Genomic DNA, 57,671 nt, shown 5'->3' on the forward strand with positions numbered 1-57,671 from the left:
TCGGAGAGCGTGGGATGGGCGTGGACGGTTTGTGTGATGGCATGGACGGTGGCGCCCTGGCGTAGCAGCACCGCAGCTTCGTGAACCATGTCCGATGCGTGGGCACCGATGATATGAACCCCGAGCAGGCGGCCGCTGACGCGGTCGGTCACTACCTTGGCCATCCCGGTCAATTCGCTCATGGCTTGCGCCTTGCCGAGACCACGCAGATCGAATCGACCTGTGCTGACGGCATGGCCTTTCTCGATGGCGTGCTGTTCGGTCATGCCGACGCATCCGATCTCAGGCATGGTGAACACGGCCCAGGGAATGACCGATTCGTCCAATGGCGCACATTCCACACCGAGGGCGTGATCCACCGCCAGCCGCGCCTGAGCCGATGCGGCATGCGCCAGGGCCAGCCTGCCGTTGACGTCGCCTACCGCATACAGGCCATCCAGGCAGGTCTGCATGAAGCCATTCGTCACGATTTCGCCTCGAGGGCCGAGTTCAGCGCCCGCTTCCTCCAGACCCATGCCATGCGTGTTGGGACGCCGGCCGATCGCAACCAGCACACGCTCGGCACTGGCCACGACCTTGTCGTTTGCAAGGGCGACCACGCCATCCGGAATGGCCGTCAGGCTTTCCACTGCGCATTTGTTGATGAATTCGATTCCGCGCCGGCGCATTTCACGCTGGACGACGGCAGCGATATCGCTGTCGATGAAGGGCAAGGNGCGCTCGCCCATGGCGACGAGCGTGACTTGCACGCCAAGCGCATTCATGATGAACGCATACTCGCACGCCACGACACCATCCCCGACGATAAGCAGAAATCTGGGTAGCGTATCCCAATGCAACAAATCGTCGCTGGTCACCACGCGGGCACGGTCAGCCATGAAATTTTCGGGCAGTATCGGGCTCGACCCTGTACAAATCAGTACGGCATCGGCCTCGATCACGCCATGGCCCGCCACCTCCACGCGATGTCCGTCCAGGACACGGCCACGCCCTTGTACGTGAACCACGCGGCGGTCCGCCATCAGGCTGTTGATGCCGGTATTGAGCAGGTCGATCACCTTGCCTGCCTTGGCACGCATTGCGGGCCAGTCCGGCTCCACCGTACCGGACAGATGCAAGCCATAGGACTCGGCCCGGCGCATCTTGTCGAGCAGGTTGCAGACTTCCACCAGGGTTTTGGTCGGAATGCAGCCGCGATGCAGGCACGTTCCTCCAAGGGGATGTGGATCTATCAGCGTTACTTGCGCGCCTTCTGCAGCGGCGTGCGACGCCGCCACATAACCTGCAGGGCCTCCGCCGACAATCACGATATGTTTGGTCATGTTATGACTCCTCCGTCATCCGCCCGGCCATGTGGCACTGGGTGGATGACTTCTCCAGATCAGGCAGGCACGGCGCCTACCTCCATAAGTTGGCCATTGAGGGTGACTTGGCCGCTGACCTCGATGGCGCGCACCAAGGTATCCAGCACCGGGCAATGGCTTTCCACCGTTTCCACCAGCTTTTTCAGGGTCTCTATATCGGCCGGGCTGTCCACCGTAGTTTCGAAAATGATCTTCTGATAGCCCGGCGGGACGGCTGCATCCAAGCCGAACAAGCCACGCAGATCGAGATAGCCACGCAGATTCACCTTGACGCTGTTGAGCTGTACGCCCATGACTGATGCGTAGGCGCTGTACATGATTTCCTGGCATGCGCCCAGGGCGACCAGCAACAGCTCGACCGGATTGGCTGCCGCATCGGCCCCTCCCAGGTCGGGCGGTTCATCAACAATGATCGGAGCGAAATCGCGCACTTTTGCGCTGCAGCGCACATCCTCTTCCAGCTGGGTATCCGCACGGAACACCACCTTGGCGGCACCGGGGTTGCCTTGGATGCCTGCTATCGATTGCATCAGGGCGGCTTTGACGGTCTCTTGCGACATGGCTCTACTCCTAGGGTTGTATGAGGTATGGGGACGAAACACACTGGGTACGCCCCCAGTTCATTAGAAGCCAAAAGAAAACCATTTATAAGTCGGACAATCAGGTACCTTTCATAGGGCTTCCCTAGCCCCCTTCGGCATTACAACAGGGTTTGTCTGAAGCCCCTCCGCAATACAAAAACACCAGCCTATGCAGCCTGGCTGGTGAGTCGCGGCTCAACTTGCAAGCGCATCCACATCTGCACCAGTTCTGAGAGTGAGTGAGCCTGCATCTTGTACATAACGTTGGCGCGATGGACCTCGATGGTCTTCGGACTCAGACCGAGCTCAATCGCGATGATCTTGTTCGCTTTCCCTGCCACTACCAGTGCTGCCACCTCCCGCTCTCGCTGGGTCAAATGCCTGTAATTCGCGCGAATCAGGGCCAATTCGCTGTGGCTCTGACGACGCTGGCTGCAGAGATCAAGTGCCTGCTTGATCCGATCCAGTAAGGTCTGATCGTTATAAGGCTTCTGCAGGAAATCGACAGCACCTGCCTTCATCGCGCGTACCGCCATTGGTATATCGCCATGTCCCGTGACAATAATCACCGGCAGACACCATCCGCGTTCGATCAGGTGATTCTGCAGTTCCAAGCCACTCATACCCGGCATGCGGACATCCAGTACCAGGCACCCTGATACGCTGCCATCGTAGCTTTCCAGAAATTCAAGCGCCGAGGCTGTGCAGTCAACATGATAGCCAACGGACTCAAGCAGCCAGTTTAGAGATTCGCGTGCTGCCTGATCATCGTCCACCACAAAAACAGTTTGTCGATCACCCATGACTTGCTTTCTCCATAGCTGTACGCAGTGTAAAACGGACTGTCAACCCGCAGCCCTCTTCATTGGGAAGAGCTAACAGAGTCCCACCATGCGCTTCAACAATCGACCGACAGATCGGCAGGCCCATTCCCATCCCGGTCGCCTTGGTTGTGAAAAATGGATCAAAGATGCGCTCCAGCGTTTCGCGCGGTAGACCAAGACCCGAATCACGCACCGTCACGACGGCCATGTCATCATCCAAAGATGTGCTCAGTTCGAGGCGGCGCAACACGGNGGGCATGTTGCTCATAGCTTCCACCGCATTGCGTATGAGGTTCAGGATCACCTGCTCGATCTGGATAGCATGTCCCAACACCTTGGGCATGCCTGGAATTAGCTTCAGCCTGATATCGATCTGGTGCATATTCGCCTCAGGTCTGGCAATAATCATGGCTTCGCGCACAATGCCCAGAAGATCCTGGGGCTGATGCGGGCTGTCTTCTTTGTTCACGAAGCGTCGCAAGCTTCTGATGATGTCGGCGGCACGGTCAGCCTGATTGCAGACCTGCTCGATGGCACGAGTGAGGTCGTCCACCGTGCCGGCACCTGAGCGAATACGGCGCAGGCAGCCATGGGAATAATTGGCAATGGCTGCAAGAGGCTGGTTTAGCTCGTGTGCGAGGCCTGAGGCCATCTCCCNCATAGTGTTCACTCGAGAAGCATGAGCCAGCTCTCCGTAGTGCATTCGGATTTCCTCCTCGGCATGTTTACGTGCGGTGATATCGCGCGTGATACCGAGCAGGGCAGTGACTTTGTTGCATCGGTCACGCAGGGGCACGGCATGGGTTTCCAGCCAGCGCCGGCGCCCCTTCAGGCTGATCATTTGAAATTCCATGATGCTCGACTCACCCGCGAACACCCGCGTGGAATGCGCACGATAACTATCGCGAAACTCCGGTGCAATAATATTGTATACGGAGGTTCCGATGATCTCGTTAGGATAGTTAGCCTCCACCAAACACAATCCTGCCGGATTCATTTCTAACAGAATTCCCTCCGAGGTTTCCAGCTTCACGCATTCTGGTTCGGAAGCAATAATCTGGCGCAGGCGATTTTCGTTCGCCGCCAATTTTTCTTCGGCCCGTCTCCGTTCGCCAATCTCCATCTCCAGCGCCCGCTTGGAATAGCGTAAATTCAGGTTAAGGCGCATCACGTAGAGCACTAGCCCACACATCACGGCCAGAATAGCAATCAATAATGCCAAGGTAGGCAGATGGGCGAAATATTGCATGATTTGCTCCTATCGGAACAGAACAGACCGGGTTAGGCTTAGCAGCCACCACCCTTATTTTTGACAACATATAAGCAAGTTTCGATCCACCTCGAAAAGAATTGCTGTCAAGCCCCCTAATACAGACTTCAAGCTCAATACAGTAGGTCAAGGCTGCAACCTACTTGTCACCCATTTAACACAACGGTGTGACACTTCGTAACTCCATAGTAATACCAGGTTGAGGAACTTCAGGGACGCCTGCCAACCGTGGCTGAACTGGCTGCCCGCCGAGTGGATGATGACCGGCTGACTCGGCTGGCGCCGCCACACCGCCATCAACGAGGCCTTGATCGCCAGCTCGCGATCCATGCGCGGTTTCATCAACCATCCCCACTAGGCGCGAGAAGAGACCACTACGTGGCCAATGGTGACTGGGGGCTATGACGATGGAAGTTGCTAGCGAGGCAGTTGGGTCGAACTCAAGCAACCGGGCGCGGGTATACAACAAATATAAATCGATGGATTGGGCTTAACCAGTCCTTGGCTGCTCATTTTGAGCGCAGTGATGGGCTCTTGTTGAGTTGGCTAAATGGGCATTGTAGGCTCGTACCGAACTCAGCAACATCCACCGTGTTTCCACTGGATTCTTCCGCAGGCGCTCCTTCTGAAACTGAATCCCCTCACTTTCGCATTGCCTCCAGAACATCACGTAGCCCCTCGCCAAGAGGAGTTAGTTCGTAACCTTCCAGCCTATGCCTATGCGTCAATGTGTGTGCGCTGATATCCCATGCCCACGGCAGTGTTCTGTCAGTGGATCAGCCACCAGGGTGCAGCAGCATATGTCGTGGCCGCGTTCCAGAGCTAGCGCCACGAAAATCTGGTCATCGAGATCATCGGCCCGGAAAAGGTGAGCGGCCCAGGGATCGCCGATCGGTTCAGTAAGGCGCTTGGCAACACGATCATCTCCCGCCCAATGCCACCAGAAGAGTGCGCCAAGACGATTTCCTTCGGCGGGAACGAGGAGGGGATCATCGGTTACTACCGATCGATCTTCGAGAACCCGGCAGTGATGACGACCAATGTCGATCACCGGAAAGCACTCGAAGTCCTGCCGATCGAACCCATGTCCGTCGAGGACTTTGCTCGATTCTACAAAGGAGCCTTCAACCCTGCTGGCTCGAACCGTTCCATGTGAGGCGAAACAGTCTGCTCACCTTTTCCATATACAGAAGGACTGCACCATGAACCAAATGCAAGACTGGAATGCCTATCGTGACGCGCTGTTCAATCGGGTCGAGATTTCACCAAGCTGAACCCGGGTGGAATAAGAGGACTTCAGACTATCGAGAGGAGCGCCGAGAAATCCGGCAGGCTTGACCCCAAAACCCACGAATTGATTGCACTTGCTGTAGTGATCACAACACGTTGCGATGGATGCATCGCGCATCACGCTCAGATAGCTGGAACTAGGGGGCACGAAGGAGGAGATCGCCAGGGCTCACCATTTTCCCACCCCACAATGACCGCAGTCTGGGAAGTAATACCATGAAGAGTAAAATGAATCGCATCCCCTACACCGATTGGGTCATGGTCAGTTGGATCAAAGCGGAATCCTGTTGTTCCTGCCGGCAGCATGCCTGGAATCTCGTCATGCGTAATGAGCAGTAACATTGGATAAACGGCGCGCACGACACCAAAACCTTCCCATTGCTGCTCGCTTGTTCCGGCGCCCGCGTGGCACGCGTCACGTTCACGCTTCAGGCGATCGACCTCGGTCTGGAGCGTCCCAAGTTCCTCACTAAGGAGCGAAACCGATAACCCCCATTTGGCGAAGCCGAAAGCGGTGCCGATAGACAGGGATAATCCGATAAGTATCGCAACGTGCCAAGTTCGCATGAGCAATCCGATTACTGGATTAGTAGACTAAATAGATCAATGGACATGGACTTCAGGCAATGGGGGCGTTTNTTCCTGATTGAGCCGTTCCACTTGAGCTAGGACAGCTCTCACGTCATTCGTATCTATTTCATCCTTCCGCCATATTGCCCGTATGTAGCCCTGTCGATCAATCAGCAGTTCCGCATGCAATTCTCCCGGCACAAACAGCCCGTAAGTCGTGTTGATCTCGGTATTGCCACTTGTCACGATCGGAAATACCATGGCAGGTTCGTCTCCCAGTTTCGCGATAGGGTTGTCTATAGGCTGCCGCGAAACCGCCACGATCTCGACACCCATAGAAGAGAGCGTTCCATATCTAAGGGCAAGCGAGCGCAGCCTTTCCTGGGATTCCGGCAGATTGTAAAGTACCAGCAAGACTATGCGCCTATTTTTATAGTCATACAGCGAAAGCGGTGTCAGCGGTCCGATCGATATAGCGAAGTCCGGCGCGACCAACCAAGGGTTCTCAAAGTCTATCTCAGATCCGATTGTTCGTGATTCGGACGCACTGATTTGCGCACGCATGAAATTCACGACATGCCAACGATCCGTCTCCGCCAACGGATGATCGAAATCCGATAGCCCTTCTTGCTCTGGCAATCCGTTGCTTACGAACCAGAACAAATCTCCGGGAGTTAGCCACTTGGACGCTTCGGATTCAATATATCTGGTGGAACAGGGAGTGCAGTCTTGCTGGTAGATTGCCTTTCCTTTGACAATAGAACGGGCATCATAGCTGACAGGCGGACGAACAAATGATGTCGGATAAGCGACGACGATTGCCGCCACAGATAGACACGCCATCCAACCGGCAAGAAAGTATAGGCGTCGACGGCCCGAAACACGGATGGCCGCTAACAGGGTGAATAAGGCAAGAATGCGCAGTATGACCGATTGCACCGAAAGTTGAGAAAGGAAAACCTGCTCAAGCCGGACCAACGAAAGTCTGATGGGCAACGGCCATATCGGATCGTTATGGATCGCCGGTACCGACAATGTCATCGCCACGGCAAATCCGAGCAAGATGAGAAGCAGCATCGCTTCACTTGCAATGTAGTACGCCATCCTTTGAGAAATGGTCGTTGTTGGCGGCGATGCATGTACTATTTTAGGATCGCATAGCAACTGGCGCACCTTAGCCGCCAACAACAACGCTGGAACAAGGATTGCAATCTTCGCAAGAAGCAGGCGGCCATGTGTTGTCCCGATTATGCCGACAAAATTATCGCCTAGAAGCCAGGCGGAAACGAAGCCAGTCCCGGCGATGACAACCACGGCGATGAGCGCAACATGAGAAAAGCGCCGGATCGCCCGCAGAGCATACGGGTCAGGCACGGTGCGGCCGACATTAACGCTATGGAGCAGATATGCCAGTGACGGCAATGCTCCGAACCAGACACCAACGGCCAGCAGATGTAGCATGTCGAGACTTTGAGGCCACTGCGAGTCCGGCAAGGCAGCTATATGTCCGGAAGATCCCGCAAGACCGAGAGCGGTCGCAGATAGCAGAAATGCGGTGCTTCGAGCCGCAAACCAATCTGAAAATCTCGTAACATCACAGGGAGTCAGGAGAAAAAAACAGTNAACAATAAGCAACCCATTGCGTGTCATCCATACTTGACCAGGCCAAGTATGGAACATGGCTTTTCCCAAGGCGCTTAGCTCAACTGCAGCTGCTGGACGGCCCTCGAACACTGCTGTGCGAACAGCGAGCCACACGATCCCGGATGCCACAGCTACTACCGATAGCCATCGGCAGGCAGAAAGAATTCGACGTTCCCACGGAGAAGCAATAGTGTCAGAGGGCCTACCCGCAAGCAAAAGCAAGAAAGTGGTACCCGTGAGAAACACGCATGCCGCAAGGTGTACCCACAGAGCGCCGAAATTAATAACGGTAATTATTGTATAGTGAATGTGAAGCGCCCCTCAGTCACGTGAGAATCGACTGAGAGCACACGCCAGATCACTGTATAGATTCCCTTTTTAGCGGGCGTAGCGAGGCTCTGATGAGAATAGGGTTAGTGCGGTCAACGTGATTGTCTTTATTATCTACCCGCTGCCCGCTACCGTTCAAAACGCGAACAGAACTGTACGCACCTTCAATTTTCTCAGAGAAGAAAAGCTTGATCTCTGACGGAGCCCGTTTGAGCAGGCTTTCGACCGCAGGTTCTGCGTGCTCCAGACCACTGTGTGCCATTGCGATACTTGTCATGGCGAAATACAACGTACCGATGAAAAATACTACATTCGCCACGTTTTGCAAGTGCACAGCGATCCGCTCCGTTGTCATTATGCGCCCCAGTTGTGCCTCAAATAGTGTGGCAACAATCAAATCCAGTCGAACCGTTAAACATATTTTACAGTCAGCCGACCCCATTGCCGGCATCCGATAACTCGCATCCACTACCCACCGACACACCTCTGAGGAAGCACACGTTTCGACGGCGACGCTGGTTGATGAACCATTTGATTAAGTAAGATAGAGTTTCCTACCAACTCGAGTGGCTAGCCACGGCATTGGCCGTCCTCTCAGGCGAGGCCGAGGCCCCGCCTGAGAGGACGAACTCTCTCCCACCAAATTAAGGTTAGGCCATAATGTTGTCGGTAATCTGAGCCGCGAACTTAGCTTTATCCACGCTGGCTGACATAACCTTTACTTCCTTCATATCGTCGATTGAGTCTGCGACTTCACCCCGTAGATCCTTTCCAAGCGGATGACGCCGTAGCGGCAACGCCGCAAGTACTGAGGTGAGATTCTCTGCCGAATACCCGGGTTTGTATTTGTTGACATAAAACTCCGCAACCTCCCTCGGCATCGCAGACGTATAGTCGTAGGCTTCAAGAATGGTGGTGGTTACCTTCCGTACCACATCACGATTGTTACGGAGGAACTCGTTATTGACTCCAAGAACGCAGCAGGTACGATTTTCATAATGACCCGTCTGCGTGTTAGCGACTTCTCGCATGTCAAATTGCTTCTTGTTCAGATAAGCCAATGAATCCAAGGTGGCGAGTGCGTCGGCCTTGCCGCTGTTAACAGCCTCGCCCAGCTTGTCGTAAGGAACCGCGACCCATTTCACGTCATTGTGGGGATCAAGCCCCGCTTTGGCCACCGTCACCAGGAAAGCCAAGTATGCAACGTCGCCGATCCCCCGACNCGCGATCGTCTTGCCTTTCAGGTCCGCCACCGTCGCGATCTCCGACGACTTCGAAACGAGGATACGCTGGCAACCATCATGCGTACCAGCGATAATCTTCACGCCAGCCTTCTGCTTGTATATTGGATCGAGCCAATCGACCAAGAGGTGGGAGGCCATATCGACCTTTCCTGTGTCCATCGCCCTGATCTGATCGTCACCAACGATGCCGAGATAAACTAGTTCGAGATCAATGCCCTGTTTCGCAAACATGCCTTTCTCGATCGCGAACGACATCGGTGCATGGCAAGATGCAGGTTCCGCCCAAGCCAAGCGAACTTTTTGAGTGCNGCCTGTTTTCATTTTCCCAGGTTCGCCGGCGTAAGCGGAACCGACGGAACCGGATGCCCCGAGAACTAGCGGCAGCCCGCCGGCGGCGGCGATTGCCCCGCCCACCGCGAGAGTCTTTAGCGCGACGCGACGCGATATCATGCCTACGGCTTTTTGACCATTGTTGCTACTATTTTTCATGACCATTACCCCTTAAATAAAAAAATTAACTTCTCCGATGCACTTCTGTCGCTCTGATTCCATTTTTAGCAGGTTTATTGTGCCCGGCAGTCACTGATACTCGCAACACTCACCCTACAGTTACCACCCTATCAGGACTTATCATGAAAGCACTTCAATTTAACGATCAAACCGTACAGCAACAATATACAAAGTTGACCAGAAATAACAATTAGGAGCATCACCCATGTGACTAAGGGTTATTCCTGTAAATTGAGTTATCTGGCCGACGCCTACCTGATTTTTAGTAACATTCAGCCAGCTTTAGAGTCCGTGGGTAATGTTGACGTAATCCACGACTTTATTGACTTCCGTGTCGGTCAGAATCCCGTTCTTGCCGAATGGCAGCATCGCCGTGTCGAGGTTGGCTCGCGTAGCATCGATCTGTCCATACAGCTTCCTTCGATCGGGGAAAGACAGTCGTCATTCGTACAAATCGGTGCGGCTCAGATTCGCGCCTGTCAGGATGGCCCCTTCCATATTGGAATATTCCAGCTTGGCCCCGGAAAAATCGGCACGTGCCAGATTGGCCATGTTTAGATTGGCCCGGCTCGATACCGCCCGCGTCAGGTTGACGCCGCCCATATCCGCAGCACTCAAGTTGGCCCCGCCGATAACCGCGCCACTCAGGTTAGCCCCGGTCAGTTTGGCTTGATAGAGCGTGGCACCCGTCAGATAGGCGCCGGCAAGATTGGCCCGGGACAGATCAGCCTGGGACAGATCAGCCCCCATGAGATTGAGGCCGGACAGATCAACCCCGGACAGGTCGCATTTCACGCAGGCATTGGTCGCAAGCAATCGGTCGCGGCTGTCCCTGTGCGGGACCGTCGTTTGAGCGGTCGCCGCATGCGCCATCGCCGCGGTCGCCGCCAGGAATGCCAAGCCTGCGATCTGGCCGGCCCGAGAGAACCAATACCTGGGTTGTGCCATCTGCATGTCTGCTCTCCTCTCCCGCTAACCGCCGATACCTGTCTGCACCGGAAAGCACAGCTCATCATGCAGTCGCAGATACATCATGATTCCAGGTTCGCGGCTCAATGCTTTCCCGCGTGATCCGCCTTCAAGTCGCCCAGCAGATAGCGAACCTGCAAAGGTTTTTGTCCCTTCATCGTCACGGTCAGGACGATCTTGGTACCGGCAGCAGGCCTGATCCGGGAATCCTTTCCTGCCAGTTCGTTGATGCCGGCCGGATTCAATTTCACCGTCATGGTTTGCGTGCCCGCGATGAAATGCAGGCTGGCGTTCGCACCCTGGGTCGATTGGGGCGCATCACCATGGTCGGTGACCCATACCTGGACCTCGCCATCCTTCACCACCAATTCGAAGTGATACATCTCCGCCATGCGCAGCAAACCGCCGTGGTCGCCCTTGATGGTGGCCAGATATTCGTTACTGTGGGCCAGCGCCGCAGTCGGCAGGCNCAACGCAGACAGCAGACCCAGGCAGGCAATCCAGCGCATTGCCGAGGCGAATGTATTCGCGATCGTTTTGATCGTGCCATTGGCCGACAATAGGGAACCGGTCGGCAGGCTGCGAATCCCTAGACGCATAGAAACGCCTTCAGAGCTCAGCACGTCGTTGGGTGCCACATGCATATCCCGCTTCAAGTTATGCCCCTTACTTGATGAGGCGCATGGTCGCCGCTGTGGAAGGAATTGCTTGCGTCGGACCGCCTATTAGGTGCGTGCCCATCGTGTCCACATTGACACAAAGCACCATCCTTGCCATCCGCCAACACCGCGCTAACGGGTATTGCAAGCAGCCCCAACGCGAAAGAGCTGGCCCCGCCGTGCAAAGTGCAGAAACGACGCGTCGCTTCTCCAGCCCACCTGATACCGTTGTTGCCTTAGATTTCATCTGTAAATTCTCCTGTTGTAAATACTGGATAGCCATTCATAGCGAACCGTCCTATTGAACCGTTCGACGTAGGCATTCTGTTGCGGCTTGCTCGNGTGGATGTACTCGAGTTTGATGCCCCATTGACCTGCCCACTCGACGATCGCCGTGCTCAGCTACCCCGGGCCATTGTNCGCCGTAGCACCAGGGGCAGCGCGCCAGCCAATGATCTGTTTAAGCGCACGGATGACGCGCTCCGAGGACAGCGAAAAGTCGATATCAACACACAGCGCTTCATGGTTGAAGTCGTCGACCACGTTTAGCACACGAAATATTGNACGTCCGTCGGCAAGTTGATCGCATATGAGGTTCATCGGCCATACTCGGTTGGCGCGGGTCGGCACGATCAACTGTGCTGGCGACTGCCTGTCCAGTCNTTCCAGTGGTTTGATTCTCAAGTTCAATCGAACTCGCGTTAGATCTGACACCACGCGCTTGTGGTTCCAACCACACCCCCAGATGTGGTGCAANNCCTTGGGCACATACCGGTAGCATGTCTAGCTGACACGGAACGCTCTTGTACTGCACGCTGGGTCATCTCGCAAAGCCGATATCCGAAATGGCCTCACCACTTTTTCGGACACCCCAACACGATTTCGGCCTTGAGCTTCTCTTCGAGTACATCTTGTTGTGTAGCCGCGCGTCTCGGCTTTGCACTCTTTTATTTTTGCTTTTACTCAGGCAAGCGAAGACTGGTCCAGTTCATCTTGTATTTGACACCCGATGCCCGAAAAAGAGTTGCAATAGGACAACGTCGCTCAATCTCACTAGTAAAGTGTTCGAAATCGCCGTCTGACAAATTATTCTCGACTGAAACAGTGAGCTCGACATCCCTGAAATTGGAAACACCTTGCTCCCCGAAGACCAACACGGAGTTGTCTAGATTGGATGTGAGTTTAACATCCCACGCGCCAAGCTTCATGCCTTTCATGCCGGTCGAGACGATTTTCCCTGTAACTTGGGTGCAAGACAGCAGAGAGGCAAGGACGATGTCCAGAGGACTCAGGTAGGACTCGGTGCCGCCAAAGGCTGGATGGCCCTCGATATTTAAGACATGCTTAGAACCCTGAAAAGAGACAGAACACAAAACACCAGTTCCAGTACCGTGCAACGAGAATGGAATAACCGAGCCTGCCATTTGAGTAACCTCCTATTTAGTTTAGTTGCCTAATTGCATACCGCATACCTATATCCTTACGATAGATGCAGTCACAGCACGATAGTTTTCTCACAAAAGCAACGAATGTGTAATTTGAAGCCTTAGAGCTTCTCAGAACGCTTTTACCATACGCAAGTTAACGCGGGAATCTTCCTTAAAGCCATTTTCGACGTGAATGTCCTGGCCATAGACCGCTAGCAACTGAATGCTTGGTGTAACCCAGTAGCCGGCACCAACAGAAAATTTTGACTTCTTCTGCTCATCATTTTGACTTACACCATTGATCTCCCTTTCCCCGCCCCATTCATACGACAAACTTCCCAAAAGGTGAAATCCGTCTGTAATGTTGTAACGTAAGTGGGCTTGAGTTTGGTAATACCGATCTTGGCTCAAGGTGCCATTTGTCGCATTGGCCTGATTGTTATTCCCGAAAANAGTCACATCGGCGGTAAGATCCAAACTCAGATTTTCGGTAAGCCCTTGTGCCAATCCAGTTTGCAACGTCCATTTCCAGCGATTTTCGCCCAGATTGAGGGCGCTGTTTTTATCGTAACTTCCCGTAGGAACGAAGAGGAAGTGTGCAACGCCCCAGTTAGTCCCTTTTCTGTCTGCTGATTTAAGCCAAATTCCTTGAGACAGGATTAAATCAGCAGCCCCATCGGACTTACCCAGTCCGCTCGCGCTGCCTTTTCCCTCAAGGTNGCCAAACGGTAGGATGACCTGGTTCAACGCCGTATAATCGCCGAGTTTAAACCAATGAACTCCGCGCAGAATTGCGATATCAGCATCGAGCTTATTATTACCTGGCAATTTGTTGCCATTCGCATAAAGCGAATCTCGAGTTGAATGTTGAAAATATAGTAAAGCCAGATTTGTACCCGGGGGGCGACAAAATCCCCGCGTCGATATCGAAGGCGTGTGNNCGCTCATCGGAAAACAAATAATCGCAGCAGACGCGACACTCGCAAAAGTAGAAGCTGTACTGTAAGTCCACCCTAACATCGAGCTTTTCTTTAAACTGCATGTAGTTTTTGTTTTCATGGATTACCACCCTTCCTTAAAAAATTAATCAAAGTTCACTTAAACCAAAAATAAAATCCCAAATTTTTGATGTTTAATGATTGCAGCTCGAATGGGAATTCGGCCGTAAGCCGATTATGACGCGCACGAAATCCCATGCCGGGATCCCACGTAATTTCACGTAGAACGCGAATGAAATCCCTACACCATTAACGCGCTGACGATGATGGCCCGTCTATTGGTACGAGCCTGTAGTTGAATCAGGGAATTCACCTATATCCCCGACTGGCACTGATGTGCCGTTTGAACTGACTCAGAACATTCGAAACAATTAAACGCGCCCACCCTGCATATGCGATGCGTCGATAAACTTGTCGTAAAAAATATGCTCAGACTTCACCCCGGCGCGACGAGTTATGGTCATTTCTGGTGTACGGGAAGGTAGAAAGGATGGCGTATCCTGTTGATTGATCACGCCAGATCAACAACCAACAGAAGGTGATACGCCATGGCCAAGTCTACCCTGAAGACTCTTCCACAACCAGAAAAAGACGTTATTGATCCGCTGACCGAGCTGCTGCGGACTGGGGCACGGGAGCTGATCGCACAGGCCGTCGAGGCCGAGCTTCAGGCGCTTCTGGATCAGCATGCCGAGCACCGGCTCCCGGATGGCCGTCAGGCCGTCGTGCGCAATGGCTATTTGCCTGAGCGTACTGTCCAGACCGGCATCGGCAATGTCGACATCAAGGTGCCGAAAGTACGGGATCGGAGTGGTTCCGGGGTTCGCTTCAACAGCACCTTGCTGCCGCCGTACCTGAAGCGAGCCCGGAGTGTGGAGGAAGTGCTTCCCTGGCTGTACCTGAAGGGTGTGAGCACCGGCGATTACCAAGAGGCACTGGCCGCGTTGCTGGGTGATCAGGCCAGGGGCTTGTCGGCCAACACCATCAGTCGCTTGAAGCAGCACTGGATCGATGAGCACCGGGAGTGGTGTCAGCGAGATTTGAGCCAAAGCCGCTACGTGTACTGGTGGGCCGACGGCGTATACAGCAACGTGCGCATGGATGACCGCCTCTGCCTGCTGGTGATCATCGGCGTGACGGAGCATGGGCGCAAGGAGCTGGTTGCGGTTGAGGACGGCTACCGAGAGTCGGAGGCCAGCTGGTCAGAACTGCTGTCGGGACTGCGGGCCCGGGGCCTGACGACCAGCCCGAAGCTGGCCATCGGCGACGGCGCTTTGGGCTTCTGGAAAGCACTGGCCAAGTGCTATCCGGACACCCGCCATCAGCGCTGCTGGGTGCACAAGACGGCGAACATCCTGTCCGCGCTGCCAAAGTCGGTGCAACCGAAAGTCAAGGCGGCGCTGCATGAGATCTGGATGGCCGAGACGCGGGCTGACGCACACAAGGCCTTTGACCGGACTCTGGTTCGCTTCGAGTCGAAGTATCCCGGCGCCATGGAACGGCTGCGCAAGGATCGTGAGGAGCTGCTGGCCTTCTACGACTTCCCGGCAGAACACTGGATCCATATCCGGACGACCAATCCGATCGAATCGACGTTTTCGACGGTGCGCCTGAGAAGCAAGAGAGCGCGGAACTGCGGCTCCCGAGAGACCACGCTGGCGATGGTCTACAAGCTACTGGAAACCGCGCAGAAGCGCTGGAAACGGATCAAGGGATTTGATCTGCTGGCCCTCGTGGTCAACAACGTGAAGTTCAAGGACGGCGAGCAAGTACAGGATCAATCAGACAGGAACGCGGCTTGATGCCCATACACCAGATTTGACAATAACTCGTCACGCAGCGCATCAATGAGCAGTTCGGGGACGCCGCATAAGCCGAAGCCGCCTACTGCCAATAGCTGGTTGTCGGCCACGACGCCTCGAAGCGCCTCGGCAGCACTGGGATACATCTTGTTCAAAATTGCCTCCTGGATAAAGAACTCAACCCGCCCATCGCCAAGCGGGCTACAAACATAGGTGGGCTGCGCATGGCACCGCGTTGCGCAGGAATTAGCGAAAGATTAACGACGGACCAACTGCGCAGACCTGGAACCTGTCGAGACTTCTAGCCATACCTCCCGCAATTTCGGCCATAACCGTTATTCGTTGCCACCAGTCGATGCTTGGCGGATCACTCCACGCTTGAGCAGCAGCTCGATTTGCTTCTCCGACAGACCCGCTTCGTCCAACACCTCTCGGTTAGCACCGAACGGTAACGAGTAGTTGCTGTCACATGTCGTCAAACATCAGGCGTTCCTCAACTGCCTTCAATGCCTTACGTACACACCTTTCATCATCTTCCCCGGTTGGTGCACCACTAACACTGGCCGCGCCGAGAAAGCTGCCGTCAGCGGCTTCGATGCGTACAGCGCCCGCTTCTGAGAGTGTGATACCAATGTGATCAAGTTTCTCGGCCAGGTCCTTCGCATTACGTACGAATTCGCCGGAGTCTACCCCTGACATGACAACTGTATTAGCAGTCCGCATAGCGATTTCGATCATTATGCGCGGGGCGAATACGTCACGCAGGATCGCCACTGGATCGCCATTCCGATCGACCACCACCGCCGCAACTTGATAGCCGGTTTCGCGGCATGCCTCGAGCGCTCTGGGCTATGTCACGGGCTATCTCCACGGACATCCTCTTAACGGTGAACGTATCATCGCCCACAGCCATAGTCGGCCCCATGAGTACTCCAACCAGCGCCGATGCTCCGATGAACATTAGATTTCGACGTAGGACGGATGTTCTTTGTTTCAACTGCATCTGCTAGTCCTCATGTTGTTGACGGGGATAGGAAATCCAACCGCATGAGCACAAGTATAGCACACGTTTGGATGGCAGGTTCATTCTATCGGGTGTATTTCGATCATGGTCGCGGGTCATTCGGATTCTCCAATATTCAGTCGTGGCGTTTCAGGCGTTTTGATCAGCAAGCTGCCGGTCGGGGATAGGAAATCCAACCGCATGAGCACAAGTATAGCACACGTTTGGATGGCAGGTTCATTCTATCGGGTGTATTTCGATCATGGTCGCGGGTCATTCGGATTCTCCAATATTCAGTCGTGGCGTTTCAGGCGTTTTGATCAGCAAGCTGCCGGTCGGGGATAGGAAATCCAACCGCATGAGCACAAGTATAGCACACGTTTGGGGCGTCTCAGGCATGCACACAGGGGACTGCTGGGTTGATTTCTCAAAGCCAGTTGCCCGAGATTTTTCGGTATGACCCGTTTTTGGCGGTGACAGGCGCAGCGCTGCCTCGCAACGTTGGCAAAACCACTGTTAACCGCTGTTGCCACCCTACCAACTGACGCGCTGATCGACCTCGAAGTCCGGGGCCGGTTGGGTCGCTTCATCCCAGTCTGGGGCTGGCTCCACGCCCTCTGCGGCTTGCGCGTCGCACTCGTCCCACAGTGGCGGCCCGCGTGCCGGGGTGATGTGCGGCGGCTCCGTCTCCACCCCGATGTGCTCCAGTATTTGGCGGATATCGGCACTGTGTGTGATGAAGGCGATGATGTGCATTTGCCCGCCGCAGATGGGGCACAGCAGCGGGAACACCTCGTAGATACGGGCCATCAGCACCGCCCACAAATAGTGCGCCGGGCGCTTGGGTGGCACCGGCTGGGCGGGCTCGGTCTGGGTTGGCAGTGGGCTTCTTACCCCAAGTGCGCCCTCGCCTGCAGCCGTGCTGGCTGGCTCGGCTTGCACCTGCGCCGGTTTCACCGCTGCATCACGCGCCAGCGCCGTGACGGCAGGCCTCAAGGGTGAGTTCGGTGCCAGCACGCCAAAGTAGCGGTGGCGGTGCGTGCGCGGCGGGGGCACCAGCTTGGCGATACGTTCAATCAGCTCCAGCGGGGTGAGGGTGATCTCATCGGCCTTTACGCCGCGCTTGTTGTGAGGCAGGCTGCCGGGCTCGCTGTGCTGCTTGGCGCAGCGGTAGACCAGCTCGCTGCCCGCTTTGCGCAGCCGCTCCATGGCAAACGGCGGGCGGGCGCAGTAGCGCAGCAGCCGCTCCAGCCCGGCGCGGTCGTGCGCCGCTATGCACACGCTGGTGTCCACCGAAAACCCGCTGTGCTTGTAGCCCAGCATCTCTTGGGCCTCGAAACTCTCCAGCAGGCCCCGTCCGACAAAGGCGCGCAGGATGCGTTTGCGTAAGCTGGCCTGCACCTGACCCACGGCATCCGCAGTCACGCCGGTGGCGGGGTGGAAGATGATGCGCGATGGTGAGCTTTGAGAAGCTGCATCAGCAGCATCGACCTCCTCGCCCGCCACTTCCTCAAACACGCCATCGACTGCGCAGACATGGAAGTGCACATGCTCGTTCAGACTGGAGCCAAAGCGGTGGATGAAGGCGACTGCGCCTATGTGCAGTGCTGCCTTGTCCACATTGGCCGCACCAGGGCTGTTGGCTTGCAGCGTTTGCGCGATGACGCGTAGGAAGATGCGCAGCACCATGCCCAGCACCGGGCCCTCTCGCTGCATGTAGTACCGCAGCCGTTTGGGCACCGACAGCACCCACTGGCGCACCGGCAGGCGGGGAAACACATGGTCGGTGAGGTGTGCCGCCGTCTCAGCCATGCGCCGGGTGTTGCATGAGGGGCAGACACCCCTGCCTTTGCACGAGAAGGCGACCAGGAAGTCGTGTCCGCAGTCGTCGCAGCGGGCGCGGGCAAAGCCGTGGGCGAAGATGCCGCACTCCAGATATTTCTCGAACGCTTTGCGCACGTAGGGCCTGGGGCTGTGGTGGTCGCCCTGGCCCTCAAATTGACCCTCGCAAGCCAGCTCCAGCCAGCTCTCGTAGTGCTCGGCCACGGTTTGGTAGAGCAGAGTGCGTTCGGGGTGGCGGGGGTTGTAGCGCTTGGGTTTGGCGGTGGCTGGCATGAATACTGCGCAAATATTTCCAGGGTCGGGCCTTCCGCGCCGTGGCCTGGTAGGCGAAGGTGAGCGCCGCGCAAATGGGCTCCAGGGATTCCTGTCCCACGCTCCAGATCGTGGCCCTTGAAGTCTCGCTCGGAGGGACGGGAACGCAGCCGAAATGTTCTTCGTAGAACTTTGCCAGGCTGCGCCAGTCCTTGCAATCAGGTTGGTGTGTCCGTATTTCACGCCAGAAATCATGGGGCTCTCCTGTAGGTTGTGGTTCATGGATCTGGCCGAGGTCAGCGTGACTTCTCGGCCAGTATTTGAAGGTAGTGCTGCACCACCGCTGCCCCCGCGAGCGCTGTGATGTCAGCATGGTCATAGGGCGGCGACACCTCGACGAGATCCATGCCGCGCCAGTCAAGGTCGCGCAGTTCCCACAGGGCGAGCAGAGCGTCGATGGAAGCCAGCCCGCCAATGACGGGCGTACCGGTACCTGGGGCGAAGGCCGGGTCGAGCGCATCGATGTCGAATGACAGATAGGCCGGAGCAGTTCCCACTCTTTCTCGGATCCGCTGGGCAATTCCAGTGGCGCCCAGCCTGCGCGCCTCATGAGCGTTGATGATCTCGATGCCGAAATCATTGGGGGCGATGGTCCGGACGCCGACCTGGATTGAGCGATGTGTGTCGATGGCTCCCTCTGCTTTGGCCCGCGTGACAAAGGCCCCATGCGACTGACCACCGCCATCCTTCCATGTGTCTTGATGGGCATCGAACTGCACCAGGGCCAGTGGCCCATGTCTCTGCGCATGGGCGCGCAGCAGCGGTAGCGCGATCGAATGGTCTCCGCCCAAGGTAATCAGATGGGTTCCCGTCGCAAGAATCTCGGCGGCCTGAGCCTGGATGAGTTCGGGCACGCGTTCAAGGTGGCGGAAATCGAATGAGCAGTCGCCCCAATCCACAACGGCAAGCTTGTCGAAGGGATCATGACCAGAGGGAAACTGCGGGTCGCCATTGAAGATGGCCGATGCCCGGCGCATGGCCTGCGGCCCGAAGCGCGCGCCGGGGCGGTTGGAGGTCGCCGCATCGAAGGGGACGCCCCAGATTGCCACGTCCACTCCCGCCAGATCGCGGCTGAAGCGCCGTCTCATGAAGGAAAGCGCACCGGAATATGTCGGCTCGCGGGAGCCACCATGCAGGTCGCCCAGGAAAGNCGTTATCTGTCGGCCGAGGGCGAATGCGGATTTTGAACTGGACGGGTCTGTCACAACGGGCTCCCTATGGCGCAAGTTCATTCAACTACGAGCGGGCATTTATCCAATGACTGGAGCAGGTGGACGGCGTCCTCCCGCTTTACATCCATGAGCCGTGCAGTTGCCGGCAATTTCATGCCGGCATGGGCTGCCGCATCTTCTATGCGCTCCCAATTGCGGGCGTCAAGCGGAATGCGTGAGAGTTCATGCACTACGGCATCGAGTTTTTCCGAGCTGGCGTTCTGTTCCCAGCAGTAAACGACGGCATTGATCAATGGGGTCGTCAATGGCCTGAGTTGGTCGGCGGTATAGAGCGCCATGATCAGATTCACCAGATCCGTATCCAGACCCCGCAGTACCTCGTATATCCGGCCATAGCCTCTCAGCCCCTTGTGTTCCAGCTCGACGGCCAATACGGCCCCCAAGCTCGATACGCCGTGAATTACCAGGCCGCGATCCAGTGCCCTGACCACCTCTGCACCAGACAGCCGCTGGTCACTGTCGAGGATGCCGTCGATGATGACGACCAGCGCTGGGGAGGCAATGGCATCGAGGTCGCCTTGGACAATCGGCCCGCGATAATCCGCATCAAGGATTTGCTGGGCTTCTGCCACCGCTAGGCTCAATCCCAGGAATACGATCGACTTCATGCTGGCCGGAAAGCAGTCTTACTGCAAAAGTGGAACGCCCGTCTTTTCCTGGATCTCCTGGAAGGTCACGCCATCGGCCAGTTCGATGAGCTTCAGCCCCTGCGGCGTCACATCCATCACGCCCAAGTCCGTAATGATTCGATCGACGACGCCTAATCCGGTCAGCGGCAGCGTGCATGACGGCAGGATCTTCAGGTCGGTGGTGCCGTCCTTCGTCCGCGCCACGTGTTCCATCAGCACGATGACCCGTTTCACCCCAGCCACCAAGTCCATGGCCCCGCCCATACCTTTCACCATCTTGCCTGGGATCATCCAGTTGGCAAGATCACNCTGCTTGCTCACCTGCATGGCGCCCAGAATGGACACGTTGATTTTTCCTCCTCGGATCATGGCAAAACTCTGATCCGTGCCAAAGAAGGATGAACCCGGGATGGTTGTTACGGTCTGCTTGCCGGCATTGATCAAGTCCGCATCCACTTGGTCTTCCGTGGGAAAGGGGCCGATTCCCAGCAGGCCGTTTTCGCTTTGCAGCCAGACCTCAATGTCACTGGGCACATGGTTGGCCACCAGAGTGGGGATGCCGATGCCGAGATTGACATAAAAGCCATCCTGAAGTTCTTTGGCTGCCCGCGCAGCCATCTGATCCTTTGTCCATGCCANTGTTCAATCTCCCGATTTCTGAGTCACCGTGCGGTGTTCAATGTGTTTGTTGGGGTCCGGGTTATGGACGATGCGGTGTACATAGATGCCCGGGAGATGCACATCGTCAGGAGCCAGTTCTCCGTTCTCGACGATCTTCTCCGCTTCGACAATGGTGATTTTTCCCGCCGTGGCCACGGCCGGATTGAAGCCGCGCGCGGTCATGCGAAAGCGCAGGTTTCCGGATTTGTCGGCTATATGTGCCTTCACCAAAGACACATCCGGGAAGAACGACTCCTCCATCACATAGGTCTCGCCATTGAACACACGTGTCTCTTTGCCTTCAGCCACTACCGTGCCCACACCCGTCCTTGTGAAGAATGCAGGGATGCCGGCGCCCCNCGCTCGCAGCTTCTCGGCCAAAGTACCTTGGGNGGTGAATTCCAGCTCCAGCTCACCTGCAAGATACTGGCGCTCGAACTCCTTGTTCTCGCCAACGTAGGATGAATACATCTTCTTGATCTGCCGCGACAGCAACAACTTGCCAAGGCCGAGTCCGTNTGCCCCCGCATTGTTGGAGATCACTGAGAGGTTTTGTACGCCGCTGTCACGCAGGAGTTATGGTCATTTCTGGTGTACGGGAAGGTAGAAAGGATGGCGTATCCTGTTGATTGATCACGCCAGATCAACAACCAACAGAAGGTGATACGCCATGGCCAAGTCTACCCTGAAGACTCTTCCACAACCAGAAAAAGACGTTATTGATCCGCTGACCGAGCTGCTGCGGACTGGGGCACGGGAGCTGATCGCACAGGCCGTCGAGGCCGAGCTTCAGGCGCTTCTGGATCAGCATGCCGAGCACCGGCTCCCGGATGGCCGTCAGGCCGTCGTGCGCAATGGCTATTTGCCTGAGCGTACTGTCCAGACCGGCATCGGCAATGTCGACATCAAGGTGCCGAAAGTACGGGATCGGAGTGGTTCCGGGGTTCGCTTCAACAGCACCTTGCTGCCGCCGTACCTGAAGCGAGCCCGGAGTGTGGAGGAAGTGCTTCCCTGGCTGTACCTGAAGGGTGTGAGCACCGGCGATTACCAAGAGGCACTGGCCGCGTTGCTGGGTGATCAGGCCAGGGGCTTGTCGGCCAACACCATCAGTCGCTTGAAGCAGCACTGGATCGATGAGCACCGGGAGTGGTGTCAGCGAGATTTGAGCCAAAGCCGCTACGTGTACTGGTGGGCCGACGGCGTATACAGCAACGTGCGCATGGATGACCGCCTCTGCCTGCTGGTGATCATCGGCGTGACGGAGCATGGGCGCAAGGAGCTGGTTGCGGTTGAGGACGGCTACCGAGAGTCGGAGGCCAGCTGGTCAGAACTGCTGTCGGGACTGCGGGCCCGGGGCCTGACGACCAGCCCGAAGCTGGCCATCGGCGACGGCGCTTTGGGCTTCTGGAAAGCACTGGCCAAGTGCTATCCGGACACCCGCCATCAGCGCTGCTGGGTGCACAAGACGGCGAACATCCTGTCCGCGCTGCCAAAGTCGGTGCAACCGAAAGTCAAGGCGGCGCTGCATGAGATCTGGATGGCCGAGACGCGGGCTGACGCACACAAGGCCTTTGACCGGACTCTGGTTCGCTTCGAGTCGAAGTATCCCGGCGCCATGGAACGGCTGCGCAAGGATCGTGAGGAGCTGCTGGCCTTCTACGACTTCCCGGCAGAACACTGGATCCATATCCGGACGACCAATCCGATCGAATCGACGTTTTCGACGGTGCGCCTGAGAAGCAAGAGAGCGCGGAACTGCGGCTCCCGAGAGACCACGCTGGCGATGGTCTACAAGCTACTGGAAACCGCGCAGAAGCGCTGGAAACGGATCAAGGGATTTGATCTGCTGGCCCTCGTGGTCAACAACGTGAAGTTCAAGGACGGCGAGCAAGTACAGGATCAATCAGACAGGAACGCGGCTTGATGCCCATACACCAGATTTGACAATAACTCGGCGCGACTCAGGCACTCAATCGCACTGTCGATCATGGCTGGCGGCCCGCACAAATAGGCATGGCTGTTGGGCAAGTCAAATGCGTCAGCCGACAAAATATCGGTACAGTGGCCGCGCAGACCACTCCAGTCGCTATCGTCTGGCTCGCGTGACAATACCGGAATGAAGTTGAAATGGCCGTTGCCGCGCGCCTTGATCTGCTTCATTTCATCCAAGCAATACAGATCGTCGCGCGTGCGTGCGCCGAACACATAGGTGACCTGTCGCTGAAAGCCCTGACTCGACACCTGCTCCAGCAGGGCCTTGATCGGTGCCATGCCGCTTCCGCCAGCAATGCACAGCATGGGCGCCGTGGAGTCGCGCAGCCAGAAGGAGCCATAGGGGCCCGCGACGCTGACCCGTTGTCCTTCCTGATTGGCGGTATGTAGCCAGCTGGTCATCTCGCCGTCAGGCACATGTCGGATGAAAAAGCTGACATGGCCGGACTGCTCGTTCTCGGGTGCGCTGGCAAAGGAATAGGAACGCGGCTTCTCAATCAGGCCAGGGACCGACAATTCGGCATATTGTCCTGCCAGGTAGGCAGGCATGGCTTCGTCGAGACGGATACGCACCTCTAGGATGTCATGGGTCAGCGGCCGCGCTTGGACAATCACGCCACCCACGCTCTTCGGCTGCGACAATGCGATTGCCGGCTTGTCCAGTGCGACCTCGATCTCGACGTCGCTGCGTAGCCTGCTCTGACAGGCTAGTATCATGCCGGCGTCCATTTCTTCGCCAGTGAGGACGTAGCTGAAATCGTTGAGCGGCTTGATTTTTCCACTCACCAGACGGCACCGGCACTGCCCACAGCTGCCGACCCGGCAATTGTGTGGCCAAGCCAATCCCTGATCCAATGCTGCCTTGAGCAGATTGTCGCCGGCGCCGACTTCGATGGTGTCACCGCTGGTGGTGATACGAGCCCGATGGGGCCCCTTGCGGGCAANAAATCCAAACACGATGCAACTCCTTGTGCGAAACGTTAGGGGTGCCGACTGGGGCACCCCTGTGCAATTACAGGTGGACGACCTCGTTCTTCAAGGAATACAGAATGCAAAGGACTTCATCCTTCTCGCGCTTGCCCACGTTGTTCTTGTCGAGTGCGGCCAGCACGTCGTCGCACACCGCAACGAATTCTTCTTCGTTGATGTTCATGCCAGTGTGTGCTGTGATCATATCCTTGCCGGTATAGGTCTCCGGCCCGCCAAACCCGGCGCAGCACATTTCGGTTACCAGGCGGATCACATTGGCCGGGTCGCTGTTTGCATACCGCGTTTTGACCTTCGGGTTCTTGACGTGGTTGTTGAAAATGTCAGTGGCGATGGCTTCGATGCCAGGCCGCTTGCCAAGACGTTCGTAAAGTGTGGCTTCGGTGTTCATGTCGATCTCCTCTAAGCGGCAGACAGCCGCAATGTCGTGCTACAACGCCGGCCACCGATGCGGCCGGCACTCGGGGTTACAGGGCGTAGCTGACTTCCAGCCGCTGGCCGCTGATGGATTCAGGATTGACCTCGTAGCCAACCTTGCGGTTGATCTCCTTGGCAATCTTGCGTTCTTCGGGCGACGCGAAGTCGCGGTCCCAGATCGCCAGTTTCTTCTTGTAGACGGCGTGCCACAGCGGCGGGATCAGTGCCAGCACGAATTCGGTGTAGTAACCGATGCGCGCATTGGGTGCGCCCGCGGGCGACGAGGGTTGTCCCACGCTGGTGAGTTCCCAGAAATGGGTTTCGCCGCGGTCATGGTGATCGGCCTGGCGCCCGATCTCGATAAAGGCCCAGCTGGTGAAGGCGTTGTCGTTGTCCCAGGAGTGGCGATATTCGATCGGCTGATCCTTCACGCGAATCAGGCCGTAGTGCTCCATGTAGTTGAGCGCTTCCAGTTCAAAGGTGGAAATCGCCCAGATCAACAGCATGCAGCCCAAACTCAGCAACGCACCGTCCTGCCNCCCTGCCATGTAGCCGACGCCGGCAAACAGCGCCACGGTCGGGATGCTCAGCAGATAGCCGCGGATCCAGCGATTGGAGAAGGAGAAGAAGGATTTGCCCATACGCTTCAGGCGGCGCTGCTCGGTCCGGTAACCGAAATAGGACTGTCCGATCGTCGAGATCACCCAGTGCTTGTAGAGGCTGCGTCCGCGCGGTGCGGTTGCCGGGTCCGTGTCTTCCATCATTTTGTTGCCTTCGGGCCCCAGCCAGGCACGTCCCAGTTCGAGGTGATGGTTGTAGACGTGGGCGTAGCAGAATGCGGCGGCGCCGGACAGGCTCATCATCATCCGGGAGATCAGGAAGCCGATCCCCTTGGTGTGGGAGAGCTCATGGCCGAACATGATGCCCAGTCCCTGATGCATGCCGGCCCCCACCACGACGGCCACCAGTTCGAGGCCGGTTATTCCGTTCTGGTAGGCATAGCCGTTCCACATCATGGTTTCGATGGGAACGCCGGCCACATACTGGTAAATGCGCCAGACCACCGCGAGTTGAAGCGCGATGAAGCTGAGCAGCTGGGCGTACATCATCAGGTTGAGGATGGTGGGCGAACCGACGGGCTGCCCTTTCTTGTTGACGGCCGCACCCTTGCTGTGAATGCCGGACGTGAGGGTGTCCATGGTGATATTGAAGGCGAAGATGCCGATCCCGACCCACACCCAGGGACCGCCCAGCAATATCCCGGCGATGGTGGCCAGAATGCCGAGCGGCGTATACATGTAGACAAGATGACCGAATATGAGACTGCGCATGATGTGGCTCCTTTTATATGCCTCGTTTTGTGGACGTAAGGTGACGGTGAGTCTGCAAAGCGACCTGCGAGGGAGGGGAAGGCCGAATCGCAAACTCACCATCTGAGGCGATTTATACCGACAGGATGTGCCCGGGGTAACCCGAAAAATACGGTGGAACACGTGGAAATACGCGGGTCTTGGCGAATCTGGCAGTGCGCGGGAGGGATTTGGAGACGGGCCGTGCCAGGACATTGCAGTCGGCACGTGGCACCCCGTTCGGGGCAGGACATGCCCCAGGAGAATTCAGCTGGACACGTTGTCCGGGTCGGACTTGAGCAGCAGCTCGATCAGCTGGCCGAGGGATTTGACCCCATCTTCTCCGTGATATTGGCACGATGTCCTTCCACCGTGCGCACGGACAAATCCAGTTCGGCGGCAATCACTTTGTTGGGCTTGCCGCGGCGCAGCAGTTCGAGGATCTCGCGCTCGCGCCGCGTCAGCGTCGCCAGACTCCGGTTGGCCTGGCTGCGCTTGTCCTCCTGTTCCCAGACTGCGCTGTATTTGCCCAGCGCGGCCTGGATGGAATCGATCAGAACCTGGTCATTGAAGGGCTTCTGCAGGAACTCGAAGGCGCCGGTCTTCATGGCGCGCACCGTGACCGGCACGTCGCCATGGCCGGTCACGATGATGACTGGTAGATGCACCTGCTCGCGGGACAGCTTTTCCTGGAGTTCGATGCCGCTCATGCCGGGCATGCGGATGTCCAGCACCAGGCAACCGCGCATGCCGGGCTGGAAGGCGGCCAGGAAATCGCGCGCCGAAGCGAAGGTTTTTGCATTGAGACCGACCTGCTCGACGAGCCAGCGGATCGCATCGCGTACCGCGGGATTGTCATCGACGATAAAAACGGTCGCCTTACCGGATTGGGTGCTTTTCATGTCGGGACTCTCCAGAACCGGGCAGAACGAAACAGAACGTGGCCCCCTGTACGGCACCTTCCTCCAGCCAGAGGCGCCCGCCATGCGCATCGATGATGCTCTGGCTGATGCCCAGGCCGATGCCGAGTCCGGTTGCCTTGGTGGTGAAGAAAGGTTCGAACAGCCGATCTGCCACCTCCTGCGGACAGCCGCATCCGTTGTCGCTGATGCATACCTTGACCGAATGGCGCTCGTGGCGGACTGCCTTGATAGTAATCTGCCGCCGCCCTTCGTCCGTGTCGGATAAGGCGTCCATGCTGTTGCGGACGAGGTTGAGCAGAACCTGCTCGATCTGGATCGGGTCTGCCATGACGGCGGGCAACTGGCGCGGAATATCCAGGTGCAGTTGCACCTGATTCTGTTGTACATCGGCACGCACGAAACTGGCGGCCTCCAGGATCACCTCGCGCAGGTCGATGCGCTGCTGGCGTAAATCGCCCTTGCGCGCGAAGTTGCGCAGACGACGGAAGATCGCACCACCGAGTTCGGCCTGTTTCACCACCTGCTCAAGTCCGTAGCGCACATCGTCCGGCTTGCAGTTGCCGGATTGAATGATGCGCAGGCATGTCTGTGCATAGGTGGTGATGGCACACAGGGGCTGGTTCAGTTCATGCGCCAGGCCGGAGGTCATTTCCCNCAGGACGCTCAGGCGGCCGACGTGCGCCAGTTCCGCCTTGTGTTGGCGGTCGAGTTCCTCGGCTTTCACCCGATCGGAAATGTCGTGGCCGGTCGAGATGAAATGCGTGATCCGGCCTTGCACGTCCTTGAGTGGCGAGATCGTCTTCTGCTCATGGAAAATACTGCCATCCTTCTTGCGATTGACCAGGACACCGCGATAAACGCCACCATTCTCGACCACCTGCCAGAGATCCTGGTAAAACATTTCATCGTGCACGCCCGAGCGCAAAANATAGGTCTTGTGGCCAATCACGTCCGCCTTGGCGTAGCCGGTCAGGCGCTCGAAAGCCGGGTTGACGTATTCGATGCGTCTGTCGCGATCCGTGATCATCACTGAATCAGCAGCCTGCTCCAGCGCGCCCGACAGCTTGCGCATGTGGGCCTCGGCGCGTTCGCGCTGCAATTCGTTACCCACCCATTGCGACATCAGCTTGAGGACTTCCAGGTCGGCCGCACTGAACGACGAGGGGCGCGGCATGGGACCGGTAAAACAGAGGGTTCCGTACAGGCCGCCGTCGACCACGATGCGTACGCCGATATACGCTTCCATATGATGCTTGAGATAGCTCGGATGCGTACGCCATTCGGTGATGCTGGCATGCTCGAAGGCCACTGGCTCATTGGTGAAGACGGTTGCGCTGCAATAAGTCTGGTCGAGATCCTTGCTCGTTCCCACCACGTACGCCGGATGATCGCTGATCGAATCCAGGATCTGGAAACACTGGCCGTCGATGCGCGACAGGATTGCGTTCGGCAGACTGAATTGTTCGCACCCTAGTTTCAGGAGCCGGTGCAGTTTCTCTTCCAGGCTGAGTTCCCGGTCGGAACTGATTTCATGGAACGAACGCAGTACCGTGGCGTGATAGCGCAAGTCGTCTTCCGCCCGTTGCCGCTCGCATTCCGCCGCCACACGGTCAGTCACGTCCTGCAGGATCAACATGGCGCCGCGCTGCCCGGTGCGATAGGCCAGCGGTGCCGGCGTGACTTCCAGAAAGCGGACGGGCCCGCCCGGGACGTCGACCTCGAAAATCTCCGGCTTATGTCGTTCCATGCCTTTCAGCCCCTGCTGCAGCAAGGCGGCCATGCGCCCCTGCTCACGCAACGGAAACTGTTCCTCCAGCGGCCGTCCCAGTGCGCTCCGCTCGCTCACACCCAGAATGGTCTGGGCCTGACGGTTGATGGTCAGGATGGCGCAGTTCAGGTCGACCGTCAGCACGCCGATGGGCGCATGATCGAGCAGTTGATCCAGATAGTAGGTCGCCTCCGGCTGGAGCAGAGGCAGTTTTTCCAGCCGGATCTGCGCACGCGAGATCGTGTTCAGATAACGCATGCGCTGTCGCCGCCGATTCACCGCATCACGGATGGCGGACGGCAGTTCGTCCACCTCGGCGGTGGACCACGGCACCACTTCGTTGCCCAGGAAGGGACTGAACATCAGCGTCCGCTTCAACTGGTCGCAGCGCGAGGGTGCGGTCAGGATCAGAATGGGAACATGGTGGTCATACGTATGGATGCGCTGGGCGATGCGTACCGGTTCCTCGATGTCCATCCCCAGCAGCACGGTATCGGCAGGCTGGTGCCCTTCCTGGAAACGGTGATACAGCCGCTCCTGGCTGCCCAATGCCTCGACCGTCACCTCGGGCTCCAGCGCGCTTCGCAACAAGGTGTTGATCGCGGGCGCCACGCCGACCAGATGCAGAACCCCACCAAGCTCCGAATGGGCAGTGGCCATGTCGCTAGTCCGACAGCAAGGGCTGGCCAAGCAGGGCGCGGCCGATCCAGACGCGCAGGATATCGGTCGTGGGCGACATCAAATGGGCGGCCCGCGCGTCGCGCAGAAGACGGTGCAGGCGCGAGCCGTTGCGATACCCGATCCCGCCGCTCAGGGTCATGGCTTCGTTGACCACGCTGACCGCGCAATCGGCCACTTCGACCTTGGCCGCCATGACTGCCGTGAGCGCATCCGGCTCGCCTGCATCGAAGCTGGCGGCGGCGTGGTAAGTCAATTGGCGCGTGCGCTCCAGCGTCGCCCACAGGGTGCCCAGACGATGCTGCAATACCGAGGCCTGTGCCAGGTTCGAGCCCGTATGGGTGTGGTAGCGCCGGATCAGATGTTTCCGGGCCTCGTCCAGTGCCGTGGTGGCAACACCCAGGAAGGTGCCGGCCATGGCCATCAGAAAATAGGGCGTGACCACGTTGAAGATGTACCAGATCTGGTCGCCTTCCTTGCCCAGCAGATTGCTGCGCGGTACACGCACCCCCTGCAATTCCATGGTGCGCGAGGAATTGCCGCGCATACCCAGGCCATCCCACTCGGCGCCCCAGCGGACTCCCCGGGAGTCAGCCGGGACGACCACGCAGGAAAATTGTCCGATGGGAGCTTCGGGCGAGGCGGCGACCGCCGACACCACGTAGGAATCGGCATGGCCACCATTGGTGACGAAAGTCTTGCTGCCCGTCAGACTGAATTCATCCGAAGACACTGCCTCCAGAGTCGTTTGCGGCAGATAGAAATGGGCACCGGTGCCGGCTTCGCTCAAGGACAGCGTCGTGATGTGACGTCCCTCGCAGATCGGCGTCAGGAATCGCGCCTGTTGGTCCGGCGTGGCATTCGCAGCAATGACAGAAGCGCCGACGCAATGCATGCCGTAACAGATCGCGGTGGAGGCGCATTCCTGCCCCAACGTCTCGCACACCCTTACCAACGCCATGAGCCCATGCCCCAGCCCGCCATAAGCGGTTGGGATGACCGCGCCTCCCAGTCCTTCGCGCTGCAGCGCACGGATCCCCGGCTCGGGCCAAAGCGCATCACGGTCCGTACGTTCCACGTTTGGCGCCACGACATCCTTGGCGATTTCCTGCACCTTGAGCAGCAGGGCGGACATTTCTTGACGGTGCATATCAGCGACTCTATTCGACGACCAACTGGGCAAACATACAGCGTGTACCAGGCTCCGGCAATGTGCCCTGCGCTGACGTCCTTCCAGCCTCGTCGGTGCAGGACACGCAGGGCTGGATTCAGTGATGGTCGATCAGCGAAAACGAAAGCACCTTATCCACACTTTCGATGCGATTGGCGTTGGTTCCCACCACGCACTCGCCATGCCTATCGCACCNCCATAAATGGTAGGCCTTGAATTCGAGCAGGTCCTGATGCAGCTGGTCACGGTGAGGCATTGACCGGGAATCCAACGATTCCGAAGATTTTTCCTGGATCAGCATCTGCTTGATCCGGGCAATTTCGGCCATCAAGTCGCGTGCGCGCTCGCCATTCCAGCTACCCACGACTCTGCCGCTACTGGTTTTGATATCGTCCATTTCTGTTCTCCTCAGAAGCGTTCGCGCACGATGTTCAGGACGGCCTTGGGAATCACCCAGTTGCTGCCCTGCTTTTGTTCCTGAACGACGATGCGCATGTCGTCTGGGGTGAAATGAATGCCTTTCTCCGAAGCCAGCTTGCAGTATGTCGCAATGAAGCTGTTCGCATCGCGCGTCTCTTCCAATTTGGCAAGCAATGCGGGTTCGGCCATGACAATCTCGCCGAATTGTTTGATGCTTTTCTCGAACGGGCGATTCTGGGTATCTCGCTCCAATGCCGCTTTCAACATGTTTAGCTCCTTAGATTCATCGACGTGTCGGGGCATGACGCCCCAGCCCTGATCCAAGCGCCGTAGGCCCCTCGCATGAAGACATTCCGCCGGATACATCCATGATTTATACGCAATGTCCGACCTGCCGATAATCCGTATCGACACGGCATCGAACACGTAAAACTACGTATTGAAAATGCTGAAATTCATATGTAGAGAGGTTGGCCGAATGCCATAAGCATGCGTTCCCCAGTGAACGCGCAAGAAAAACGCCGGGATGACCGGCGTTTTTCTTGCGGTGCGTTCGTCAGGAGAACTCGCGTTCGCTCGCCCTCTTCCAAACCCCTATATCCGCGGCCTCTCCCATATCTCAGAACTGCTTGCCCACTGCCAGCCCGATCAGCAGGGNGTTGAGCGTGATCGTCTCGATTTTCGCGCCGCCCTGTGGGGTTACGTTTGTTTCAAGATAAAACTTCTTGATATCGAAATTGACGAAATAATCCTTGTTCAGCGTATAGCTGAACCCCGCCTGCAGGACAGCACCGGTATCCGCCTTGAAATCCTCCAGGCCATTGAAAGCCGGCCCACTCTGCTTGAAGAACACAGTATGGTGGATCCCCACCCCCACATACGGACGGAAATCCGCCTTCGGCATGAAGTGGTACTGCGCCATCAAATGGAACGGTGCCATGGAGGCCTTGCCCAGGACGCCACCCGCATTGCTGAACTCGTGGCGGGTAATGCCGGCCGCCGTGTTCAGGGCAAAGTGCTCGCTCAGGTAATACGTGAAGTTCGCAATGGGCACCACCTCGTTGGTGGCATCCGCCCCAACGACCGGGGATTTGATATCAGGCCGGACATTCACCAACCCGATGCTCACGTCCAGACCGATCGGATCGGCATGAGCAGATACGGCACAGGCAGCCAGGAGAACGCCCAGAACAGACGGGAGGAAGTTATGTTTTTCATGTAAGGCCCCTAAATAGAATGAAAACTTGCGCTTCATCACAACCCGGATAAAGACGCCGCTTCCTATTACAGGGGCACGGTCTTGGCATGTAAATTGGTAGAACTACCGTATATCCACGTATGAGCCCTTGGCCAGACAAGGGAAATCCCGGAGTGCGAAATTTCCGGTTTTGTGCGCGTTATTCATTCAGCGGGAAATTCACCAACCGGCAATAAGATGCCATTGGCGGATGCCCATGATCGATTGGAAGAACTCCAGAATTATGCGGCTGCCCGTTGGAATGATTGTGTAACGTCATCGGGATGGACACCTGCTCCCACCTTGTACCGATCGTCTTTCTGATGGTCAGTGCCGATCGGGCTCGGTCACAAACCCGATACGGGTGAGGCCGGCCTGCGCAGCCAGTGACATGACTTTCGCGACCGGTTCGTATTCGGCATGCCGGTCGGCGCGGATATGCAGCTCAGGCTGCGGCTGTTNTTTAGCGGCCTCGGCAAAGCGCGGCGCGAACTGATCCATCGCGACCCGCTCGCCGTTCCAGTAGAGATCGCCGTTTTGCCGGATGCCGAGTTCGATATGATCCGGCTTGGTGACATTGGGGGCGCTGCTTGCCTTTGGCAGGTCGATCTTGACCGCGTTGGTGAGCAAGGGCGTGGTGATGATGAAAATCACCAGAAGTACCAGCATCACGTCCACCAGCGGCACCACGTTGATATCGGCCATCGGCCCCGGCCCCCGGCGCGGGTCAAAGCTTCCCATTGCCATGGCTCAGGCCTCCTTCACGATATGCAGCGGACGCGGTTCGCCGGCGGAACTGTTGGCCTTTTCGCCCACGGTGATGATGGCGTACAGATCATGCGCGAACGCATCCAGCCGGGCGAGCCACACCCGGTTCCGCCGGTTGAAGGCATTGAAGGCAAGTACGGCGGGAATCGCCACGGCCAGCCCCATCGCCGTCATGATGAGCGCCTCGCCCACCGGGCCGGAGACCTTGTCGAGCGTCCCCTGCCCCGACAGGCCGATATTGACGAGTGCGTGATAGATCCCCCATACGGTGCCGAACAAGCCGATATAGGGTGCGGCCGATCCCGCCGAGGCCAGGAGGGTCAGGCCATGCTCGACACGCGTCGCCTCCTGGTCGATGCCGTTTCTGAGCAGACGCGTGAGAAATTCACCCAGGCCGCCTGCGGCTGCCAGCTTGTGCAGGCCATGCTTTTCGCCGTCGCTGGCGGCTTCCAGTGCATCATGCGCCAGTTCGGCAAAAGCATGATCGCGCGGCTGTCTGTGCAAGGCGGTGCGGATTTCCTGCAGCGAATCGGCTGCCCAGAATTGTTCGAGAAAGCTTTCGACGCGTCGCTTCGCCAGGTAGTTGGCGATCGTCTTGGTCACGATCAGGTACCAGCTCGCAACCGACAGTGCCAGCAGCAGAAACAACACCGTTTTCCCGAGCGCATCGGCCTGGGCCAGGAAATGGGCAAAGCCTATGTTCGTATCCATGTCATCGTCCTTCGAGTACAAAATTAAACGGCTGGATGGCGACGGCGCGCACGGCTGCGCCATCGCGGCTGGCCGGCCTGCAGCGCCAGCGTTTGACGGTGGCCAGTGCGGCCTCGTCGAGGCGTGCGTAACCGGAGCTGGTTTTGATCGTCGCCCGGTCGACCTGTCCCGTTTCGTCGAGCTCCACGCGCAGCACCACCTTTCCCTCTTCCCCGAGACGGCGGGAAATCGCGGGATAGGACGGCGGCGCGCGGTCCGGGCAGGTCAGCGCGAGTTCACTACTCAACACGGCCGGGCCCACGGGCTTTGGCGGCGGCGCGGGCGGCACGGGTTCGGCCGGCACCTCGATTCTGGGAGGCGGCGGTGGGGGCGACGGCGACACGACCGGATCGGACGATGACACGACCGGCGTTTGCGCAGCCAGTTGCTGCGGGGTGGCGGTTGNAACGGGCTGTTCGCGTTTGACTGGTTTGGCTTTGGGCTTGGGCGGGTCCGGCTTCGGCAACTCGACCTTGGGTGTATCCGTCAGCAGGTCGACAAACAATGTTGCCGTCTCGGCGGGCGGCGGCAGGACACGGTAGTGCCACAGGCTATAGAACAGCGCGCCGTGCAGGGCGAGCACGACGGACAGACCTGCCAGGCGTGCTTTCAGTTCTTNTTGCCGTCGGCCATGCATGCTCAGTAATCCATGCGCAACTCGGCCTGGTAGGTGCGCTGCGGGANAGGATGGGGTCCAATGAAATAGTTTTCATTGGTCAAGTTGTCGATCCCGAACGAAGCACGAATCCGTTTCGAGAAACGGTAGCCGAGTTTCACGTCGACGGTGGTGTATTGGCTCAGGCTTCCGGTATCGTTGTGATTGGTGTCCGAGTTGTCCAGGTTGCCGAACTGAAGTCCGCTGTAAAGCAGGCCCAGGGAACCGGTCCAGTGTTCGTCGAAGCGGTAGGAAGCGAAGACCGAGGCGCGCCAGTCGGGGATGCGTGGCACCTTGTTGCCAACGAGGGCGGGATTGCCCGGATCGGACAGGATCTCCGAGTCGGTGTAGGTCAGGCTGCCGTTGATATCCAGCCCGGGCATCAGGAAATCCGTAGCCTCGTACACCGCCTCGACACCTGTGATGCGGGTGCGGCCGATGTTCTGGACGCGGTTGACGTTGGTGGTCAGGTTCAGCTGGCTGGTGAGGAAATTATCGGTGCGCTGGTCGAACAATGACAGGCGCAGGTTGCCGCTCCCGAGCGCATGCTCCGCGGTGAGGTCGGTGGCCAGGATCTTTTCCGGATTCAGGTTGGGATCGCTGATCTGCGTGACCACGCCGATTTTCTCGGTCTGGAACAGTTCCGTGACGGTCGGCATACGGTAAGCGCGGGCGACCGAACCCCGGATCAGCCAGTCGCCTGCCGCTCGCCAGGCGAGCGACGCCTTGGGCGAATGGTAGGTGTCGTCGCGGCTGGCAATCGGCGCATAACCGCTGATGAAGCCGTTGAAGGCCTGCCAGCGCTCAGTTCGCCAGCCGAACGTCAGCGTCAGGCGCGGATCGAGCTTCCACGCATCCTGTGCAAAAACGGCATCGGTGCGGGTATCGCCGATGGCGGCGCTGATGGGAGATGCGCCGATGCTGCTGTCGTCGTTCCAGGTGGACGCGGCGTATTTGGCGCTGCTGTAGGTGTAATGGTCGTAATGGTAGCCAAAGGTGACGGTGTGGCTTTTCCTGTCCTGGCCGGGTTTCCAGATTGCCCGGGCGTCCAGTGTTCTCCAGCCGCTCTCGTCACCGAACGTGATCGCACCTGCCCCGCCTGCCGAGCCCGGCTGGTCGAGGCTAACTGCAACCGGGGGCGGCGGCGTCGGCGTCCGTGTGATGTCGCGGGNGGTGGAATAATCCGACGCGCTCAATTCGATCGACCAGTTCGACGACAGGCGGCTATCCAGGCTCAGACCCAGCAACTGGTTCTGCGTATTGCTGTCCGACGGGGCGAGCGCACTCGTGCTGACAGTGTAGTTCTTGTTGTCGATATTGACGCTGCCGCTCCAGATGGGCTGGCCCGCTGCATTGCGCAGGTAGGTCCGGGTATCGCTGAAGCTGTCGTTCTGCCAGTAGGCATAGGTGAAGGCCGCGCGCGTATCGGGCGTGAAGTCGTACGCCAGACGGATTTTCATCGTGTCCTGCACCGAATGGTCCAGGCTGGTTGCGCCAAACATCATGCTGGGGACATTCGTCGGGTTGGTGTAGGGCACGCCGCCTGTGACCGGCGTCCCTGCGCCGCTGTTGGCTGCGGGGACGGCTGCCGTGGCGAAGTTGATCGGCTGCGAATGCGTATCGAGATGGTTGAACAGGAACGACCAGCTCAGGCTGCCGTTCACTCGCGCACCCAGCGCAACCTGTTCCTGATGGCCCCGGTAAGTGTCGTCCGTGGCGTAATGCTTGTAGTCCTGGCTCCATCCCTGGACCCGTGCATGGGCCTCGAACTGCTGCGGCTCGCGCGTATTGATCAGGATGGTGGCGCCAGCCGAGTTGCCGGGCAGCAGCGCCGAGAACGGACCGTACAGCACTTCGATATTCTCGATTTCCTCGCTGCCGACGATGTTCCAGCGCGGCGGGAAATTGTAGGAATTGCCCAGCAGGTTGGACAGCAGCAGTCCGTCCGCATAGACCAGCGACCAGGCACTTTGCAGGCTGCCTGCCGTGCGGCTGGCGATGATGCCGTTGCGGTCGCCGACATAGCGCTTGCGTATGAAGAGGCTCGGTGTGTACTTGAGCGAATCCTCGACGTTGATGACGTTCATTTCGCGCATCTGGTCCTGGCTCACTTCGGCCGAGGGCGAGGGATTGTTCGTCACCACGGCCGAGCGCGGCAGACTGACGATCATTTCCGGCAAGGCCTGCTCTTCAGCCCAGGCAGCAGGATGACCCAGCGTGCTGGCGAGAGCCAGCACCAAAGTTTTACGTTTCATGGTTCTCCCTTGTTGGTTTTCTATTTGGCGGTGCCGGATCGCTGGCCCTGTTGTTCCAGCCAGGACTTCAGCCTGGCCTCATCGAGCGTGCCCACTGCTGCCTGGCGCCGATGTGCCTTGTCGTACAGATACGAGCGCGGCAGTTCCCCCTGCCAAGTAGGGTCGATGGCGGCGCGCAGGCGTTCGGGGATGGGATCGTCGAAAACCCAGGACTCTGCATGGCTCAACCCGAGCTTGCGCAGGGTTTTCCGGATCGCGTCGGTATCCTCAGGGCTGTCGACCGCGACCAATACCAGAGGCAGGTTCTTTTCGTTTTTCGACAGTTTTCCCAGCATGGTCAGTTCGTCGATGCAGTACCCGCACCAGTTGACCGACCACAGGCTCAGAATGAACGGCTTGCCCGCATACCGCGCTTCGATCTTTGCCAGGCTGCCCGAATCGAAGCGGGCAGGCTCGGTTGCCGATGCGGGCCATGCGGCCAGACACACGAGAANAAGACACAGACGACGCAGCATGATCACTCGACCTCCAGGATTCGGACGCCTTCGCGGAGCGTGTTCCACACGACCTGCATCCGGCCGTCATGGATGAGGGGCATCGGATAGTCCGCGGCATCGGCAGTCGTCGCGATACGGTGCGGCGCGCTCCAGCTGGCACNCCCATCCTTCGACAGCAATGCCATCGCGCCGTAAGCCTGGCCGTCGAACTCGCGCCAGGTGATCAGCACGATCTGCCCGTCAGCCGCCACGGTGGCGTGGCCGGCCTGGGCCTGCGGATTGCCGAACGCCATGGGCGCCGACATCTGGTCACCTTTCACCTGCCGGTAAAACAGTCCCTGGCGGTTCTTGCCGCGGGTATACCAGACCGCGTGCAGCGTGCCGTCGCCGCCGGTTGCAATCCCGCCGCCATGGTGCGGGCAGGCATCGATATTCCATTCGTCATTGGCCAGCCGCTGCACCTTGCCCGTATCGAGATAGGAAAATGCGAAGTCGCGCGTATTGGAACCGTAGAGGTTGCGCCATAGGGCGACGGGGCCATCCGCTGTCCAGGCCAGCGCTGTCCGGCAGCACTCGCAGGTATGCTCGGCCAACTTGCGGTTGGCATGGAAGCTGGCACCGTCATCGTCGGAGCGCGCCACATACACCGATGTGCCAGCGTATGCCACGCCCTGCTCTTTCGCGGCATCCCGGTCGCGGCCATCCAGCCAGACGATGGCCAGTCGGGCGCCGCTATCTGAAACCAGCGAATCGAAACGGTGGCTGGTCAGGCGCTTGTCGTCGTTGATCGTGATGGGCGCCGAGTAGGTCTTGCCGCCATCGGTCGAGCGCGCGTAACGAATCTCGCCGGTGTAGGGTTGCGGCAGCAACAGCGTCCAGGTGAGATGTACCGTGCCATTGCGGGTGACGGCGATCTTGGGCCGGTTTTCACCTTCCGCCCCGATATTTTCAGATTCGGCGTTGACGGCGACCGGGGCAGAAAAATGTTGGCCGTCGTCGGCCGAATGCGAAACCAGGAGCGTCCGGTTTTCGACCCGGGCGAGCCAGATCCGGCCCTGTGCGTCGATGGTGGCCCCGATCGCCAGCGTGGGTTTTGCCGATCGGGACGCGGCGGCCTGTCCCGGATTTTCCGGCGACATGTGCGTATGCGGCAAGGCCGCGCCCGCGTGCCCCGACAGCAATAGCGCAGCTGCGGTCTGCGCCAGGCCCCAACGGCCGGGAGCCATGTTCATAATGCTCATCATGACGTCTCTCGTTCCCCTGGCCGGATGCGGGCGAATACGCAGTAGCCGCTGCTGCGCCGCCCGGACAATCCGTACCGGCCCTGAAAAACATTCAGGAAATTTATTGGTTTCTATTCGGGACGAGTGTAGGGTGCGCGACGTGTCACGACAATGTGGCAAATTGCCGCAGCGTCGCAGCGGTCAATGGCGAGGCGAGACAGCATCCAGCGTGATGCCGATGTTTTCCTGTTTGCCCTGGCTGTCCCTGAACGTCAAGGTCATGGGCACTTTCTCGCCCGCCACGACCTGCGATGTGAGACCGATGAGCATGGCATGCAGTCCGCCCGGTTCCAGGCTGACCGTTTCGCCTTTCGGCAGCTTGATCGATTCAAGCTCGCGCATTTCCATCACGCCACCGTCCATGCGCATGAAATGCAGTTCGACATGATCTGCGCGGGNGGTCGTTCCCGCGACGAGTTCCATGTCCCGGTCGGCTGTGATCGCCATGAACGCGCCCGCTACTTTCTGGCCGGGTGCCGTGGCACGCACCCAGGCATGGTCGATCTTCACATCGCCGGCCCAGGACCAGACGGGGCAAGCGAGGGCGGCCAGCAATAGAAAAGCATGGGGATGGCGACGTGAGCGCATGAGAGAAAACTCCTGAAGTTGAAAAGGATTACCGGGATTCCATACCCAAGGCATGCAGGACCTTCAGGGCATCGACCGTGGCCGCGACATCATGGACGCGCACGATCGCCGCGCCTTTCAGTGCGGCCAGCGTGGCCGCCGTGATACTGGCGACCAGCCGTTCCGGCGCCGGCCGGCCGGTGAGCGTGCCGAACAATGATTTGCGCGAGATGCCCACCAGGGTCGGCGACGCCAATGTAAAACGGTCCAGTGCCTGAAACAGGGCGATGTTGTGTGCGGGTGTCTTGCCGAAACCGAAGCCGGGGTCCCACAGCAGGCGTTCCCGGGCAATGCCTGCCCGCGTCGCCGCCTCCGTGCGCAGATGCAAATACTCCAGCACCTCCGATACGACGTCACCGTATCGCGGTTGCTGCTGCATGGTCTGCGGCGTGCCCTGCATATGCATCAGGCAGACGCCGCAGTGCGAAGCCGCCACGACGTCAAGCGCACCGGGCGCGCGCAAGGCATTGACGTCGTTGATCATGTCGGCCCCTGCGTGCAGGGCGGCCGCCATCACCGGCGTCTTCATGGTGTCGATCGACAGTGCGGCGCCGCAGTCGCGCAGGCCTTTGAGCACCGGCAGCACCCGCCTCAATTCCTCCTCGGCTTCCACCGGGGTGGCGCCGGGCCGGGTGGATTCTCCGCCGATATCGAGGATGTCGGCCCCCTCGCGCAGTCGCAACCCATGCTCGATGGCACGCTCGCGGGCTGCATAAAGCCCGCCGTCTGAAAACGAATCGGGCGTCGCATTGACGATGCCCATGACCAGGGGACGCGCCAGCGTAAAGTGGAAACGGCCGCAAGTGAATGCTGTCATGCCGGGTCGAATTCCAGTACTTCGCAGTGATCCACCCAGACATTCCACATCTCGGGCAGGCTCAGCTTCCTGAAATGCCCCGTCACGGCCTGCAGAACCTCGTGATGCGCCACCACCAGCACCGCGGACGCGTCATCGTGCTCGATCTCTTCCAGGAAGCCGTGCACGCGTCCGACCATCTCCGCATAGGACTCGCCTGTGGACGCCTTCCATGAAAACGGATCGGCTGCGCCGCGCATGGCAGACAGATACTCCGCAACCGGCTGACCTTCGTAGCCGGTGTTGCGATCGTCGAGTCGCCCATCCACATAGATGTCGGCGCAATGGGACGCGTTGACGATGGCCGCAGTTTCGTGGGCGCGCTTCAGGCGCGACACATACACGCGCCGGATCGGCACATCCCGCAAGCGTTGTGCGGCCGCCGCCGCCTGCAACCGCCCCTTCGGCGTCAGCGACACCGGAACGGCCGGATCGGCATTGCACAGGCCGCGCAGGTTGTACTCGGATTCGCCGTGGCGCAGACACACCATTTTCATGCCAGCACCAGGATCTCCCCTTTGCCGCCGAAGGCCAGATCGCCCATGTAGCGGTGTGCTTGCGTGGAAGCCGGCAGCAGCCCGGGCAGGAAGCTTTCCGCATGGCGATGCAGCAATCCCAGGTAACTCAGGTCGACCCGACCCGAATCATTGAAGCTCAGTGGGATGGCTTCGGGACTGCGGCCCAGGATCAGGCTTCCGCGTCGCAGGCCGGATCCCGGCAGCGTGCCGCAGCCACCCGCCACCACGAGCGTACCGGCGAGGAGCCGCGCACCGCAGGCGTCCCCCGCCTGGCCGCGTACGAGAATCAAGCCGCGCCGCATGCGATCGCCGAGACGATCGCCAGCATTGCCTTCGACCGCCACCACGCCGCCCGCCATCCCGGTACGGTCGCCGGTCAATGCGGCACCGAGCCAGTCGCCGGCATTGCCGCGGATGCGCAGCAGGCCGCCCATCATGCCGTTGGCGGCGCCATCTCCGGCATCGCCGCGAATATCGAGTTCGCCGCCGCGCATCCCCTGCGCGGCGTAATGCCCTGCCGGTCCTTCGATCCGCACGCTGCCCGTGCTCATGCCCTTGCCCAGGCAATCGAGTCGATCGCTGTCGGTACGGATCACCAGCATGTCGGTTTCGTCCACGTCCACCTCGAACAGGTCGCCCAGCATCATAGGGTTGCCTGCCAGATGGATGATCTGCTTCGCGATGTCATCCGCACGCCGCCCGGCGAGCGTTTCCGGCAGTACGCCGGTCATGTCGACACGTCCGTTCGGCATGGCGCGCAAGTTCAGTGTCGTCATGCCAGAATCTCCCGCAACCGGTAGTGGAACTGGCCCAGCTTTCCGCCGTAGTTGCCGGCCGACAGACGTACGATGCCTCCTGCCGCGCCGATCCCGCAGACCGCATCCATGCCGGCCTTCATCGCCACGCGCATGTCGGCGTCGGTGACGGCATCGATCACGATCTCGAGCACGGCGTCCACGCCCGGGCTGAGCTCGGTTTTCGCTACGCCGCGCAGGGTCGGACAGAAGGCATCGTTGGTGGAAGCGGGTAGCGCCTTGTATTTGGAGCCCACCTTGGAGCCCGAGCGGACCACCCCACCCGGGAAGGGCGCGATGGCGCCAGGAACGCGCAGGATGGCATCCACTGCCGCTTCGCAGGCGGCCAGCGCCCGGCTGCGCGAACGCGCCAGGACCAGGAAATTGCCGCCGCCGACCGAACGCATCAGACCGGTCGTTTCCTCGGCCAGAAACTCGCCGTCCATCACCGGGATGCGCCAGTAGCGTCGGCCGGCGATGAGTTTGGACATCTGCCAGCCGTCGCCGAAATAGCGCAGGTTTTCCGAGCGGCAGCGATTCCTCGCCTTCGCAGCCGGCGAACACAGCCGTGGTGGGACAGGTCAGCACGCACTGGCCGACACGCCGCTCCAGCTGTTTGGCCAGCTCCTTGGTGGAGACGGCAAACAGCAGGCCGGCCACGCCAGGGCGCCCGTCGGGTGTTTCCTCCGGAGACAGCTCGCGTTCGATACCCGCCTCGCAGCCGCAGGCGATGACCGAGGTGGCAAAGCCGAAGGCGGCGTTGGCCGCATGCTTTGCCCAGGTCAGGTTGTCCGCGGTGATGACAATGCGGGTTGCCTTCATACCGAAGGCTTCCGCATAGGTGTCGTCGATGTATACGCCATTGATGATCACGCCGCCCTCCCCTTGCACACATGGGGAATCAGTTTGCTGGCGCCGCACGTGCAGATCTCGTCGTCGCTTATGCGGACGTTTTCCATCCTGACTGTCATGTAACGATCGAAATAATCCTTCAGGGGTTTCTCGATGCCCTTGTCGTACTCGGGCTTCACCACGTGCAATGCACCATTGACCACGTTCACCACCTTGCCGTCGCGCACGATGAGCTGGCCGTCCTTGAACACATACTCGGGCTGCGCAAACATGGCCTCGCGGTCGGCATCGTCGCGATAGACCACGATGTCGGCCGCCGCCCCTTCGCCCAGATGACCGCGATCGGTCAGGCCGAGGGAGCGGGCCGGTGCAGCGCGCGTCATGATGGCGATCTCGTAGAGGCTGTATTCCCGATCCAGACTGCGCAGCTGGCTGTGCGCGGCGGCCTCGGCGTTGATCTCGTCCAGCTTCGAATCGCGGAAGCGCTTGTCCATCAGCAGGCGAATCAGGTGCGGATAGCTGGTGAAGGGCGCACCGTTGGGATGGTCAGTGGTCAGGAAGATGCGCCAGGGATCGTTGACCCGCAGGAACAGTTCCAGACCGATCGCCCATTGCAGGGCGTTGACGAAATTCTTGTCGCGGTACTTGAACGGAACCACGCCGCAGCCCGCGTCGCATTCGATGTCCATAACCACCCATTTGTCCGGGCTGGCATGGCGATGGTTGCCGTACTGCTTCATGCTGTCGCCCGAGACGGTCACCGTCTGGCCAAACAGGACTTGTCCGACATCGGCCGACACATTGCGCATGCGGTTGATGGCATCGGCAATGCGCTCGGCTTCGGAGGAAAACTTGCGCTCGCCTTCGGTGCCATAACTGTGGAACTGGATATGCGTCAGATGGATGGGCAGCCCCTCCGCCGCGGCCATGGTTGCCAGGGTGGTGTCGGCATTGCCGGGAACGCCCAGGTTGCTCGCGTGCACNNGCAGCGGGTGCGCCACACCCAGGTCGTGCACAGCCCGCGCGAGTGCCTGCACCACCTGTCGGGGTGTCACGCGGTAATAGGGATGGGCCTCGTCCAGATCCAGGCTGCGGGCATTGAACTTGAAGGCAGAGATGCCGCCCGGATTCACCACCTTGATGGCCATGGCCTGGCTCGCATCCAGCGTCCAGCCCACGTAGTCGTTGATCAGGCGCTGGTCCGCCCCGCTGGCCAGCATGCGCAGGAAAAAGTCGTCACTGCCGAGCATGGCGTAGGCGCCCTTGTCCACCATGGGCGTATCGCCCATCTCGAGATGGGTATGACGCGCGTTGGTGGGCTGCATGGCCGGCTCGAAGCAGGCGGTATAGCCCATCTCGGCATAGCGGTAACCGGTGGTCCAGGTCGAGGGCGCGGCGTGACCACAGCCGGCATGCATGCCGCCGCTGGTCGGGAGCGGATCCTGGCGGTGGTCCTCCGGCAACAGCGCCCGCGCAATGTTCAGTTTGCCGCCGCCGATGTGCGTATGCAGGTCGATGGCGCCGCCCATCACCACGCGGCCGGCGAGATCGATGTCGCGATCGATTCTCGCATCCGGCCCTGGTGCGGCCACGATGCGGCCATCCTCGATATAGAGATCGCGGACCTCGCCATCGACGCCGTGCGCAGGGTCGTAGATCCGGCCATTCTTAAGCCGCAGCATGATTCGTCTCTCCCTGGATGATGGCAGGACCTGGGCCACGCTCGGCAGGCTGGACGATGCGGGCGCCGTCAAGGGCAAGGCCACCACCGCATCCATGCGATGCAGGAAACCCGCATGCTGTACGCCCGGAACGGCCACCGGAATGAACACATCCGGCGCCCGGGCAAACCGCATGTCGGCCCGACCCAGCACCACGGTCGGACAATCCACGGCGGGGGCGTGCGTTCGGGATCGAACGCCGATATCCAGACCAGCGCATCCACCTCCCCTGTTTTCAGCAGACGGTCGCTGTCGAACAGCAGCGGTTCATAGCGCGGACCGGCGATTTCGTATGCGGTGCGCAAGGGGTAGCCGGTCTGCCAGGTGCAGGTTTGCGCGGCCGAGGTGCCGCCATCGTCGCCCCCAGAGGCAACCCGGACCATCGCGTCGCCTGGTTGAGATCCTTGACCAGATTCACGGCCGACTGGATGGTCAGATCGGCCTGCGGAAAATCCAGTTCCGCCGCGTTCCAGACCAGCACACCATAGCGGGCCGCACGCATATCGGCCAACAGGGCCTCGATCTGCCCGATCGACACGCCCGCCACGTCTGCGGCACGCGTAGGCATCCCTGCCAAGCTGGCGCGCATGACGGCAAATAATTCGCCCAGGCGGCCCGCATCGATCGGGATGGACGAAACGGATACGCCGTCCATGACGGGAATGGACGGCACGGGATCGCCCAGAACCACGACCTTGCGCGTCAACTCGCCAAACTGGGACGCCGGGGCAAGACAGCGTTCGAAGAAACGCGGATAGCGCGAAGCATCCGTGCCCGCCAGCACGATCAGGTCGGCACGGTTGCGCACCTCGGACAGGGTGGTCGTCACCCAGCCGCCATCCTGGAAAGCCTGCACATTACGGAACTGTGCGCGGCCATGCATGTGGTCGACCACGCCCCCAGCTTTTCCGCCAGCGACAGGGCAGCGCGATGGCCCGTGACATCGCATCCCAATCCTCCGATCAGCGGACGGCGCGAACCTGACAGGATGATCGCCGCCGACCGGCAAGCTTCATCCCGGCTGATGGGCAAGCCGGCAATCATGGCCTGGCCAGGGTCCGGGATGGAAAACAACCGCGATGCGCGGGGACACGCCGGCGTTCGAGCCGCACGCCGTCCCCTCGCGCACGACTTCCAGATCGTCACACAGCAAACCGCAAAAAGGACAACAAACCGAAGGACTGGACACTGAGATAGAAGACTCAAAAGACTGAAGTGCCAAAGCATTTAGCAGGATCCATGCCATGCATGTCACGGCTGCGCCTATGTGTCTGGCCAGGCAGGCAGTTTCCCGTCGACGCATGCCGCCTTCCTCCATAAAAGATGTCACGCGGCCGATGCGAGCGGCGTGACAGTCTGTCACATCGTCGCTCTGAGCATGTAAAGCTAGACGATTGATTATTTATGTATTTTCCCATTGGCATAGCAATTGCTTCCAGAGGCTTACACGCTTTGCACCACGCCATATACACATGCCACATACCGCCACGATCAGCGTTACCGTACGAGCCTCCGCACGGCTTCACATGGGGTTTCTCGACCTCAATGGCGGACTGGGGCGGCGCTTCGGCAGCCTGGGTCTGTCACTGGATGAACTGGCCACGACGCTGACCGCCTATCCGGCCGAACAGGTTTCGGCAGAAGGTCCGCAATCCGAGCGGGTGGAATCGTTTGCACGCCAATCGCTCGCGGCCATGGGCATTACGGACGGCACCTATATCCAGGTCCATCAGGCCATCCCCGATCACGCCGGTCTCGGCTCGGGTACCCAACTCGCCCTGGCCGTCGGCACGGCGCTTGCCCGGCTGTATGACGTGGATTGGCCGGTCCACGACATGGCCAGGAAATTGAACCGGGGCGCGCGTTCAGGCATCGGCCTGGGCCTGTTTACGCAGGGCGGGTTCGTGGTGGATGGCGGACGCAAGGACGAAGGCGACCCGCCCCTGGTGATTTCGCGCATCGAGTTTCCCGCGCAGTGGCGCGTGATCCTGGTGATGGACAAGACCTACAAGGGCTTGCACGGCGAGCAGGAAAAGCGGGCCTTCGCCGCCCTGCCAAAATTTCCCGAGGCGCGAGCCGCGCACCTGTGCCGGCTCGCGCTGATGCAGGCCATGCCGTCCCTGGTCGAGCAGGATCTTCCGGGATTCGGCGCCGCCATCCACGCCATCCAGCAGACCGTGGGTGATCATTTCGCGCCGGCCCAAGGCGGACGGTTCGCCAGCCATCACGTGGCCAGCGCGCTGGCCTGGCTGGCACGGAACGGCGCCGAAGGCATCGGGCAAAGCTCGTGGGGGCCCACCGGTTTTGCATTGATCGACTCGGAAATTCAGGCACGTTCCCTGGCACGTGCCGCGTACAACGAGTTCGGTACCGAAGGGCTGGAATTCATGGTGTGTTCCGGCCGCAACCGCGGCGCGGAAATCCGTACCGAAGCATACCGGGCCCAAGCGCATTCCTGAATAACAACAGCTGGAGAAAACAATGGAAAAACCCTATTTGCTGCACTTCGCCACGCCCGGCACACGGGTCAGCCCGTTTGACGTGAACATGGCCTACGATGCCGGCTGGAACGCCGTGATCCCGTATTCGGGCGTAGGGCTGGAAGACATCGCAGGCTTTACCCAGGACGCCATCTTTTCCCGGGGTCCGAAAGGCGTGAAGCACACCGGCATCTTCATCGGCGGACGCGATCCCATGCTCGCCGCCGGCATGCTGGACGCCGCACGCAAGGCAATGGTGCCGCCCTTCGAAGTGTCGGTCTTCGCCGATCCGAGCGGCGCCTTCACTACCGCCGCGGCCATGATCGCCGCCGTGGAAAAAGCCCTGGCCGGCACCCATGGCAGCACGCTTGCCGGCCGCCGCGTCACCGTTTTCGGCGGCACCGGCCCGGTCGGCATGATTGCTGCCGTGCTCGCCGCCCAGGCGGGCGCCGAGGTCACGATTCCCGGCCACGATGGCCTGTTCCGGGCACAGTCCGCCGCCGAGGCCATCCAGGCCCGCTTCGGCGTGACGATACGCCCCATCGATGCCAGTTCCGACGATGCCAAGGCGGCGCTCATCGCGGACACCGAAGTCGCGCTCGCCACGGCGAAAGCCGGCGTCCAGGTGATGGGGCCCGCGCATCTCGCGCACGCGGCACGCTTGCTGGTGGCGGCCGACATCAATGCAGTCCCGCCGGCCGGGATCGAAGGGATCGGCGTCATGGACGATGGCAAGCCGCTTGTGGCAGCCTCTGGGCATGCCGTGGGAATCGGTCCGCTCGCCATCGGCAACATCAAATACAAGGTTCAGCAAGGCCTGCTGCAGGCCATGCTGCGCACGGACAGCCCGCTTTATCTGGGCTTTGCCGACTGTTTGCGCGAGGCCCGGTTGCATGCCGCCTAAGGCCTTTCTGCTCACCTCGCTATCCGGGCGCATACTGGCCAAGGCGGCAGCGCGCGCGCAGCGCTCGGTGGTCGGAATCGATGCCTTCGCCGACCAGGATACCTGCGGGATGGCCTTGAAATGGGCACGCTCGCCGCTGGACCGCAACGGCGAATTCGACGCGACCGCCATGCTGGATGCGGCCGACTCGGTCTGTCCGCCTGCCGCCTGTCTCGGCCTGGTCTATGGATCGGGGCTCGAAGCCCAGCCGGCTCTGCTGCGCGGGCTGTCCGANGGGCGGATCGTACTGGGCAATTCGCCGGAGGTCCTGGAAACCGTCGCGGATCCGGAACGCTTCAGCAACCTGCTCGCGGCGCTCGGCATTCCNCATCCGGCAACCCGCATGTCACGCCCTGCAGAGGTCGCCGGTTGGCTGTCCAAACAGGCCGGCGCGTGCGGCGGCACGCATGTACGCCTCGCATCCGCCTTGCCTGAAAACGATACGGGACGCTATTTCCAGCGACAGGTCGCCGGCGAGGAATGGTCCTTCCTGTTTCTGGCCAATGGGCGCGACATCTGCTCGATCGGTTTCAACCAGCCCCTGACAACCCCGCCCCAGGCATCCGGACGTTGGAGCTATGCCGGTGCGACACGCATGGATGCCGGCCCGGCCGGGGTCGACGAAGCCGTCATGCATACGGCACGCGCGCTCACCGCTCGGCTCGGCCTGGTCGGCCTCAACGGCCTCGATTTCATTGTCACCCCCTCCGGCTGGGTATTGCTGGAACTGAATCCGCGTCCGCCCGCCACGCTGGAATTATGGGACGTGCCGCTGCTGCCATGCCTGTTCGATCTGCACGTCGAAGCCTGCAAGGGCCGACTGCCGGCCCGACTGCCCCAGCCGGGCGGCAGCATGGCCGTGGCAGTGGTCTACGCCGAAACCCGCCTGTTGATCCCGGCCGATTTCGCTTGGCCTTCCTGGTGTGCTGATCTGCCTTGGGCGGACAGCGTGATCGAGGCCGGCGACCCTGTCTGCACGGTCCGTGCGGACGGCCCGGATGCGGCCACCGCCAGGTACCAGGCGCTCGGCCGGCGTCAGGAGATCCTCCAGTGGCTGGATCGTTTCGCCTCNCCCACAGCCGGCTGGAATGACCCTGCCGTCGCGCACTCCACTCAGATGTTCCCTGCCTGATGACACACCCGATGAATCACGTTCCCAGCGTCAACCAGCTCGCATCCACCTTGGTCGAATACCTGGTGGACCACGCCGCGGAACTGCGCCTGGCGGTTTCGCGGCAGGACAATGGCGTACGCATCGTCGATGCCGGCATCCGGGTGGCGGGCGGCATCGAGGCAGGCCGGCGCATCGCCGAAATCTGCCTCGGCGGCCTCGGACGCGTCACGCTCGTTCCGGCCGCTGCCCAGGCCGCCTGGCCCTGGGAGTTGTCCGTTTCCACCGCGCAGCCGGTGCTGGCCTGTCTGGGCAGCCAGTACGCCGGATGGAGCCTGTCGCACGGCGAAGGCAAGGGCAGTTTCTTCGCATTGGGATCGGGTCCCGGCCGTGCCCTGGCCGGCAAGGAAGAACTCTTCGGTGAACTCGCCTATCGCGATCGCGCGGACTCGGCCTGCCTCGTTCTGGAAACCGACAAGATCCCGCCGCTGCCCTTGCTGGACAAGATCGCTGGCCAGTGCGACGTCTCNCCCGACCGGCTGACCTTGATCCTGACGCCCACCACCAGTCTGGCCGGCAGCGTGCAGGTAGTGGCCCGCGTACTCGAAGTGGCCCTGCACAAAGCGCACTTCCTGGGCTTCCCGCTCGATCACATCGTCGACGGCATGGGCACGGCCCCGGTCTGTCCGCCGTCGCCGGATTTCCTGACCGCCATGGGCCGCACCAACGATGCGATTCTTTTCGGCGGCCGCGTCCAGTTGTTTGTCGCCGGCGAGGAAGCGGCGGCCGAGGCGCTTGCGCAGCGTATGCCGAGCGAGGCTTCGAAGGACTATGGCCAGCCTTTCGCACAGGTTTTCAAGAATGCCGGACACGACTTCTACAAGATCGACCCGCTGCTGTTCGCACCGGCACAGATCATCGTGACCAGCCTCAAGACAGGCCGCAGTTTCCGTGCCGGACAACTCAACGCAGACCTGTTGGAGCGTTCGTTCTCATGACACGCCGCATCGCGATCTTTACCGACGATCCGGGCTGGCACGGCAAGCAGCTCAAGCGTGCGTTCGCGCGCAGAGGCTACGCGGCCAACTATCTGTCGCTGACGGATTGCCGGGTGGATCTGGGGCAGAGCGGCGGCGTGGCGATACCCGGTTTCGAGCATGAACTGCCCGACGGCGTGTTCGTTCGCGGCGTGCCGGGCGGAACCCTGGAACAGGTCATCCTGCGTCTCGATTTTCTGCACGTGTTGCCGTTGCTGGGCGTACCCGTCTACAACTCGGTCCGCGCCATCGAGAAAAGCGTGGACAAGGCCATGACCAGCCTGCTGCTGCATCGGGCAGGTATTCCGACGCCGCCCACGTGGGTGACGGAGTCCGAATCCCAGGCGCGCGCCCTGATCATGCGCGAAATTGCGCTGGGGCACGAGCTGGTATTGAAGCCGCTGTTCGGTTCCCAGGGAGCGGGGCTCAAGCGTCTGGCTTCGCCCGCCGATCTCCCGCCGGGTGAGGCATACCAGGGGTGTATTACCTGCAGCGCTACATCGGCAGCGTGACCGATTCTTGGGAGGACTACCGGGTGCTCGTGGTCGGTGGCCGCAGCCGTGCCGCCATGACGCGTCAAGGCACCAGCTGGATCAACAACGTGGCCCAGGGCGCCGCCTGCCGGCCTGCCCCCATCGACCCGGAGTTGTCCAGACTGGCCGAGGACGCCGCCCGTGCGCTCGACATGGATTATGCGGGGGTCGACCTGATACGCGATCCCGAGGGCCGCCTCTACGTATTGGAAGTGAACAGCATTCCAGCCTGGCGGGGTCTGCAAAGCGTCGTCAAGGACAACATCGCCGCCATGCTGGTGGATGATTTTCTCGACCGCCACGTGGTCAGGGAAACCCGGGAGCAGTGCGCATGAACGCCCTGCTGCAAATGCCCGTCGCCCAGCCGATGTCCGACCTGTTTCTTGCCGCCTGCGAGATGGATGTGGTCGCCTTCAAGCCTGGCAACGTGAGCTGGGAATCCCCGGGGCACGGCATGACTGCCGAAGATTTCCTGATCAGCGCCAAGGCAGCCGCGCCGCATGTCGCCAATCCCGACCTTGAGATCGGCGAACGGATCTACCGCGCGGTCGAGGCCACCCGGGAAGCGGTCGGCTGCAATACCAATCTCGGCATCGTGCTGCTGGCTGTGCCGCTCATTCATGCCGCCCAGCACTGCATGCCAGGAGATATCCTGGCGCATCGGCTCCAGCGCAGCCTGGCTGCACTCACTCGCGATGACGCGGAATGGGTCTACCGGGCCATCCGGCTGGCCGCACCTGGCGGGCTCGGCGAAAGCCCTCGCCACGATGTTCGGGAAACGCCGGTCGTCACGCTGCTGGAAGCCATGCGGGAAGCGGCTGCCCGGGATCGCATCGCCTATCAGTACACCCATTGCTATGCAGACATCCTCGGTCCCGGACTGGTTTCACTGCATCAGGGACGCATGCACTGGGGCAGCGAGACAGCGGCGGTCACGACCGCCTATCTCGGATTCATGGCCAGTTTTTCCGATAGCCACATCTGGCGCAAACACGGCAGCAGTGCAGCGGGTGCCGTGAGAACAATGGCCTTCGACTGCATTGCCCGCTTGGGCCAATGCGCCGACTGGACTTGCGCCAAAACCCATTTGACGGGTCTGGACACGACCCTCAAATCCACAGGTTTCAACCCGGGCACGAGTGCCGATCTGACCGTGGCGGCATGGCTGGCAGATCAGCTTCTGCACGGGGAGGCAACCTGTATTCCAAACCATACCCAGGGGGATTCTCAGTTTGTTTGATCTACTGAAACACCTGGTTGGTCATGCAACAAGTGGTCAGCCGACGGACGACTCGGCGCTGGCGAGCCGCTATAACCCAACCGAGTCTGTTCAACTTAAGGAGTAAATGATGGCGAAAATCAATAGCGTAATGGTCGGTGAATCCCTGGTTGGCGAAGGCAACGAAGTAGCCCATATCGATCTGATCATGGGCCCGCGCGGCAGCGCCGTTGAAGCGGCGTTCTGCAATGGCCTCGTCAACAACAAAGACGGCTTCACGTCCCTGCTGGCTGTCGTGGCGCCCAATCTGCCATGCAAACCCAACACCATGATGTTCAACAAAGTGACCATCAAGGGCGCCAAGCAGGCCGTTCAGATGTTCGGCCCGGCCCAGCGCGGCGTGGCGATGGCCGTCGCGGATTGCGTGGAAGACGGCACCATCCCGGCCAACGAAGCGGACGATCTGTTCATCTGCGTGGGCGTGTTCATCCACTGGGAAGCCGAGGACGACGCCAAGATCCAGGACTACAACTACGAAGCCACCAAGCAATCCATCAAGCGTGCCATTGCTGGCACACCCAAGGCGGCTGAGGTGGTTGCCCAGAAAGCGAAGGCAGGTCATCCCTTCGCGGCGCATAACTAATCGGGAGAACGGGCGTGATTTGCAAGGAATGCGGGGCCATGGTGAGCGAACTCGACAACGAGCACCTGCTCGCCTGTAGCGGCCTTACCTTGCAGGAGTATGCATTACGTCACGCCTTGCCGCTCGACCTGCTGGTATCGCCGGACAGGATCGAGGCAGGCGCCGCGCACGCGGAGCTCCCGCTCATGCCTGTCGCCGTGCCTGATGAGACGGCACGGGCCGTGCTGGCCGGCTTACGCCTGGCTGGCAAGGTCCATGATGTCGGATCGGTCTGTTTCGTCGAGGGCGAGGTTTCCTGGCTGGATCTGTTGTTCTGCGATCTGGCGCAACTCGCTCCCTACGGCTTCCGGTTTCACCAGGAATATCACTACGCACCCGGCACCCATCGGGTCGTGGCAAAGAACCGCCTGGTGACGCAAAAGCGCAATCTGGTCGGCCCCTGGCTACCCGCCAGGGTGCCTCCACCGGAACAACGCCTGAAATATGCAACCTATCTGGCCCATGCAGCCGAACTGCATGCCGGATTTTTATTCCTGCCTTTCGCTTCGAACGACGAAGCCGAAGCGGCAACCGAATTCCTGTCGCGCGAATTGAACGTGCGCACCCGCCATCTGGCTGCCGGCACGCCGCTGCTGCGCACGCTGACCCAGGCCGATACGACGCGCCTGCTGGACAGCCTGCGCGGCGAGCTCGAAGCCATGCCCGGCGTCTGGTCGCGCTTCCATCCGGATACCCCGGAGGTCACGGTGAGCAAGGAGGTCGTGTTCGATTCCGCCCACTTCCTCACCGACCATCCCGCCAAATGCAGCAATCTGCATGGCGGACGCTACGTCCTGCACGTCAAGGTACGCGGGCAGATCGACCCGATCACCGGCTGCGTGCTGGATTACGGCTACCTCAAGCGCGTGGTCAACACCCGCGTGGTGGAACGCTTCGACCACCACACCCTCAACTACGCCGGGCCGGAACTGGCCTGGCGCTCCACCACGGAATTGCTGAGCGTGTACATCTGGGAACAGCTCATCGATTTCCTGCCCGAACTGATCGAGCTGACCCTGTACGAAACGCCGCAGTCATGGTGCCAGTACAGCGGCCCCGATCTGGAAACCTGGCAACGCCAGGGCAGCCAGCCGCTGCTGGGTCGGTTTACCGATCCGGCGCTGGGACACTCGCCCTGGCGCCACTGGCTGCGGACGTGGGATGAGCAGCATGAAAAGCGTCAAGCTCAGGGCGACTGAGTCTGCCGTCGTGCAGGGCCGATGCCAGCAGGACACCGGCCGCCCCGGCCCGGGCCAATGCAGTCAGATCGTCAATCTGCCATACGCCGCCTGCCGCATACATGCGACAGGCAGTATTCAAGCGCTGCAACTGCGTCAGCCGGGCCAGATCGGGGCCGGCATCCATACCCACGCGCGCCAGGGTCATGACGATCACCTCTGCCGGCCAGTGTTCGGGGTATTGCAGCAAAGTGGCCGAACCGAGAAAATCGTCTCCCGGAAATCCAGCGACAGCACGCCCTGCGCCGGCCATGCGTCGCGTTCCGGCAGAACCGCCAGACTCTCGCTGCCCAGCACCGGCCGCCCCCGACCCGCCGCCTGCCAGGCTTGGGCCGCCGCTGTACCGGAAAAGCCGCCGTCCACCCAGAATTCGAGATCCGGATGCAATCGCTGCAGCCTCTCCACTACACTTCCGTGATTGCCCCGTCCCAGGATGGCATCCAGATCGGCGATATAAATCCGTCGGAACGGATACAGCGCAAGCAGTCCTTCCACCACGGCCTCGGGACGGCTGGAATCGCACAAGGCCGATTCCAGCGGCCGGTATTCGTCTCGCCGGCCGCCAAAAGCGCGCACAACCTGCCCGTCCATCAGGTCGAGTACGGGAATGAGCGCTAGGGAGGCGGGCATGAAAGTATTTGTTTTCGAGTATGTGACAGGAGGGGGTTCGCCAGTATGGCGCTGCCTGAGTTTTTACACGATGGCGAAGTCATGTGGCAAGCGCTGGTCGACGACCTGCGCGCGCTCGATGGCGTGGACGTGCTGACGCTTCGGGACTGTCGCCTGCCCCGGCCTGCCATGGACAAGGTGGAGATCATCGAGACGGAGGCCCATCGCTTCAGTGAGGATTACCGGCATTGCCTCGCCCGGTCGGATGCGGTGTGGCCGGTCGCGCCGGAAGAGGCTGGGATACTCGAATCCCTGAACCAGGAAATCCTGGCCGCAGGCAAGCGCCTCCTGGGCTGTCAGCCCGACGCCGTGCGTATTGCGGCCAGCAAACATGCCACCGCGCAACGACTGGGCCGCACGGGGATACCCGTGGTTCCCACGTACACCTCGCCCTTCCTGATGACGACGAAAGGCCCGGTGGTAGCCAAGCCTGACGAGGGTGCCGGCTGCCAGGACACCCTGTATTTCTACAACCAGGCGTCAGCCGAGGCATGGGCGCTGGACGAAGGCGGCGCAGGATTTGTTTTTCAGCCGTTTCTTTCGGGCGACCCGTTATCCCTGTCCGTGCTATGTCATTCGGGCAGCTGCCAACTGCTGTCGGTCAACAGGCAACACATCCGGCTGGAAGATGGCCAGCTGCATTTCCATGGCGTGACACCCCACGCCCTGCCCGATCCGGACAGACGCTATGCCGGCCTGGCTCAGCGTGTGGCCTCCGCCATCCCCGGCCTGTGGGGGTATGTGGGGATCGACCTGATCGATACGGAAAACGGACCTGTGGTTCTGGAAGTGAANCCCCGCCTCACCGTCTCCTATGCCGGTCTGCGCTCGATGCTGGGATTCAATCCTGCCGGGAAAGTCCTGGCCCTGCCGGACCAGCCCATGAGCGAGTTGCCGCCGGCCAACCTGACGAACGATACGCGCGTAGCGCGCTCCTATGAACGCGCCGACACGCATACCACCCATGAATGAGACCGTGATCGGATGGGATGTCGGCGGCGCGCATCTGAAGGCCGCACGGATCGAGCACGACGGCCAGGTCTCCGGCGTCTCGCTCGTGCCCTGCGCGCTATGGCGTGGTCTCGATCATCTGCACCAGGCCATCGACCGGATCGAGGCCACGATGCAGGCAAGCGATGCCTGCGTGCATGCCGTCACCATGACCGGAGAAATGGTCGACCTGTTCGAAACGCGGCAAGCCGGTGTACAGGCCCTGGCCACCCTGATGAGCCAGCGCCTGGGTGCCGACCGGGTCCGCTTTTATGCCGGCGGTCAGGGTTGGTACGATGCCGGCCAGGCCAGCCAGTATGCCGGGCGCGTTGCCTCCGCCAACTGGCATGCCACGGCCCACCTGGTTTCGACCTGCATCAGCGAGGCCCTGCTGGTCGATATCGGCAGTACCACCACGGACCTGATTCCCATCCGGGACGGATTGGTAGCCACACCCAGCAGCAGCGACCGCGACCGCCTGTCCGCCGGTGAACTGGTCTACACCGGCGTGGCCCGCACGTCGCTCATGGCCTTGGCAAGCGAAGCCCCGGTGGCCGGACAGTTCACGCCGCTGATGGCAGAGCATTTCGCGACCAGTGCGGATGTCTACCGGATCCTCGGTCTGCTCCCCGAACAAGCCGATCTGCATGACGCCGCGGACGGCGGTGCCAAGACCCCGTCAGCCAGCCGGGTGCGCCTCGCCCGCATGGTGGGGCGCGATGCCTGGGAGTTGCCCGACAAGGCCTGGGCCGAACTGGCGGCCTGGTTTGCGGATGCCCAGATGACCCGGATCGGGCGCGCGGTGCGGCAGGTATTGTCGCGCGAGATGCTGGCCGCAGATGCCCCGCTGGTCATCGCAGGCGTCGGCGGATTCCTCGGCCCGCGGCTCGCCGCCCGGATCGAGCGACCGGTGATCAATTTCTCGCAGATTCTGGCCGCCCGAACCCATCAGGATATGATTGACGGATGTGCCCCTGCCGTCGCGGTGGGACGGCTGCTCGCAACCCACCGCCACCCTCCAGGTCTTACACCTGCGGACTTACCATGCGGATAAGCGCTCTTCCTTATTGCCCCGACAGTGCCGAACGCTTCGAGGCCATCGCCGACGAACCCTGGTCGGTATTCCTCGACAGCGGACGGCCGCGTTCCACCATGGGACGCTTCGACATCCTGGCGGCGCGNCCCTATGTCACGCTGGTGACCCGGGGCGGCATGACCGAAATTCGTGAACGCGACCGGCCGACACTCTCCCCGGCGGACCCGTTCGAGCTGCTGCGCCGTTATCTCGCGGCGGACGGACACCCCACGGCCCTCCCGTTCGCGGGCGGTGCGATCGGCTATTTCGGCTACGACCTCGCGCGCCGCATCGAACAACTGCCCAGCCACGCGCGTGACGCCGAAGCCATCCCCGACATGGCAGTCGGCATCTACGACTGGGCCGTCATCGTCGATCATGCGCAACGCGCCAGCTGGCTCGTCGGCTCCGGGCGTGACGCCCGGACCGACGCCAGCTGGAACGAACTGATCGCCCTGTTCAGCGACACGCCGCACGCCACGGCACGGCGCCCTTTCCAGGTCGGGCCCGTCAGCTGCAACTTCACGCCCGACAGCTACCGCCAGGCATTCTCACGCATCCAGCATTACATCCGCGCAGGCGACTGCTACCAGGTCAACCTGGCCCAGCGCTTTGCCGCCGAAGTCAACGGCGACCACTGGCTGGGATACCAGACGCTGCGCCGCCTCAATCCGGCGCCCTATTCGGCCTATCTCAATTTCCCGGGTGCACGCATCCTCTCCTCCTCGCCAGAACGTTTTCTGGAAGTGAAGCAGGGACGGGTGGAGACCAAACCGATCAAAGGTACGCGCCCGCGCGCCGCCGCACCCGAAGCCGATTCGGCACTGGCCCGCGAACTGCGCGACAGCACCAAGGACCGCGCCGAGAACCTGATGATCGTCGACCTGCTGCGCAACGATCTGGGCAAGGTGTGCCAAGCGGGTTCGGTGGCCGTGCCCAAACTGTTCGAGGTCGAGAGTTTCGCGACCGTGCACCATCTGGTCAGCACGGTCACCGGCCGTCTCGGCAGGGACATCGACGCAGTGGGCCTGCTGCGCGCGGCCTTCCCGGGCGGCTCCATCACCGGCGCGCCAAAAATCCGTGCCATGGAAATCATCGAGGAGCTCGAGCCGAACCGTCGCGGCGTCTATTGCGGTGCCGTCGGCTGGCTGGGATTCAATGGCGACATGGACACCAATATCGCCATCCGCACGATGGTCAGCTCGGATCATTCGCTGCGTTTCTGGGCAGGTGGTGGCCTGGTCGCCGATTCCCGCGCAGACGACGAATATCAGGAATGCCTCGACAAGGCATCGGCCATGTTGAAACTGATGCGGGAATGCGGAGGCCATCTGGAAGACGGACAATGCTCCGGGTTGTGAAACTGGGCGGCAGCCTGTACCGCGTGCCCGAGCTCGCCCAGTGCCTCGACGCGCTGGCCGCCGCAGGCGGCGAAACCGTGCTGGTACCCGGCGGCGGCCCTTTTGCCGACGTCGTGCGCACAGTCCAGACGCATTCCGGGATCAGCGATGCCGCCGCACACCACATGGCCATCCTGGCCATGGAACAGTACGGCCTGATGCTGTGCGACCTGAACCCCAGCCTGGTTCCTGCCGACAGCCTGGGAAACATCGGCCATGCGTTGAGACAGGGGTTCACGCCCGTCTGGATGCCGGCCGAGATGTGCCGGCATGCGGCCGAGCTTCCTCAAAACTGGTCCGTCACATCCGATAGCCTGGCTGCGTGGCTGGCGATCCAGCTGTCAGCCGACAATCTCACGCTGGTCAAGTATGGACAGCCCACCGATACCGATCCCCTTGCGATGGCCGCGTCGGGCTGGGTGGACCAGGGCTTCCCCGCCTTTGCAAACGCATTCGACGGAAGCCTCAGGGTACTGGATTTCCATGGGGCCAGCACGATCTCGGCCTGGTTGCTCGAGCCGACCTGATCAGGGAGACACCGATGCTCAAGACACGCAACGGACTGGAACAGGGCAGTGTCAGGAACCTGCTGGTTTTCCTCTGCGCTTTGCCTGTC

Annotated in this window: 55 protein-coding genes and 6 pseudogenes (2 of these 61 cut by a window edge); 16 read left to right on the forward strand and 45 right to left on the reverse strand. The window is 60.1% G+C overall.

Translation table 11 applies throughout. The features are described 5' to 3' along the window. The 5 genes and pseudogenes from lpdA to HZY77_RS03760 all read right to left on the reverse strand — a co-directional run. A protein-coding gene (gene lpdA / locus HZY77_RS03740) for a dihydrolipoyl dehydrogenase (protein ID WP_296818881.1) crosses the window boundary here: on the reverse strand, window positions 1–1,322 show its 5' portion. It extends 94 nt beyond the left edge of the window; 1,322 of the gene's 1,416 nt are visible here — the first part of the coding sequence; it begins with the start codon at window positions 1,320–1,322; its stop codon lies beyond the left edge, outside the window. Window positions 1,323–1,381: 59 nt separating this feature from the next. Next, window positions 1,382–1,924: an OsmC family protein gene (locus tag HZY77_RS03745; RefSeq protein ID WP_018508117.1), complete on the reverse strand. Its 543-nt coding sequence runs from the start codon at window positions 1,922–1,924 to the stop codon at window positions 1,382–1,384. 188 nt (window positions 1,925–2,112) lie between these two features. After that, complete coding sequence (locus HZY77_RS03750; protein ID WP_296818885.1) at window positions 2,113–2,748, reverse strand: response regulator transcription factor; 636 nt, start codon at window positions 2,746–2,748, stop codon at window positions 2,113–2,115. Continuing rightward, the gene (locus HZY77_RS03755) at window positions 2,741–4,018 is read right to left on the reverse strand and encodes an ATP-binding protein (RefSeq protein WP_296818888.1); all 1,278 of its coding nucleotides are present in this window, start codon (window positions 4,016–4,018) and stop codon (window positions 2,741–2,743) included. The genes HZY77_RS03750 and HZY77_RS03755 overlap by 8 nt, the downstream gene beginning before the upstream one ends. Before the next feature lie 216 nt (window positions 4,019–4,234). Continuing rightward, a pseudogene (locus HZY77_RS03760) lies at window positions 4,235–4,390 on the reverse strand (IS3 family transposase); the annotation flags it as partial. 517 nt (window positions 4,391–4,907) lie between these two features. On the opposite strand from HZY77_RS03760, the gene HZY77_RS03765 reads away from it, so the two are divergent. Beyond that, window positions 4,908–5,195, forward strand: a complete 288-nt coding sequence (locus tag HZY77_RS03765; protein ID WP_296818891.1) for a hypothetical protein — start codon at window positions 4,908–4,910, stop codon at window positions 5,193–5,195. A gap of 257 nt (window positions 5,196–5,452) precedes the next feature. Here HZY77_RS03765 and HZY77_RS03770 read toward each other — a convergent pair whose 3' ends face one another. From HZY77_RS03770 to HZY77_RS03805, 9 genes and pseudogenes are all read right to left on the reverse strand, one after another. Further along, entirely contained in the window at window positions 5,453–5,896 is a 444-nt protein-coding gene (locus HZY77_RS03770; RefSeq protein WP_296818893.1) for a copper-binding protein, read from the reverse strand. Between the two features lie 36 nt (window positions 5,897–5,932). Further along, a complete protein-coding gene (locus tag HZY77_RS03775) occupies window positions 5,933–7,360 on the reverse strand; it encodes a CopD family protein (protein WP_296818895.1) in 1,428 nt (475 codons plus the stop codon). Window positions 7,361–7,836: 476 nt separating this feature from the next. Continuing rightward, window positions 7,837–8,324, reverse strand: a pseudogene (locus HZY77_RS03780) (copper resistance CopC family protein). A 199-nt stretch (window positions 8,325–8,523) separates the two neighbouring features. Then, window positions 8,524–9,606, reverse strand: coding sequence for an ABC transporter substrate-binding protein (locus tag HZY77_RS03785; RefSeq protein WP_296818900.1), 1,083 nt, complete (start codon window positions 9,604–9,606; stop codon window positions 8,524–8,526). A gap of 462 nt (window positions 9,607–10,068) precedes the next feature. Continuing rightward, window positions 10,069–10,581, reverse strand: a complete 513-nt coding sequence (locus HZY77_RS03790) for a pentapeptide repeat-containing protein (RefSeq protein WP_296818902.1) — start codon at window positions 10,579–10,581, stop codon at window positions 10,069–10,071. Between the two features lie 98 nt (window positions 10,582–10,679). Next, window positions 10,680–11,195 (reverse strand): hypothetical protein, encoded by a 516-nt coding sequence (locus tag HZY77_RS03795; RefSeq protein ID WP_296818904.1) that lies wholly within the window; start codon window positions 11,193–11,195, stop codon window positions 10,680–10,682. Between the two features lie 303 nt (window positions 11,196–11,498). Next, a complete protein-coding gene (locus HZY77_RS17735; RefSeq protein WP_363154596.1) occupies window positions 11,499–11,657 on the reverse strand; it encodes an integrase core domain-containing protein in 159 nt (52 codons plus the stop codon). 557 nt (window positions 11,658–12,214) lie between these two features. Continuing rightward, on the reverse strand, window positions 12,215–12,679 hold the full coding sequence (locus tag HZY77_RS03800) for an OsmC family protein (RefSeq protein ID WP_296818906.1): 465 nt from the start codon (window positions 12,677–12,679) through the stop codon (window positions 12,215–12,217). A 132-nt stretch (window positions 12,680–12,811) separates the two neighbouring features. Then, window positions 12,812–13,741: a transporter gene (locus HZY77_RS03805; protein ID WP_296818908.1), complete on the reverse strand. Its 930-nt coding sequence runs from the start codon at window positions 13,739–13,741 to the stop codon at window positions 12,812–12,814. Window positions 13,742–14,228: 487 nt separating this feature from the next. Here HZY77_RS03805 and HZY77_RS03810 point away from each other — a divergent pair, with 487 nt between their 5' ends. Next, the gene (locus HZY77_RS03810; RefSeq protein WP_296816209.1) at window positions 14,229–15,482 is read left to right on the forward strand and encodes an IS256-like element ISMaq7 family transposase; all 1,254 of its coding nucleotides are present in this window, start codon (window positions 14,229–14,231) and stop codon (window positions 15,480–15,482) included. Window positions 15,483–15,511: 29 nt separating this feature from the next. Here the strand turns inward: HZY77_RS03810 and HZY77_RS03815 are convergent. From HZY77_RS03815 to HZY77_RS03845, 7 genes and pseudogenes are all read right to left on the reverse strand, one after another. Then, window positions 15,512–15,640: pseudogene (locus HZY77_RS03815) on the reverse strand (CoA-transferase); the annotation flags it as partial. A 307-nt stretch (window positions 15,641–15,947) separates the two neighbouring features. Beyond that, the gene (locus HZY77_RS03820; RefSeq protein WP_363154280.1) at window positions 15,948–16,283 is read right to left on the reverse strand and encodes a heme-binding protein; all 336 of its coding nucleotides are present in this window, start codon (window positions 16,281–16,283) and stop codon (window positions 15,948–15,950) included. Between the two features lie 736 nt (window positions 16,284–17,019). Then, entirely contained in the window at window positions 17,020–18,600 is a 1,581-nt protein-coding gene (locus HZY77_RS03825) for an IS91 family transposase (RefSeq protein WP_212628921.1), read from the reverse strand. Window positions 18,601–18,875: 275 nt separating this feature from the next. Then, window positions 18,876–19,844: an agmatinase gene (gene speB / locus HZY77_RS03830; protein ID WP_296818912.1), complete on the reverse strand. Its 969-nt coding sequence runs from the start codon at window positions 19,842–19,844 to the stop codon at window positions 18,876–18,878. Between the two features lie 23 nt (window positions 19,845–19,867). Beyond that, window positions 19,868–20,479 carry a TfuA-like protein gene (locus HZY77_RS03835; RefSeq protein ID WP_296816214.1) on the reverse strand — a complete coding sequence of 204 codons (612 nt, stop codon included), beginning with the start codon at window positions 20,477–20,479 and terminating at the stop codon, window positions 19,868–19,870. Window positions 20,480–20,497: 18 nt separating this feature from the next. Then, on the reverse strand, window positions 20,498–21,118 hold the full coding sequence (locus HZY77_RS03840; RefSeq protein WP_296818915.1) for a 3-oxoacid CoA-transferase subunit B: 621 nt from the start codon (window positions 21,116–21,118) through the stop codon (window positions 20,498–20,500). A 24-nt stretch (window positions 21,119–21,142) separates the two neighbouring features. Beyond that, window positions 21,143–21,733 (reverse strand): annotated as a pseudogene (locus HZY77_RS03845) (CoA transferase subunit A); the annotation flags it as partial. A 97-nt stretch (window positions 21,734–21,830) separates the two neighbouring features. On the opposite strand from HZY77_RS03845, the gene HZY77_RS03850 reads away from it, so the two are divergent. Next, window positions 21,831–23,084: an IS256-like element ISMaq7 family transposase gene (locus HZY77_RS03850; protein ID WP_296816209.1), complete on the forward strand. Its 1,254-nt coding sequence runs from the start codon at window positions 21,831–21,833 to the stop codon at window positions 23,082–23,084. Here the strand turns inward: HZY77_RS03850 and HZY77_RS03855 are convergent. The 22 genes and pseudogenes from HZY77_RS03855 to HZY77_RS03960 form a co-directional block, all read right to left on the reverse strand. Then, window positions 23,060–24,109: a 2Fe-2S iron-sulfur cluster binding domain-containing protein gene (locus HZY77_RS03855; protein WP_296818919.1), complete on the reverse strand. Its 1,050-nt coding sequence runs from the start codon at window positions 24,107–24,109 to the stop codon at window positions 23,060–23,062. The genes HZY77_RS03850 and HZY77_RS03855 overlap by 25 nt on opposite strands. 55 nt (window positions 24,110–24,164) lie before the next feature. Continuing rightward, window positions 24,165–24,530 (reverse strand): group 1 truncated hemoglobin, encoded by a 366-nt coding sequence (locus tag HZY77_RS03860; protein ID WP_018508101.1) that lies wholly within the window; start codon window positions 24,528–24,530, stop codon window positions 24,165–24,167. 76 nt (window positions 24,531–24,606) lie between these two features. Then, window positions 24,607–25,887 carry a fatty acid desaturase gene (locus tag HZY77_RS03865; protein WP_296818922.1) on the reverse strand — a complete coding sequence of 427 codons (1,281 nt, stop codon included), beginning with the start codon at window positions 25,885–25,887 and terminating at the stop codon, window positions 24,607–24,609. Window positions 25,888–26,216: 329 nt separating this feature from the next. Further along, window positions 26,217–26,807 carry a response regulator gene (locus tag HZY77_RS03870; RefSeq protein WP_296818924.1) on the reverse strand — a complete coding sequence of 197 codons (591 nt, stop codon included), beginning with the start codon at window positions 26,805–26,807 and terminating at the stop codon, window positions 26,217–26,219. Beyond that, entirely contained in the window at window positions 26,785–29,256 is a 2,472-nt protein-coding gene (locus HZY77_RS03875; RefSeq protein WP_296818927.1) for a PAS domain S-box protein, read from the reverse strand. Before HZY77_RS03875 ends, HZY77_RS03870 begins: the two co-directional genes overlap by 23 nt. A 4-nt stretch (window positions 29,257–29,260) precedes the next feature. Then, window positions 29,261–30,424: an acyl-CoA dehydrogenase family protein gene (locus tag HZY77_RS03880; RefSeq protein WP_296818930.1), complete on the reverse strand. Its 1,164-nt coding sequence runs from the start codon at window positions 30,422–30,424 to the stop codon at window positions 29,261–29,263. A 118-nt stretch (window positions 30,425–30,542) separates the two neighbouring features. After that, window positions 30,543–30,842, reverse strand: a complete 300-nt coding sequence (locus HZY77_RS03885) for a hypothetical protein (protein WP_296818933.1) — start codon at window positions 30,840–30,842, stop codon at window positions 30,543–30,545. 11 nt (window positions 30,843–30,853) lie between these two features. Continuing rightward, a complete protein-coding gene (locus HZY77_RS03890) occupies window positions 30,854–31,291 on the reverse strand; it encodes a hypothetical protein (RefSeq protein ID WP_296818935.1) in 438 nt (145 codons plus the stop codon). A gap of 193 nt (window positions 31,292–31,484) precedes the next feature. Continuing rightward, window positions 31,485–32,120 carry an OmpW family outer membrane protein gene (locus HZY77_RS03895; RefSeq protein ID WP_296818938.1) on the reverse strand — a complete coding sequence of 212 codons (636 nt, stop codon included), beginning with the start codon at window positions 32,118–32,120 and terminating at the stop codon, window positions 31,485–31,487. A 309-nt stretch (window positions 32,121–32,429) separates the two neighbouring features. After that, window positions 32,430–32,849: a biopolymer transporter ExbD gene (locus tag HZY77_RS03900; protein ID WP_296818940.1), complete on the reverse strand. Its 420-nt coding sequence runs from the start codon at window positions 32,847–32,849 to the stop codon at window positions 32,430–32,432. A 3-nt stretch (window positions 32,850–32,852) separates the two neighbouring features. Next, on the reverse strand, window positions 32,853–33,581 hold the full coding sequence (locus HZY77_RS03905) for a MotA/TolQ/ExbB proton channel family protein (protein ID WP_296818943.1): 729 nt from the start codon (window positions 33,579–33,581) through the stop codon (window positions 32,853–32,855). A gap of 1 nt (window position 33,582) precedes the next feature. Then, window positions 33,583–34,257 (reverse strand): energy transducer TonB, encoded by a 675-nt coding sequence (locus HZY77_RS03910; RefSeq protein ID WP_296818945.1) that lies wholly within the window; start codon window positions 34,255–34,257, stop codon window positions 33,583–33,585. A gap of 2 nt (window positions 34,258–34,259) precedes the next feature. Beyond that, on the reverse strand, window positions 34,260–36,530 hold the full coding sequence (locus HZY77_RS03915) for a TonB-dependent receptor (RefSeq protein ID WP_296818947.1): 2,271 nt from the start codon (window positions 36,528–36,530) through the stop codon (window positions 34,260–34,262). A 20-nt stretch (window positions 36,531–36,550) separates the two neighbouring features. Then, complete coding sequence (locus tag HZY77_RS03920; RefSeq protein ID WP_296818949.1) at window positions 36,551–37,045, reverse strand: TlpA disulfide reductase family protein; 495 nt, start codon at window positions 37,043–37,045, stop codon at window positions 36,551–36,553. A 2-nt stretch (window positions 37,046–37,047) separates the two neighbouring features. Continuing rightward, window positions 37,048–38,271, reverse strand: a complete 1,224-nt coding sequence (locus tag HZY77_RS03925) for a sialidase family protein (RefSeq protein WP_296818951.1) — start codon at window positions 38,269–38,271, stop codon at window positions 37,048–37,050. A gap of 180 nt (window positions 38,272–38,451) precedes the next feature. Then, window positions 38,452–38,898, reverse strand: a complete 447-nt coding sequence (locus HZY77_RS03930) for a copper chaperone PCu(A)C (protein WP_296818954.1) — start codon at window positions 38,896–38,898, stop codon at window positions 38,452–38,454. A gap of 28 nt (window positions 38,899–38,926) precedes the next feature. Next, a complete protein-coding gene (gene folP, locus HZY77_RS03935; RefSeq protein ID WP_296818957.1) occupies window positions 38,927–39,754 on the reverse strand; it encodes a dihydropteroate synthase in 828 nt (275 codons plus the stop codon). Next, on the reverse strand, window positions 39,751–40,290 hold the full coding sequence (locus HZY77_RS03940) for a histidine phosphatase family protein (RefSeq protein ID WP_296818959.1): 540 nt from the start codon (window positions 40,288–40,290) through the stop codon (window positions 39,751–39,753). Before HZY77_RS03940 ends, folP begins: the two co-directional genes overlap by 4 nt. Further along, window positions 40,287–41,087 (reverse strand): formylmethanofuran dehydrogenase subunit C, encoded by an 801-nt coding sequence (locus HZY77_RS03945; RefSeq protein ID WP_296818961.1) that lies wholly within the window; start codon window positions 41,085–41,087, stop codon window positions 40,287–40,289. Before HZY77_RS03945 ends, HZY77_RS03940 begins: the two co-directional genes overlap by 4 nt. Then, window positions 41,084–41,978, reverse strand: a pseudogene (fhcD, locus tag HZY77_RS03950) (formylmethanofuran--tetrahydromethanopterin N-formyltransferase). Before fhcD ends, HZY77_RS03945 begins: the two are co-directional and overlap by 4 nt. Beyond that, entirely contained in the window at window positions 41,975–43,639 is a 1,665-nt protein-coding gene (locus HZY77_RS03955) for a formylmethanofuran dehydrogenase subunit A (RefSeq protein WP_296820822.1), read from the reverse strand. The pseudogene fhcD and the gene HZY77_RS03955 overlap by 4 nt, the downstream one beginning before the upstream one ends. A gap of 274 nt (window positions 43,640–43,913) precedes the next feature. After that, a complete protein-coding gene (locus tag HZY77_RS03960; protein ID WP_296818963.1) occupies window positions 43,914–44,573 on the reverse strand; it encodes a hypothetical protein in 660 nt (219 codons plus the stop codon). Between the two features lie 577 nt (window positions 44,574–45,150). On the opposite strand from HZY77_RS03960, the gene HZY77_RS03965 reads away from it, so the two are divergent. The 8 genes and pseudogenes from HZY77_RS03965 (at window position 45,151) to HZY77_RS04000 (ending at window position 52,882) form a co-directional block, all read left to right on the forward strand. After that, on the forward strand, window positions 45,151–46,137 hold the full coding sequence (locus tag HZY77_RS03965) for a beta-ribofuranosylaminobenzene 5'-phosphate synthase family protein (protein ID WP_296629731.1): 987 nt from the start codon (window positions 45,151–45,153) through the stop codon (window positions 46,135–46,137). A 22-nt stretch (window positions 46,138–46,159) separates the two neighbouring features. After that, window positions 46,160–47,062 (forward strand): NAD(P)-dependent methylenetetrahydromethanopterin dehydrogenase, encoded by a 903-nt coding sequence (locus HZY77_RS03970; RefSeq protein ID WP_296818965.1) that lies wholly within the window; start codon window positions 46,160–46,162, stop codon window positions 47,060–47,062. Then, window positions 47,052–48,233, forward strand: a complete 1,182-nt coding sequence (locus HZY77_RS03975; RefSeq protein WP_296818967.1) for an ATP-grasp domain-containing protein — start codon at window positions 47,052–47,054, stop codon at window positions 48,231–48,233. The genes HZY77_RS03970 and HZY77_RS03975 overlap by 11 nt, the downstream gene beginning before the upstream one ends. A gap of 11 nt (window positions 48,234–48,244) precedes the next feature. Further along, complete coding sequence (gene mch, locus HZY77_RS03980; protein ID WP_296818970.1) at window positions 48,245–49,210, forward strand: methenyltetrahydromethanopterin cyclohydrolase; 966 nt, start codon at window positions 48,245–48,247, stop codon at window positions 49,208–49,210. Continuing rightward, window positions 49,207–50,117, forward strand: a pseudogene (locus HZY77_RS03985) (RimK family alpha-L-glutamate ligase). The gene mch and the pseudogene HZY77_RS03985 overlap by 4 nt, the downstream one beginning before the upstream one ends. Beyond that, on the forward strand, window positions 50,114–51,022 hold the full coding sequence (locus HZY77_RS03990) for a triphosphoribosyl-dephospho-CoA synthase (protein WP_296659379.1): 909 nt from the start codon (window positions 50,114–50,116) through the stop codon (window positions 51,020–51,022). The pseudogene HZY77_RS03985 and the gene HZY77_RS03990 overlap by 4 nt, the downstream one beginning before the upstream one ends. Before the next feature lie 109 nt (window positions 51,023–51,131). After that, window positions 51,132–51,644, forward strand: coding sequence for a formaldehyde-activating enzyme (gene fae / locus HZY77_RS03995; RefSeq protein WP_296818974.1), 513 nt, complete (start codon window positions 51,132–51,134; stop codon window positions 51,642–51,644). A 14-nt stretch (window positions 51,645–51,658) separates the two neighbouring features. Further along, the gene (locus HZY77_RS04000) at window positions 51,659–52,882 is read left to right on the forward strand and encodes a 6-carboxytetrahydropterin synthase (RefSeq protein WP_296818976.1); all 1,224 of its coding nucleotides are present in this window, start codon (window positions 51,659–51,661) and stop codon (window positions 52,880–52,882) included. Here the strand turns inward: HZY77_RS04000 and HZY77_RS04005 are convergent. Then, window positions 52,791–53,174, reverse strand: a complete 384-nt coding sequence (locus HZY77_RS04005) for a HisA/HisF-related TIM barrel protein (RefSeq protein WP_363154292.1) — start codon at window positions 53,172–53,174, stop codon at window positions 52,791–52,793. The genes HZY77_RS04000 and HZY77_RS04005 overlap by 92 nt on opposite strands. Beyond that, window positions 53,075–53,551: a HisA/HisF-related TIM barrel protein gene (locus HZY77_RS04010; RefSeq protein ID WP_296818978.1), complete on the reverse strand. Its 477-nt coding sequence runs from the start codon at window positions 53,549–53,551 to the stop codon at window positions 53,075–53,077. Before HZY77_RS04010 ends, HZY77_RS04005 begins: the two co-directional genes overlap by 100 nt. 81 nt (window positions 53,552–53,632) lie before the next feature. On the opposite strand from HZY77_RS04010, the gene HZY77_RS04015 reads away from it, so the two are divergent. From HZY77_RS04015 to HZY77_RS04035, 5 genes are all read left to right on the forward strand, one after another. Further along, window positions 53,633–54,562, forward strand: a complete 930-nt coding sequence (locus tag HZY77_RS04015; protein WP_296818980.1) for an ATP-grasp domain-containing protein — start codon at window positions 53,633–53,635, stop codon at window positions 54,560–54,562. Continuing rightward, window positions 54,555–55,634 carry a hydantoinase/oxoprolinase family protein gene (locus HZY77_RS04020; RefSeq protein ID WP_296818984.1) on the forward strand — a complete coding sequence of 360 codons (1,080 nt, stop codon included), beginning with the start codon at window positions 54,555–54,557 and terminating at the stop codon, window positions 55,632–55,634. Before HZY77_RS04015 ends, HZY77_RS04020 begins: the two co-directional genes overlap by 8 nt. Further along, window positions 55,625–57,016 carry an aminodeoxychorismate synthase component I gene (pabB, locus tag HZY77_RS04025; protein WP_296629755.1) on the forward strand — a complete coding sequence of 464 codons (1,392 nt, stop codon included), beginning with the start codon at window positions 55,625–55,627 and terminating at the stop codon, window positions 57,014–57,016. Before HZY77_RS04020 ends, pabB begins: the two co-directional genes overlap by 10 nt. Next, window positions 57,001–57,582, forward strand: a complete 582-nt coding sequence (locus HZY77_RS04030) for an aspartate/glutamate/uridylate kinase (RefSeq protein WP_296629757.1) — start codon at window positions 57,001–57,003, stop codon at window positions 57,580–57,582. Before pabB ends, HZY77_RS04030 begins: the two co-directional genes overlap by 16 nt. Before the next feature lie 14 nt (window positions 57,583–57,596). Then, window positions 57,597–57,671: the 5' end (the start) of a hypothetical protein gene (locus tag HZY77_RS04035; protein WP_296818986.1), read on the forward strand. It continues 528 nt past the right edge of the window; only the first 75 of its 603 coding nucleotides appear in the window; its start codon is at window positions 57,597–57,599; its stop codon lies off the right edge, out of view.

Origin of the sequence: Thiobacillus sp. (genome assembly GCF_013693775.1) — a bacterium.
Lineage (GTDB): Bacteria > Pseudomonadota > Gammaproteobacteria > Burkholderiales > Thiobacillaceae > Thiobacillus.

Bases quoted from the DNA above. Each gene is read 5' to 3' on its own strand.
- HZY77_RS03940 (WP_296818959.1), bottom strand. From the start codon at position 40,290: ATGAAAATGGTGTGTCTGCGCCACGGCGAATCCGAGTACAACCTGCGC.
- HZY77_RS03770 (WP_296818893.1), bottom strand. From the start codon at position 5,896: ATGCGAACTTGGCACGTTGCGATACTTATCGGATTATCCCTGTCTATC.
- HZY77_RS03905 (WP_296818943.1), bottom strand. From the start codon at position 33,581: ATGGATACGAACATAGGCTTTGCCCATTTCCTGGCCCAGGCCGATGCG.
- HZY77_RS03970 (WP_296818965.1), top strand. From the start codon at position 46,160: ATGGAAAAACCCTATTTGCTGCACTTCGCCACGCCCGGCACACGGGTC.
- HZY77_RS03745 (WP_018508117.1), bottom strand. From the start codon at position 1,924: ATGTCGCAAGAGACCGTCAAAGCCGCCCTGATGCAATCGATAGCAGGC.
- HZY77_RS03800 (WP_296818906.1), bottom strand. From the start codon at position 12,679: ATGGCAGGCTCGGTTATTCCATTCTCGTTGCACGGTACTGGAACTGGT.
- HZY77_RS03850 (WP_296816209.1), top strand. From the start codon at position 21,831: ATGGCCAAGTCTACCCTGAAGACTCTTCCACAACCAGAAAAAGACGTT.
- HZY77_RS03835 (WP_296816214.1), bottom strand. From the start codon at position 20,479: ATGAAGTCGATCGTATTCCTGGGATTGAGCCTAGCGGTGGCAGAAGCC.
- HZY77_RS04010 (WP_296818978.1), bottom strand. From the start codon at position 53,551: ATGCCCGCCTCCCTAGCGCTCATTCCCGTACTCGACCTGATGGACGGG.
- HZY77_RS04005 (WP_363154292.1), bottom strand. From the start codon at position 53,174: ATGGCCGGCGCAGGGCGTGCTGTCGCTGGATTTCCGGGAGACGATTTT.
- HZY77_RS04020 (WP_296818984.1), top strand. From the start codon at position 54,555: ATGAATGAGACCGTGATCGGATGGGATGTCGGCGGCGCGCATCTGAAG.
- HZY77_RS03945 (WP_296818961.1), bottom strand. From the start codon at position 41,087: ATGACGACACTGAACTTGCGCGCCATGCCGAACGGACGTGTCGACATG.
- HZY77_RS03825 (WP_212628921.1), bottom strand. From the start codon at position 18,600: ATGCCAGCCACCGCCAAACCCAAGCGCTACAACCCCCGCCACCCCGAA.
- HZY77_RS03965 (WP_296629731.1), top strand. From the start codon at position 45,151: ATGCCACATACCGCCACGATCAGCGTTACCGTACGAGCCTCCGCACGG.
- folP (WP_296818957.1), bottom strand. From the start codon at position 39,754: ATGACAGCATTCACTTGCGGCCGTTTCCACTTTACGCTGGCGCGTCCC.
- HZY77_RS03880 (WP_296818930.1), bottom strand. From the start codon at position 30,424: ATGCACCGTCAAGAAATGTCCGCCCTGCTGCTCAAGGTGCAGGAAATC.
- fae (WP_296818974.1), top strand. From the start codon at position 51,132: ATGGCGAAAATCAATAGCGTAATGGTCGGTGAATCCCTGGTTGGCGAA.
- HZY77_RS03810 (WP_296816209.1), top strand. From the start codon at position 14,229: ATGGCCAAGTCTACCCTGAAGACTCTTCCACAACCAGAAAAAGACGTT.
- HZY77_RS03990 (WP_296659379.1), top strand. From the start codon at position 50,114: ATGAACGCCCTGCTGCAAATGCCCGTCGCCCAGCCGATGTCCGACCTG.
- HZY77_RS03790 (WP_296818902.1), bottom strand. From the start codon at position 10,581: ATGCAGATGGCACAACCCAGGTATTGGTTCTCTCGGGCCGGCCAGATC.
- HZY77_RS03870 (WP_296818924.1), bottom strand. From the start codon at position 26,807: ATGAAAAGCACCCAATCCGGTAAGGCGACCGTTTTTATCGTCGATGAC.
- HZY77_RS03750 (WP_296818885.1), bottom strand. From the start codon at position 2,748: ATGGGTGATCGACAAACTGTTTTTGTGGTGGACGATGATCAGGCAGCA.
- HZY77_RS04030 (WP_296629757.1), top strand. From the start codon at position 57,001: ATGCTCCGGGTTGTGAAACTGGGCGGCAGCCTGTACCGCGTGCCCGAG.
- HZY77_RS03860 (WP_018508101.1), bottom strand. From the start codon at position 24,530: ATGAACACCGAAGCCACACTTTACGAACGTCTTGGCAAGCGGCCTGGC.